Source organism: Paenacidovorax caeni, from assembly GCF_001298675.1.
Lineage (GTDB): Bacteria > Pseudomonadota > Gammaproteobacteria > Burkholderiales > Burkholderiaceae_C > Paenacidovorax > Paenacidovorax caeni.
Genome location: NZ_CYIG01000003.1, coordinates 55,948 through 113,618, shown reverse-complemented (window position 1 = coordinate 113,618; position 57,671 = coordinate 55,948). Strand labels below are relative to the sequence as shown.

At 66.8% G+C, this 57,671-nt stretch carries 44 protein-coding genes, 1 tRNA gene and 1 pseudogene (2 of these 46 only partly in view); 22 read left to right on the top strand and 24 right to left on the bottom strand.

Going from position 1 to position 57,671, the window contains the following annotated elements:
* The 3 genes from eno to pyrG all read right to left on the bottom strand — a co-directional run.
* A protein-coding gene (eno, locus tag BN2503_RS02110; RefSeq protein ID WP_054254987.1) for a phosphopyruvate hydratase crosses the window boundary here: on the bottom strand, positions 1-722 show its 5' portion. 565 nt of this gene lie to the left of the window's left edge; the window shows 722 of its 1,287 coding nt (coding positions 1-722); the start codon lies at positions 720-722; its stop codon lies off the left edge, out of view.
* Positions 723-816: 94 nt separating this feature from the next.
* The gene (kdsA, locus tag BN2503_RS02105) at positions 817-1,674 is read right to left on the bottom strand and encodes a 3-deoxy-8-phosphooctulonate synthase (protein ID WP_054254986.1); all 858 of its coding nucleotides are present in this window, start codon (positions 1,672-1,674) and stop codon (positions 817-819) included.
* 3 nt (positions 1,675-1,677) lie between these two features.
* Positions 1,678-3,327 (bottom strand): CTP synthase, encoded by a 1,650-nt coding sequence (pyrG, locus tag BN2503_RS02100; protein ID WP_054254985.1) that lies wholly within the window; start codon positions 3,325-3,327, stop codon positions 1,678-1,680.
* A 104-nt stretch (positions 3,328-3,431) separates the two neighbouring features.
* Between pyrG and coaBC the strand changes: the two genes are divergently transcribed.
* Complete coding sequence (gene coaBC / locus BN2503_RS02095) at positions 3,432-4,655, top strand: bifunctional phosphopantothenoylcysteine decarboxylase/phosphopantothenate--cysteine ligase CoaBC (RefSeq protein ID WP_054254984.1); 1,224 nt, start codon at positions 3,432-3,434, stop codon at positions 4,653-4,655.
* Positions 4,656-4,775: 120 nt separating this feature from the next.
* Positions 4,776-5,222, top strand: a complete 447-nt coding sequence (dut, locus tag BN2503_RS02090; protein WP_054254983.1) for a dUTP diphosphatase — start codon at positions 4,776-4,778, stop codon at positions 5,220-5,222.
* Between the two features lie 8 nt (positions 5,223-5,230).
* Here the strand turns inward: dut and BN2503_RS02085 are convergent, their stop codons facing one another.
* Positions 5,231-5,587, bottom strand: coding sequence for a hypothetical protein (locus BN2503_RS02085; RefSeq protein ID WP_054254982.1), 357 nt, complete (start codon positions 5,585-5,587; stop codon positions 5,231-5,233).
* 257 nt (positions 5,588-5,844) lie between these two features.
* Here BN2503_RS02085 and BN2503_RS02080 point away from each other — a divergent pair, with 257 nt between their 5' ends.
* The 7 genes from BN2503_RS02080 (at position 5,845) to BN2503_RS02050 (ending at position 18,110) form a co-directional block, all read left to right on the top strand.
* Entirely contained in the window at positions 5,845-6,456 is a 612-nt protein-coding gene (locus tag BN2503_RS02080) for an ABC transporter ATP-binding protein (protein WP_233494986.1), read from the top strand.
* Positions 6,457-6,656: 200 nt separating this feature from the next.
* Complete coding sequence (locus BN2503_RS02075) at positions 6,657-7,664, top strand: helix-turn-helix transcriptional regulator (protein ID WP_054254980.1); 1,008 nt, start codon at positions 6,657-6,659, stop codon at positions 7,662-7,664.
* Between the two features lie 330 nt (positions 7,665-7,994).
* Positions 7,995-9,347, top strand: coding sequence for a hypothetical protein (locus BN2503_RS02070; RefSeq protein ID WP_054254979.1), 1,353 nt, complete (start codon positions 7,995-7,997; stop codon positions 9,345-9,347).
* Complete coding sequence (locus tag BN2503_RS02065; protein WP_054254978.1) at positions 9,348-11,168, top strand: alpha/beta fold hydrolase; 1,821 nt, start codon at positions 9,348-9,350, stop codon at positions 11,166-11,168. It begins immediately after the preceding gene.
* A 100-nt stretch (positions 11,169-11,268) separates the two neighbouring features.
* On the top strand, positions 11,269-12,555 hold the full coding sequence (locus tag BN2503_RS02060) for a hypothetical protein (protein ID WP_139235363.1): 1,287 nt from the start codon (positions 11,269-11,271) through the stop codon (positions 12,553-12,555).
* A gap of 13 nt (positions 12,556-12,568) precedes the next feature.
* Entirely contained in the window at positions 12,569-13,843 is a 1,275-nt protein-coding gene (locus tag BN2503_RS02055) for a hypothetical protein (RefSeq protein ID WP_054254976.1), read from the top strand.
* Between the two features lie 358 nt (positions 13,844-14,201).
* The gene (locus tag BN2503_RS02050; protein ID WP_054254975.1) at positions 14,202-18,110 is read left to right on the top strand and encodes an IPTL-CTERM sorting domain-containing protein; all 3,909 of its coding nucleotides are present in this window, start codon (positions 14,202-14,204) and stop codon (positions 18,108-18,110) included.
* Between the two features lie 78 nt (positions 18,111-18,188).
* Here the strand turns inward: BN2503_RS02050 and BN2503_RS02045 are convergent, their stop codons facing one another.
* Together BN2503_RS02045 and BN2503_RS02040 are read right to left on the bottom strand one after the other, a co-directional pair.
* Entirely contained in the window at positions 18,189-19,013 is an 825-nt protein-coding gene (locus tag BN2503_RS02045) for a LytR/AlgR family response regulator transcription factor (RefSeq protein ID WP_054254974.1), read from the bottom strand.
* Positions 18,973-20,061, bottom strand: coding sequence for a sensor histidine kinase (locus tag BN2503_RS02040; protein ID WP_054255002.1), 1,089 nt, complete (start codon positions 20,059-20,061; stop codon positions 18,973-18,975). Before BN2503_RS02040 ends, BN2503_RS02045 begins: the two co-directional genes overlap by 41 nt.
* A gap of 242 nt (positions 20,062-20,303) precedes the next feature.
* Here BN2503_RS02040 and BN2503_RS02035 point away from each other — a divergent pair, with 242 nt between their 5' ends.
* Entirely contained in the window at positions 20,304-21,128 is an 825-nt protein-coding gene (locus BN2503_RS02035) for an undecaprenyl-diphosphate phosphatase (RefSeq protein WP_054254973.1), read from the top strand.
* 35 nt (positions 21,129-21,163) lie between these two features.
* Here the strand turns inward: BN2503_RS02035 and BN2503_RS02030 are convergent, their stop codons facing one another.
* The 5 genes from BN2503_RS02030 to mutS form a co-directional block, all read right to left on the bottom strand.
* The gene (locus tag BN2503_RS02030) at positions 21,164-22,966 is read right to left on the bottom strand and encodes a diguanylate cyclase (protein ID WP_082366470.1); all 1,803 of its coding nucleotides are present in this window, start codon (positions 22,964-22,966) and stop codon (positions 21,164-21,166) included.
* Positions 22,967-22,971: 5 nt separating this feature from the next.
* A complete protein-coding gene (locus tag BN2503_RS19900; protein ID WP_139235362.1) occupies positions 22,972-23,163 on the bottom strand; it encodes a hypothetical protein in 192 nt (63 codons plus the stop codon).
* A 116-nt stretch (positions 23,164-23,279) separates the two neighbouring features.
* Positions 23,280-24,086, bottom strand: a complete 807-nt coding sequence (locus BN2503_RS02025; RefSeq protein WP_054254972.1) for an alpha/beta fold hydrolase — start codon at positions 24,084-24,086, stop codon at positions 23,280-23,282.
* A gap of 126 nt (positions 24,087-24,212) precedes the next feature.
* Positions 24,213-26,270 (bottom strand): methyl-accepting chemotaxis protein, encoded by a 2,058-nt coding sequence (locus BN2503_RS02020; RefSeq protein WP_082366469.1) that lies wholly within the window; start codon positions 26,268-26,270, stop codon positions 24,213-24,215.
* Between the two features lie 267 nt (positions 26,271-26,537).
* Positions 26,538-29,129, bottom strand: a complete 2,592-nt coding sequence (gene mutS / locus BN2503_RS02015; protein ID WP_175537922.1) for a DNA mismatch repair protein MutS — start codon at positions 29,127-29,129, stop codon at positions 26,538-26,540.
* Positions 29,130-29,530: 401 nt separating this feature from the next.
* Between mutS and BN2503_RS02010 the strand changes: the two genes are divergently transcribed.
* From BN2503_RS02010 to BN2503_RS01990, 5 genes are all read left to right on the top strand, one after another.
* Positions 29,531-32,080, top strand: coding sequence for a sensor domain-containing protein (locus BN2503_RS02010; RefSeq protein WP_054254970.1), 2,550 nt, complete (start codon positions 29,531-29,533; stop codon positions 32,078-32,080).
* A gap of 18 nt (positions 32,081-32,098) precedes the next feature.
* Complete coding sequence (locus BN2503_RS02005) at positions 32,099-36,871, top strand: PAS domain S-box protein (protein WP_353611889.1); 4,773 nt, start codon at positions 32,099-32,101, stop codon at positions 36,869-36,871.
* Between the two features lie 35 nt (positions 36,872-36,906).
* Positions 36,907-38,037, top strand: a complete 1,131-nt coding sequence (locus BN2503_RS02000) for a response regulator (protein WP_054254999.1) — start codon at positions 36,907-36,909, stop codon at positions 38,035-38,037.
* Positions 38,038-38,237: 200 nt separating this feature from the next.
* A complete protein-coding gene (locus BN2503_RS01995; RefSeq protein WP_233494984.1) occupies positions 38,238-39,071 on the top strand; it encodes an ABC transporter substrate-binding protein in 834 nt (277 codons plus the stop codon).
* 105 nt (positions 39,072-39,176) lie between these two features.
* Complete coding sequence (locus BN2503_RS01990; protein ID WP_139235361.1) at positions 39,177-41,864, top strand: sensor domain-containing protein; 2,688 nt, start codon at positions 39,177-39,179, stop codon at positions 41,862-41,864.
* A gap of 185 nt (positions 41,865-42,049) precedes the next feature.
* Here the strand turns inward: BN2503_RS01990 and BN2503_RS01985 are convergent, their stop codons facing one another.
* The 4 genes from BN2503_RS01985 to BN2503_RS01970 all read right to left on the bottom strand — a co-directional run bounded on the left by BN2503_RS01985 (position 42,050) and on the right by BN2503_RS01970 (position 45,649).
* Complete coding sequence (locus tag BN2503_RS01985) at positions 42,050-42,685, bottom strand: DUF4124 domain-containing protein (RefSeq protein WP_054254998.1); 636 nt, start codon at positions 42,683-42,685, stop codon at positions 42,050-42,052.
* Between the two features lie 22 nt (positions 42,686-42,707).
* Positions 42,708-42,956, bottom strand: a complete 249-nt coding sequence (locus BN2503_RS01980; RefSeq protein ID WP_139235360.1) for a hypothetical protein — start codon at positions 42,954-42,956, stop codon at positions 42,708-42,710.
* 109 nt (positions 42,957-43,065) lie between these two features.
* Entirely contained in the window at positions 43,066-44,328 is a 1,263-nt protein-coding gene (locus tag BN2503_RS01975) for a CaiB/BaiF CoA transferase family protein (protein ID WP_054254965.1), read from the bottom strand.
* A 124-nt stretch (positions 44,329-44,452) separates the two neighbouring features.
* Positions 44,453-45,649, bottom strand: a complete 1,197-nt coding sequence (locus BN2503_RS01970) for an acyl-CoA dehydrogenase (protein ID WP_054254997.1) — start codon at positions 45,647-45,649, stop codon at positions 44,453-44,455.
* A 128-nt stretch (positions 45,650-45,777) separates the two neighbouring features.
* On the opposite strand from BN2503_RS01970, the gene BN2503_RS01965 reads away from it, so the two are divergent.
* Together BN2503_RS01965 and BN2503_RS01960 are read left to right on the top strand one after the other, a co-directional pair.
* A complete protein-coding gene (locus tag BN2503_RS01965) occupies positions 45,778-46,731 on the top strand; it encodes a LysR substrate-binding domain-containing protein (RefSeq protein WP_054254964.1) in 954 nt (317 codons plus the stop codon).
* A 271-nt stretch (positions 46,732-47,002) separates the two neighbouring features.
* Positions 47,003-47,689, top strand: coding sequence for an EAL domain-containing protein (locus BN2503_RS01960; RefSeq protein ID WP_353611888.1), 687 nt, complete (start codon positions 47,003-47,005; stop codon positions 47,687-47,689).
* A gap of 23 nt (positions 47,690-47,712) precedes the next feature.
* Here BN2503_RS01960 and BN2503_RS20805 read toward each other — a convergent pair whose 3' ends face one another.
* From BN2503_RS20805 to BN2503_RS20795, 3 genes and pseudogenes are all read right to left on the bottom strand, one after another.
* A complete protein-coding gene (locus BN2503_RS20805; RefSeq protein WP_233494983.1) occupies positions 47,713-48,246 on the bottom strand; it encodes a GGDEF domain-containing protein in 534 nt (177 codons plus the stop codon).
* Between the two features lie 15 nt (positions 48,247-48,261).
* Positions 48,262-48,372 (bottom strand): annotated as a pseudogene (locus BN2503_RS20800) (hypothetical protein); the annotation flags it as partial.
* Entirely contained in the window at positions 48,359-48,994 is a 636-nt protein-coding gene (locus tag BN2503_RS20795; RefSeq protein WP_233494982.1) for a PAS domain-containing protein, read from the bottom strand. The pseudogene BN2503_RS20800 and the gene BN2503_RS20795, both read right to left, overlap by 14 nt.
* Before the next feature lie 129 nt (positions 48,995-49,123).
* Between BN2503_RS20795 and BN2503_RS01950 the strand changes: the two genes are divergently transcribed.
* Together BN2503_RS01950 and BN2503_RS01945 are read left to right on the top strand one after the other, a co-directional pair.
* The gene (locus BN2503_RS01950; protein ID WP_054254963.1) at positions 49,124-50,587 is read left to right on the top strand and encodes a cryptochrome/photolyase family protein; all 1,464 of its coding nucleotides are present in this window, start codon (positions 49,124-49,126) and stop codon (positions 50,585-50,587) included.
* A gap of 222 nt (positions 50,588-50,809) precedes the next feature.
* Positions 50,810-51,037: a hypothetical protein gene (locus tag BN2503_RS01945; RefSeq protein WP_054254962.1), complete on the top strand. Its 228-nt coding sequence runs from the start codon at positions 50,810-50,812 to the stop codon at positions 51,035-51,037.
* A gap of 200 nt (positions 51,038-51,237) precedes the next feature.
* Here BN2503_RS01945 and BN2503_RS01940 read toward each other — a convergent pair whose 3' ends face one another.
* Positions 51,238-51,825: a putative pterin-binding protein gene (locus BN2503_RS01940; protein ID WP_054254961.1), complete on the bottom strand. Its 588-nt coding sequence runs from the start codon at positions 51,823-51,825 to the stop codon at positions 51,238-51,240.
* A 339-nt stretch (positions 51,826-52,164) separates the two neighbouring features.
* Positions 52,165-52,249 (bottom strand) — tRNA-Leu (locus tag BN2503_RS01935).
* A gap of 42 nt (positions 52,250-52,291) precedes the next feature.
* On the opposite strand from BN2503_RS01935, the gene cysM reads away from it, so the two are divergent.
* From cysM to BN2503_RS01920, 3 genes are read left to right on the top strand one after another with little or no spacing between them, the layout of a single operon-like run.
* Positions 52,292-53,209, top strand: a complete 918-nt coding sequence (cysM, locus tag BN2503_RS01930; RefSeq protein WP_054254960.1) for a cysteine synthase CysM — start codon at positions 52,292-52,294, stop codon at positions 53,207-53,209.
* A 57-nt stretch (positions 53,210-53,266) separates the two neighbouring features.
* Positions 53,267-53,830 carry an NUDIX domain-containing protein gene (locus tag BN2503_RS01925; protein WP_054254959.1) on the top strand — a complete coding sequence of 188 codons (564 nt, stop codon included), beginning with the start codon at positions 53,267-53,269 and terminating at the stop codon, positions 53,828-53,830.
* Positions 53,831-53,835: 5 nt separating this feature from the next.
* Complete coding sequence (locus tag BN2503_RS01920) at positions 53,836-54,063, top strand: sulfurtransferase TusA family protein (RefSeq protein ID WP_054254958.1); 228 nt, start codon at positions 53,836-53,838, stop codon at positions 54,061-54,063.
* Positions 54,064-54,105: 42 nt separating this feature from the next.
* On the opposite strand, the gene BN2503_RS01915 is transcribed toward BN2503_RS01920, so the two are convergent.
* The 4 genes from BN2503_RS01915 to BN2503_RS01900 form a co-directional block, all read right to left on the bottom strand.
* Positions 54,106-56,328, bottom strand: a complete 2,223-nt coding sequence (locus BN2503_RS01915) for a DUF262 domain-containing protein (RefSeq protein ID WP_054254957.1) — start codon at positions 56,326-56,328, stop codon at positions 54,106-54,108.
* A 118-nt stretch (positions 56,329-56,446) separates the two neighbouring features.
* Positions 56,447-56,698: a hypothetical protein gene (locus BN2503_RS01910; RefSeq protein WP_054254956.1), complete on the bottom strand. Its 252-nt coding sequence runs from the start codon at positions 56,696-56,698 to the stop codon at positions 56,447-56,449.
* A 258-nt stretch (positions 56,699-56,956) separates the two neighbouring features.
* Positions 56,957-57,238 (bottom strand): hypothetical protein, encoded by a 282-nt coding sequence (locus BN2503_RS01905; RefSeq protein ID WP_054254955.1) that lies wholly within the window; start codon positions 57,236-57,238, stop codon positions 56,957-56,959.
* A gap of 69 nt (positions 57,239-57,307) precedes the next feature.
* A protein-coding gene (locus BN2503_RS01900) for a TPM domain-containing protein (RefSeq protein ID WP_054254954.1) crosses the window boundary here: on the bottom strand, positions 57,308-57,671 show its 3' portion. 158 nt of this gene lie beyond the right edge of the window; 364 of the gene's 522 nt are visible here — the last part of the coding sequence; its start codon lies off the right edge, out of view; it ends in the stop codon at positions 57,308-57,310.

Genomic DNA, 57,671 nt, shown 5'->3' with positions numbered 1-57,671 from the left:
AGGCCCAGCACGATCTGCTCGCCCGCGGTGTAGCCGGCCTTGTCGATGGCTTCCAGGATCAGCTGGATGGCGGCTTCATGGTTTTCCACGGAAGGCGCGAAACCGCCTTCGTCGCCCACGGCGGTGCTCATGCCCTTGTCGTGGATGATCTTCTTGAGGGCGTGGAACACCTCGGCACCCCAGCGCAGGGCTTCGCGGAAGCTCGGTGCGCCCACGGGGATGATCATGAACTCTTGCAGGTCCAGCGTGTTGTTGGCGTGGGCGCCGCCGTTGATGACGTTCATCATCGGCACGGGCAACTGGCAGCCGTTCATGCCGCCGAAGTAGCGGTACAGCGGCAGGCCGGCTTCTTCAGCGGCGGCGCGGGCCACGGCCATGGAGACCGCCAGCATGGCGTTGGCGCCCAGGCGGCTCTTGTTGTCGGTGCCGTCCAGGTCGATCAGGGTCTTGTCGAGGAAGGCCTGCTCAGAGGCATCCAGGCCCAGCACGGCTTCGCTGATCTCGGTGTTGATGTGCTCCACGGCCTTGAGCACGCCCTTGCCCAGGTAACGGGCCTTGTCGCCGTCACGCAGCTCAATGGCTTCGCGCGAACCGGTGGAGGCACCCGACGGCACGGCGGCGCGGCCCATCACGCCCGATTCGAGCAGCACGTCGCATTCGACGGTGGGGTTGCCGCGGCTGTCCAGCACTTCGCGGCCTACGATGTCAACGATGGCACTCATGGTCTTCCTTTGATGCGGGTTTCAGATTCTTTGTCGTCAGATCAGGCGCCAGCCCTTTGCTGGCATGCGCTAGCAGCTATCGAAATGAAAGCATTCAGGCGTCGAAACGGTCTTCGAGGAAGCCGTTCCTCTTGGTGATGGCGTCCAGCTGCAGCAGGGTTTCGAGCAGTGCGCGCATGTGCTTGAGCGGCACGGCATTGGGCCCGTCGGACAGGGCGTTGCGCGGATCCGGGTGGGTTTCCATGAACAGGCCGGCCACACCCACGGCCACGGCGGCGCGCGAGAGCACGGGCACCATCTCGCGCATGCCGCCACTGCTGGTGCCCTGGCCGCCCGGCAACTGCACGCTGTGGGTGGCGTCGTACACCACGGGCGCGCCCGTTTCGCGCATGATGGCCAGGCTGCGCATGTCGCTCACCAGGTTGTTGTAGCCAAAGCTGGCGCCGCGCTCGCAGGCCATGAAGTTGTCTTCGGGCAGGCCCTTCTCGCGCGCGGCGGCGCGGGCCTTGTCGATGACGTTCTTCATGTCGTGCGGGGCCAGGAACTGGCCCTTCTTGATGTTCACCGGCTTGCCGGATTGCGCCACGGCGTGGATGAAATCGGTTTGCCGGCACAGGAACGCCGGGGTCTGCAGCACGTCAACCACGGCGGCCACGTGCGGCACTTCGGCTTCGGTGTGCACGTCGGTCAGCACGGGAACCTGCAGCGTCTTCTTCACCTTGGCCAGAATCTCCAGGCCTTTTTCCATGCCGGGGCCGCGAAAGCTGGTGCCGCTGGAGCGGTTCGCCTTGTCGAAGCTGCTTTTGAAGATGAACGGAATGCCCAGGGAGGCGGTGATCTCCTTGAGCTGGCCGGCCACATCCATCTGCAGCTGTTCGGACTCGACCACACACGGGCCAGCGATGAGGAAAAAGGGCCGGTCGAGACCGATGTCTAAGCCGCAGAGTTTCATGGGTCAGGCCTTTTTCTGGTGCACGATGGCCGCCTTGACGAAGGCGTTGAACAGCGGGTGGCCGTTCCAGGGCGTGGATTTGAACTCGGGGTGGAACTGCACGCCGATGTACCAGGGGTGCACGGTTTGCGGCAGCTCGACGATCTCGGTGAGCTGCTCGCGCTGCGTCAGCGCCGAGATCACCAGGCCCGCTGCGCGCAACTGGTCCAGGTACTGGGTGTTGGCTTCGTAGCGGTGGCGGTGGCGCTCGGTCACCACGTCGCCGTAGATGGCGTGCGCCAGCGTGCCGGGCTGCACGTCGGAGGACTGTGCGCCCAGGCGCATGGTGCCGCCGAGGTCGGAGTTGGCGTCGCGTGTCTTGATGGTGCCGTCGGCGTCTTTCCACTCGGTGATCAGTGCGATCACCGGGTGCTTCGTTGCCGGGTCGAACTCGGTGGAGTTGGCGTCCGCCAGGCCCGCCACGTGGCGGGCGTATTCGATGGTGGCGACCTGCATGCCCAGGCAGATGCCCAGGTAGGGCACCTTGTGCTCACGCGCATAGCGCGCGGTGGCGATTTTGCCCTCCACACCGCGCGAGCCGAAGCCGCCGGGCACCAGGATGGCGTCGTAGGCGTTCAGCTGCTGCGCCGCGTTGGCGTCGGTGATGGTCTCGGAATCGACGTGGTCGATCTTCACGCGCACATGGCTTTGCATGCCAGCGTGCTTGAGCGCTTCGTTGACCGACTTGTAAGCGTCGGACAGCTCGACGTACTTGCCCACCATGGCGATCTTGACTTCGCCCTGCGGGTGCTCTGTCTCATGCACCAGCGCGTCCCAGCGCTTGAGGTTGGTGGGCGGGGTGTTCAGGCGCAGCTTGTCGCAGATCAGGCCGTCCAGGCCCTGCTCGTGCAGCATGCGCGGCACCTTGTAGATGGTGTCCACGTCCCACATGGAAATCACACCCCACTCGGGCACGTTGGTGAACAGGGAGATCTTTTCCTTCTCCTCGTCGGGCACCTGGTGCTGGGCGCGGCACAGCAGCGCGTCGGGCTGGATGCCGATCTCGCGCAACTTCTGCACCGTGTGCTGCGTCGGCTTGGTCTTGAGCTCGCCCGCCGTGGCGATGTACGGCAGATAGGTCAGGTGCACGAAGGCGGCGTTGTTCGGGCCCAGGCGCAGGCTCATCTGGCGCACCGCTTCGAGGAAGGGCAGCGACTCGATGTCGCCCACGGTGCCGCCGACTTCGCAAATGGCGACATCCACCGCGTCGGGCGTGCCGATGCCGGCGCCGCGGCGCACGAATTCCTGGATTTCGTTGGTGACGTGGGGAATGACCTGCACGGTCTTGCCCAGGTAGTCGCCTCGGCGCTCTTTTTCCAGGACGCTTTGGTAGATGCGGCCGGTGGTGAAGTTGTTGGCCTGCTTCATGCGCGTTTCGATGAAACGCTCGTAGTGGCCCAGGTCGAGGTCGGTTTCGGCGCCGTCGTCGGTCACGAAAACCTCACCATGCTGGAACGGAGACATGGTGCCCGGGTCCACGTTGATGTACGGGTCGAGCTTGATGAGGGTGACTTTGAGACCCCGCGATTCGAGGATCGCGGCAAGGGAGGCTGAGGCGATTCCCTTGCCCAGGGAAGACACCACACCGCCGGTGACGAAGACGAATTTGGTCATGTCTTTGATGGTGGTGGGAAATTGTGATTATAAAGTCCGCCCCGGCCATGGCCCATGCCCATAGCGAGCTTGGCCCCGCACGGCGTCTGCTAAATTGCGCGCCCATGAATGAACTGCAAGGCAAACACATCGTCCTGGGCCTGAGCGGCGGCGTGGCCTGCTACAAGAGCGCCGAGCTGACCCGGCTGCTCATCAAGGCCGGGGCCAGCGTGCAGGTGGTGATGACCGAGGCCGCCGCCCAGTTCATCACGCCCGTGACCATGCAGGCCCTGTCGGGGCGGCCGGTCTACGGCTCGCAGTGGGACGCGCGCGCGCCCAACAACATGCCCCACATCAACCTCAGCCGCGAGGCCGACGCGATCCTCATCGCGCCGTGCAGCGCCGACTTCATCGCGCGCCTGGTGCAGGGGCGTGCCGATGAACTGCTCTCGCTGCTGTGCCTGGCGCGGCCGACGGAGCGGGTGCCCTTGCTCATCGCTCCGGCCATGAACCGCGAAATGTGGGCGCACCCCGCCACCCAGCGCAACCTGGCCCAGGTGGCGCAGGACGGTGCCACCGTGCTCGGCGTAGGCCATGGGGCGCAGGCCTGCGGTGAAACCGGCGACGGCCGCATGCTGGAGCCACCGGAGCTGCTCGATGAACTCATCGCCTTCTTCGCGCCCAAGCACCTCGCAGGCCAGCGCGTGCTGGTCACGGCGGGCCCAACGTTCGAGGCCATCGACCCGGTGCGCGGTATCACCAACCTCTCCAGCGGCAAGATGGGCTTTGCCATTGCCCGTGCTGCGCAGGAGGCAGGCGCCGACGTGACCCTGGTGGCCGGCCCGGTGCACCTGCCCACGCCGCGCGGCGTGCGCCGCATTGACGTGCAATCGGCGCAAAACATGCTCGAAGCCGTTGCCCAACAAGCGCCAGAAGCTACTGTTTTTATAGCAACGGCGGCGGTAGCCGACTGGCGCCCGGCCAGCAGCGCCGAGCACAAGATCAAGAAGGACGGCAGCGGCCAGGTGCCTCAGCTCGCCTTCGTGGAGAACCCCGACATCCTCGCCACCGTCGCGCAGTCGGAGCGTGCCCGCGCGGGCCAGTTGTTCTGCGTGGGCTTTGCCGCCGAGAGCGAGAACCTGCTGGCCCACGCCCAGGCCAAGCGTGCGCGCAAGGGCGTGCCGCTGCTGGTGGGCAACATTGGCCCCGCCACCTTCGGCCAGGACGACAACGCCCTGCTGCTGGTGGACGCGCACGGCCACCGCGAGCTGCCGCGCGCCAGCAAGCGCCAGTTGGCGCAGCAGCTCATTGCCGACATTGCGCAGCGCCTGGAATCCAGCATCCCCTGAGGCGCATCGCGCCTTCTCCCACTCTCTCACTGTGCGTGGCAGGGGCGCTACCTGTGCCTGGGCCGCGCCAGTGCCATGCGCTGCGGGTGGCACGCAGCGATGAATAACGAAAATGCACTTATGAAAATCGACGTCAAGATCCTCGACCCGCGCATGGCGGAACAGCTTCCCGCCTACGCCACGCCCGGCAGCGCCGGCCTGGATTTGCGCGCCTGCCTGGACGCGCCGCTCACGCTGGAGCCGAACGCCTGGCAGCTCGTGCCCACGGGCATTGCCATCTATTTGAAAGACCCCGGCTATGCCGCGTTGATCCTGCCGCGCTCGGGCCTGGGCCACAAGCACGGCATCGTGCTGGGCAACCTGGTGGGCCTGATCGACAGCGACTACCAGGGCCAGCTCATGGTGAGCGCCTGGAACCGCAGCAGCACGGCCTTTACCCTGCAGCCCATGGAGCGGCTGGCGCAACTGGTCATCGTGCCGGTGGTGCAGGCACAGTTCAATGTGGTCAGCGAGTTTCCTGCCAGTGAGCGTGGTGAGGGCGGCTACGGCTCCACCGGCAAGCACTAAACAGGCGCTCAGACTCCCCAGCGCTCGCGCAGCGCCGCGCCGAACGCGGGCGAGCCGCTGAGCGTGAGCGTCACCGTGGTCAGCCCGCCGCCGGGTGCGCCCTCAAGGTCCAGCGTGCCCGCGCCATAGCGCGCGTGCAGCGGTTGGCCTGCCTCGTCCTGCGCCTGCAGGTCGTAATCCCAGTCGCCGCCGTCTTCGCACGGCCCCTGGCGGCCCGCGAACGCTGCATGCGCCCATGCCAGCAGCTGCGCCAGCTCGGCACGCAGCGCAGGCATGCGCTCGGGCCGCACGGCGGCCATGGCGTCCCAGGTGCCGTTGCCGTCAAAGTCTTCGCTGTAGTCGAAATCGAGGTAGTCCAGTGCCATGGCGCGGCATTGTCCGGCATGAAAGGCAACGCCGGACAAGTCCGCGCGTGTCGCGTATCCCTGGATTGGGGCGGTCGGCCGCGTTGCCAATCCTCGCCATGGCTACGGCTGCTACGGCTAGGGCTGCCGTTTACGCCTGGCATCCCATGCCAAGCATCCCATGCCAAACCAGGGCACGTGCCATCGCGGCGACTTGTTCAGCGTCGTCCTACACTCTGCGCACTTTTTCCAGGAGAACACCGCCGATGCTGCTGCAGATGCATGACCTTGCTTTTGCCTACCCGGGCTGCCCGCTGTGGGCGCACTGGTCGCACGCCTGGGGCCCTGGTGTGGCGCTGGTGCGCGGCGGCGATGGCGCGGGCAAGACCACGCTGCTGCGCCTGCTGGCCGGGCAGCTTGCGCCCACGCAGGGGAGGCTGCTGCTGCAGGGCGTGGATGCCGCAGCGCAGCCCGAGGCCTACCGCCGCCAGGTTTTCTGGATCGACCCGCGTTTGCCTGGCCTGCCCGCACACGACGGCCAGACCCCGGCGCAGTGGCTGCAGAGCCTGCCTGCGCACTGTCCGCAGTGGAGCGATGCCGCGCTGCAGGCACATGTGCAGGGCTGGAGCCTGGCGCAGCACCTGGACAAGCCGTTTCACGCCCTTTCCAGCGGCACCCAGCGCAAGATCTTCATGGCTACGGCCCTGGCCAGTGGCGCGCCGCTGACGCTGATCGACGAGCCCATTGCCGCGCTGGACAAACCCTCCATTCAGTACCTGCAGCAGGCGCTGGCACAGTGCGCAGGTGCACCGGCGCGGCTGGTGCTGGTGGCGCACTACGAGAGTCTGCCCGGTGTGCCCTGGGATGCGGTGGCAGATGTGCCGCAGTAAGCGTGTAGAAAACGGGTGGCGGCGTGAAAGCTGGCGCTTAGTCTTTTTGGGCGATGGACGCAGTCCCGGGGCCTTCCTAGACTGCGCACCACTTTGGTGAAGCGCGCGCAAGCTCGCACAGAAGCGACTGGTGCAAGCCACCAGCGCTTCCCGATGAACTTCGCAGAGGCCGCCTTCGGTACCGGGGGCGCTACGGTGACATGGCATTCATTGAATTCGACACCCGCAACCATTTCCCGCACGAACGCGCGGACGCCGCGCGCGAAACCTGTGCTGCCATGGCCAACATGGCGCCCGACATCGTGGATGACGGCAACCTCAGCCTGTCCATGCGCATCCGCCTGTTGCCCGGCGTCGCCGTGGCTGCGGTCGAGTGTTCGCCCCTGAGCGTCAGCCGCAGCGACCGCCAGCTTGGCGATGGCAATGACGACATGCTGTTGTTTCTCAACCCCGGCAGCCCGCTGGAACAACGCGCCGGCGCGGACTGGATGGTGCGCCAGCGCGGGCTGGGGCATCGCGGCGAGATCGTCTGCACCCCCAACTCTGGCTGCTTCGCACTCAATGAGCGGGCAGGGCGCTCGGAGTTCTACAGCCCCCTGTCAAAGTGCCTGCTCATCGCCTTCCCGCGCCAACGCTTGTTGCCCGATGTGGCCGACGTCGACCGTGCCCTGCGCCAGCCGCTCTCCGACACCTTGCCCCTGCGGCTGCTGATCCAGCAGGCGCTGGAGCTGACACGGTCTGCCAGCCCCGGCGATGCCAGCGATGCCGAGCGCCTGCGCCTCAGCGATCAACTGCTGGATCTCGGCGCCCTGGCCCTGGGCGCCACGCCCCGGGCGCGGGCACGCGCCAGCGCGCGTGGCCTGCGGCAGGCGCGGCTCAAGGCGATCCAGGCCGATCTGCGCGTGCACGCCTGGCGTGGCGACCTGTCGCTGGAATGGGTGGCCACGCGCCACGGCATATCCGCCCGCTACGTGCGCGCGCTGTTCGAGCAGGAGGGCACCGCCTTCAGTGACTACCTGCTGGAGCTGCGCCTGCAACGGGCCTTCGACCACCTGACCAACCCCCGGCACGCACGCAGCACAGTGAGCGCCATTGCGTATGACGCGGGCTTCAACAACCTCTCCTGGTTCTACCGGGCCTTCAAGCAACGCTTTGCCGCCGCGCCTGGCGATGTGCGGCAGCAGCACACCGAAACGGCACAGGCATAACCCTGGCCTGAAGCACCGACTGCCCCTTTTTTGATAGCTGCCAGCGCTTGTCCAGCAAGCGCTGGCAGCTATTTTTTTGCCCATTTCCACCCCCGTGTGCGCGGGCGCAGCTGGGCGGGGCACCTCCGGTTCGCACCGATTTCCTGTTCCACGCAATGTGCCGCGCAGTGGCGCTCAGTGGAGGCGCTTTGCGCGGCATCCGCATAGCCTCGCCGGTATGACTGCACAGGGCTGCACCGTGCCGACGGCCCGGTCGGTCAGGGGCTGCGCTGATTGCCAGCCCTGACATCTCCCCACCCGTACTGAACAAACTCCACCAGCGACCTAAAAATGAAGAGACCCCTGAACACCCACCTGTTCCAACGCCCAGCCCGCTGGGGCGTTTTACCGCTTCTGGCGCTGGCCCTGACCGCCTGTGGCGGTGGCAGTGAAGAGTCCGCCATCTTCCAGCCCGGCGAGGTGGTGACCTTTGCCGCCACCCTGCCCGATGGCAGCACGCAGGAAAGCCACTACCTGATGCACGGCGTCACCGCCGACGGCGATTTGCTGGTGGATGACGTCTCCGAAAAGATGTCGGTTGGCCCCCGCAAGCGGCCGCCGCTGGCCGGTGTGCTGGTGGCGCTGCCGCTGGAGTCGGGCGATTCCCTGCAGGGCGATACCCCCCGGCTTGCCTCATTGCGCGTTTTCTACAAGCAGCTATGGCAGGGCATTGCCGAACGCCGCAACGACGGATCGGATATCGCCGCCGAAATTGGCGCCTATGAAACCGATGTGGGAGCGCTGTACGAAGATTTTCAGGTCTCGGGTTTTTTCAGCGTGAAGGACTATGTGACCTTTTACGAGCAAGTGGGCGAAAACCCGTATTTCGACGAACAGGAATGGGTTGAAGAAGAACTGGTGGAGTTTTTCTACCGCACGGGATGGGCCCAGGGGAATTGGGTGCGGGCGCTCGAGCGCCTCAGTCCGGGGCTCACTTGGCCGGACTTTTTGAATGTGATGGCCTCGCGTAAAGACAGCTTCGCCAGCCTGCTGCATCTGTGGCACGAGCTGAATTGGCGCAGACAGGTCCCGATCACCATGGACGAATTCATTGGCCGCTACGTCGGCCGATCCAAAGCCGCTTCACTTGATAACGTTGCCAAAGCCGATGCTTCGCAGGACACCGGGGCAGAAAAATTCTTTGTGACCAACAAATCGTGGGGTGTCCGGATCAATTCGAGCGAGCAATCCTCGGTCGCCATTTTGTCGAGTCAGGATACCAATATCTCGAATTACCACCGCGTGGGAGAGAAAAAAGAGATATGCCCTACCAAACTTTCCATCCGGGGGCGCCTGGGCGTTGCGCAGGCAGACCTTGAATGGAAAATGAAATACACCGAAGAGAAACACGCCAGTCTGCCGGGGACTTTTCTCTCGTCCTTCGGTATGGATGTCTTTCGTGCCGTGGGATATGAAGGCGAGATCCGTGAAGTGGATGACCCCAATGGCGGCTTCTACCAAACGGGGGGCACTGCGTTCTTCAATCGGCAGTTGATCAAGAGCCTGAGCGTCAATATGGAGATCAAGGATCTCAAGAATATTGGCACAGAAGCGGCACCGCGCCCCGGTTTCACGGCCCGGGTCAAGGTCACGCCGAGCTTCATCTTCAATTCGCCCTGGGTGCGTACCTGCGAGGTGAAGTGAATGTCGCAACTCCTCTCGCAAAAAGTGATGCGCTGCGCGCGCAAGGCGGCGCCCGCCTGTCTGACCGTATGGGCACTGGCCCTGGCCGCCTGCGGTGGCAGTGATGGCACCAGCCCGCCCGACCCGCTGCAGCCCTACCGCGCGCAGGTCGTGCAATGGACGGAATGCGACCCCGGCATTCTGGGCCATCCCAGCGACGCCATGAACGCGCTGCGCGGCAGCCAGCGGCTGCGCTGCGCCCTGGTGCGCGCGCCGCTCGACTGGGGCAACCCCGCGCATGGCGATATCACCCTTGCGGTCATGCGCCTGGCAGCGGGCAAGCCCGAGGCACGGCGCGGCGCGCTGCTGTTCAACCCGGGCGGCCCCGGTGTGGATGGCCTGAACCTTACCTTCCGCCTGTGGGATGCGTTCGCTGGCAGCAGCCCCGCCGACGCGCAAGGCGCACGGCAGCTGCGCCTGCTGGATGAATACGACATGGTGGGCTTTTCGCCCCGGGGCGTGGGTGCGAGCACGCAACTGCAGTGCGGCACCAACGAGCCGAGCCGTTTCGTCGACTACAGCGTGACCGGGTGGGATACCCCTGGCAACCTGGCCAACGTGCACTACAACGGCCGCAAGACCGCCGAGGCCTGCCAGAAGAACCCGCTCACGCCCCACATCAGCACCGAGGCCATGGCGCGCGACATGGACTTGCTGCGCAGCCTGCTCGGCGACGACAAGCTCAATTACGTTGGCTACTCCTACGGCTCCTGGCTGGGTGCCTGGTACGCAGGCCTGTTCCCCGACAAAGTGGGCCGCATGGTGCTCGACAGCGTGATGGACTTTGGCGTCACCATGGAGCAGGCGCTGCTGCACGCGCAGCCGCCTGCGCGCCAGCGCCTGTTCGACGAGGTGCTGGCCCCTTACGCTGCACGCCATGCGGACTATTTCAGGCTGGGCACCAGCGCTGCCGAGGTGCGCGCCGCCGTCCAGGCCCTGAGCCCCAGCGTGCAGGCCGTGCTGGGCGAAGCCCTCAGCGGCCTGAGCTACTTCCGCGTCGACGCCAATGGCTACCTGGAGCGCATCACCGTGGCCCAGGGGCTGGATGCGGTGCGCCAGCAGGTGCCCGGCCTGGACGACCCCGACGCCGTAAAGGCCGCACTGGCCCGGCACGTGTTCGACCCCGCCATCCCCGCGCGCGACGCCTTTCTGCGCCAATTGGCGTGGCAGCAGTTCTACCCTGCTTACGTCAGCACGTGGCTGGCGCCCCCGCAGCGCATCGCCCTGGATAGCCTGGCAGCGGCCGGTGCAGCCGTGCGCTGCAACGATACGCCCGCCATCACCGACCTGGCCCAATGGACTGCCACGGTGCGCGGCCTGGCCGACAAGGCGCCGTGGTACTTCGGCGGCCTGCTGGCCAACCACGCCTGCGCCTTCTGGCAACGGCCCAGTGTGGCAAAGCCCAGTCTGCAGACGCTCCAGCCGCTTGATGTGCTGTTCGTGCAGTCGCAGTACGACGGCGCCACCCCCAGCGACGGGGCCAACGCCTTCTTCACCCAACTGCCTCGCGCCCGCCGCGTGTTCGTACCCGGTGATTACCAGCACGGCGTCTATCCCTACACCGACACCTGCGTCGATCCGCTGGTCACCAGTTACCTGCTGGGCGAGCCGCCCGCGCAGCGCGACACCGTCTGCCCTGCGCATGCGCTGGAGCGCGACGCGCTGCTGCAGGCGCAGTCCAAGTCCAGCAGTGCGCCCGCGGCCTACCTGGATCCGCAGAAGGCCCGCGCGCTGATCGACGCATTCAAGCGGGGCCTGCAGGGTGACGGGCGTGGCTGGTAGTTCGGTGCTGGCTGGCTTGCAAGCCAAATTGGCTTCCAGCGCTTGATGCAAGCGCGCAAGCAGCTATCAAAAAGAAAGTGAAATCCGCATGAGCATGCGCATGAACAAGACCCGTCTGGGCGCTCTCGCGCCCCTGATCCTGGCCCTGGCGGCCTGCGGTGGCGGCAGCGGCGATGGGCCGGCCGTCTTCCCACCCGGCGAGGTGCTGACCTTTGCCGCCACCTTGGACGACGGCAGCACGCAGGAAACCCGCTACCTGGTGCACGCCGTAACGGCCGATGGCGATTTGCTGGCGGGCGAATCCACCGCCAAGCTCAGTCCCCACCGGCCGCCCCTGGCCAGCGTGCGCGTGGCCCTGCCGCTGGAGGCGGGGGACACCCCGCAGGACAACGCGGCCCGGTTGGCCGCGCTGCGCGACTTTTACAAGCAGCTGTGGCAGGGCATTGCCGAGCGCCGCAATGACGGATCGGACATCGCCGCCGAAATCGGCGCATTTGAATCCGACGTGGGCGTGCTGTACGACGATTACCGGCAATCGGAATTCGCCAGCGTGAAGGACTACGTGGCGTTTTACGAGCAGGTGGGCGAAAACCCGTATTTCGATGCGCAGGAATCGGTGGAAGAGGAATTGGTGCAGTTCTTCGCCCAGACCGGCTGGAGCCAGGGCGCCTGGCTGCGGGCACTGCAAGCCCAGAATACCGACTGGCCGCGCTTTCTTGCGCTGATGGCGCAGCGCGGCGATAGCTTTGCCAGTTTGCTGCATCAATACAAGACGGGAAATTCCAGTGGGCTGGATGATTTTGTCGCGGGCTACGTGAATTCGCCTCGAATCAAAATACAAACCAAGGCCAATCCTTGGAAGCAGGTGGATGGTTTCTATATCCGCAATCCATCATGGATGTTCTGGATGGGAGATTTCCCATCGACTTCTTCCGCTCCCGGAGCAAGGGAGGCATCCATCATTTCCCCAGCCGATGTCCATCCATATACCTACCAGGTCACCAGTTGGGATAACGAAAGCTGCCCAACTAAGGTGCATTTGAGTGGGCGGGCCAATGTATTGCATGCCTTTCTGGCTTATTACGTTGTGCTGGAAGTGGCGAATCAGAGCAGACAGCCCATGGGAGTCTGGGTGCCCAGGGTGGCCATAGACGTTCTGGGCGTCGATAAGCCCGACGGCGGAATGCACAACCTGATTGCCAAAAACATTGAAGGCGCAGCTGAAATCACCGATGTGAAAAACGTGGGAACGGCAGAGCGGCCGCAACCTCGATTCAACGTCGTGACAAAGTTGAAAATTCCGCGTCTCTATAACTCCAAGGTCTGGAAAATCACCCATGCCATAGACCTGGACGCATGGCCTATTTGCTCCACCTTGTCCAAATAAAAAAGGCATCTTTATGAAAATCGGAATGCGATATGGTGCGGCTTTCTCGGCGCTCCTGACCCTCGCCGCCTGCGGCGGCGGCGATGAAGCGCAGACTTTCCGGCCCGGCGAGGTATTGACCTTTTCCATGAGCACGCAGGACGGCGGCACGCAGGAGAGCCACTACCTGGTGCATGGCGTGACGGCAGACGGCGACTTGCTGACTGACAAAGCAGCCTCGCACCCCGTGCCCGGCTCCCTGGTGGCGCTGCCGCTGGAGCCGGGTGCACCCTCCGGGGCCGAAAACTCCCGGCTTGCCGAATTGCGCACTTTTTACAAGCAGCTGTGGCAAGGTATTGCCGAGCGCCGCAATGACGGCTCGGACGTCGCCGCCGAAATAGGCGCCTTTGAAACCGACGTGGGCGCGCTGTACGACGATTACCGGCAATCGGAATTTGCCAGCGTGAAGGACTACGTGGCGTTTTACGAGCAGGTGGGCGAAAACCCGTATTTCGATGCGCAGGAATCGGTGGAAGAGGAATTGGTGCAATTCTTCGCCCAGACCGGCTGGAGCCAGGGCGCCTGGCTGCGGGCGCTGCAAGCCCAGAATACCGACTGGCCGCGCTTTCTTGCGCTGATGGCGCAGCGCGGTGATAGCTTTGCCGGTTTGCTGCATCAATACAAGACAGGAAATTCCAGCGGGCTGGAAGATTTTGTCGCGCACTACGTGAATTCGCCATTCATCACCGAGAGGCAGTCGCAGGTGAAAAAAGCGCCGTGGCCTGGCGCTTCGGATTTTCACGTTGTCAACCCTTCATGGAAATTCTGGATCAAGAACGATTCAGGAACCGTGCGCCAGGAAGGAGAAAGGTATGCGTCCATTCTCTCATTCATCGATAGGCAGCCGTGGCGTTATCCCGTCAGTGCGCAATACAAGGGCGCCTGCCCCACTCGGGTGCATGTTCATGGCCGCGCCAATGTGCTGCACGCCTTTCTGTCGTATGAAATACATCTCGACGTTTCGGAAAATCAAGGCTATCCGTGGGGAACGTGGCTGCCCAAAGTGGGGGTGGAAGTCATGGATGTCGATAAGCCCAATTTTCTCCACGGCGGGGTGGGCAACCACATCATCGGCGCAGCCGAGATTACCAATCTGGAAAATTCCGGAACAGAGGAGCGGCCCAAGCCACGATTCAACATCGTGACCAAGCTGAGTATTCCAAAGATATTGAATGCCAAGGTCTGGAAGACAACCCACACGATTGATCTCGATACGCGCGGTATTTGCAAAACCCTGCCCTCCAAATGATGCGGCGCCATGCATTGCAGCCGCCACAAAATGCCCCGCATCGTCAAAAAAGGGGCGGCCTTGCCAGGGGCCCTGGCCGCCTGCAGTGGCAGTGGCAGTGACCGCACCAGCCAGCCCAGCCCGGTCCGCAGCAGCAGAACGCACTGCGCCAGATGCAGCCGAAGTCCGTCAGCGCGCCTGCGCGCTGCCCGAGCCCGCAGAAGGCCCGCGTGCTGATCGACGCATTCACGCGGGGGCTGCTGGCGGGCGGGTGCGGCTGAAAGGCCCCGTGCTCGGGGTTTGGCAAGCCGAATCGGCCCTTAGCGATTGATGGATAAGCGCTAGCTGCTATCTAAAAAAGAGCAAAGAGAGAGCTTTCATGAAAAACATCCTGGCCTTGATGGCCCTGTGCACCGCGCCGCTGCTGGCGCAGGCATCGAACTGCACCGGCGACAACGCCGATGCCGAATACATCCTGGGCGAGGCCGAGAGCACGGCCAGCGCCATGCACTGGCCCACCGGGCTGGTGTGGAAGCGCTGCGTGGAAGGCATGACTTACAGCTCCGGGCAATGCACGGGTACTCCGACATCTAACAAGTGGCCAAACTGGGCCACAAGCTATCTGCCGAAATACTTCACCGACTCGGGGCCTTACCCGCACAGCGCCCCCAGCACCCAGAACCTGCTGGCCAGCGGTGCATGGCGTATGGCCTACGAAAACGAGTTGATCAGCATCACGCAAACCTGCGGCAATAACCCCAGAGTCAACCGTATGGTGTTTCCTGATACGCCGTCTTCATACGTCTGGTCGGGTTCGCCCTATGCCAACGATTCGTACTACGCGTGGGTCGTGCATTTCTACTATGGCTACTTCGGCTTCGACGGCGGCCGCAACGACGGTAACCACGTTCGGCTGGTGCGTGGTGGACAGTCTTTTGCGGGTTTGTCGTTATCCTCAACGAGCGGACCTGCAGGCCAGCAGACAAATTTTTCCCCCATCACGCTGGCAACCAGCACCGGTACTGGTCAAGCCTGGGGCGGTGCGCGCATCAGTGGTGCGGGCAATCCGGTCTTTCAGGTAAACGGGGGCGCTTGGGTGCAACAGGCCATCGTCACAAGCGGTGACCAAATTACGGTGCGCCTGACGGCCCCAGCCAGTGGTGCCAACACCGCCACCCTCACCCTGCGCAGCGGCCAGACCACGGGCACCAGCGCCAACGCTGCCAATGGCGGCAACGAAGCCACGGTCATGCAGGAAACCAGCGCCAGCTTCACGCTGACTGCAGTGCCCGCCACGGTCGACGGTGCCTGCGGCAGTGCCCACAGCGTGGTCACGCTGACGCCCCCGCCCGACGACGGCAGCCTGTGCAGCGCAGGCACGTACAGCAACTACAGCGTTTCGGGCGCGGGTTGGGCCTGGAAATGCAATAGCAGCAACGGCGGCGCGCAGGCCTCGTGCCAGGCGCCTAAGGGCTACACCGTCACGCCTTCGGCCAGCGCCAATGGCAGCATCAGCCCGGCTACGGCGCAGGTGGTGGCGATGAACACCCAGGCCAGCTTTACCGTCACACCCCAGGCGGGCTACAGCGCGGCGGTGGGCGGCACCTGCGGCGGCAGCCTGGTGGGAAGCACCTACACCACGGCGGCCGTGGTGGGCGACTGCACGGTGCAGGCCAGCTTTGCACCCGCCACCTACCCCATCACCCCCAACGCCAGCCCCGCCAGCGGCGGCACGGTGGCCTGCACGCCCAACCCGGTGACGCATGGCCAGGACGCCACCTGCAGCGCCACGCCCGCCACGGGCTACCAGTTCACCGGCTGGACGGGGGCTTGCACCGGCACGGGTGCGTGCCAGCTCAGCGGCGTGACCGGTGTGCCCAGTGTGGGCGCCACCTTCGGCCTGGCCTCGGCACCCGCTGCGTGCGCCAGCACCACCGTGCTCCACGCCGCGCCCGATGGCAGCGGTGACGGCAGCAGCTGGGCGCAGGCCGCCGCGCTGCAGCAGGCGCTGGCGCTGGCCAACGGCGACGCCGACCTGGGCCGGTGCTACGAGATCCGCCTGCGCCAGGGCGTGTACAAGCCCGGCCCGGCGGGGCGCCCGGAGCGGCACTTCGCCATTGACCGACCGCTGCAGATCAAGGGCGGCTACACCGGCAACGCGGCGCAGCCCGACGAGCGCGTGCTGCACGCCAGCAACACCGTACTGTCGGGCGACATCGGCGGCGACGACGAGGTGAACGCCCAGGGCATCACCGAAGTGGCGCGCTTTTCTCCAACCGACGGCAGCACCCCCTTGCCAGGCAACCAGCACGTTGGCATCAACAGCTACCACGTGGTGGTGATTGGCGGCGCGGTGGATGACAGCAACGGCAACGGCGTTTACACCGCCACCGAGGGCGACGCCCGTTTCACCCTGCTCGAAGGGCTGACCCTCACCGCCGGCGGGACGTCCGTCGATTGGGGGGCGATCCCGGAAGTCGATATCAAGGGCAGCGGACTGCTGTGCAACGGCGCGGGCGCTGGGCGGCAGTGCAGCCCAGCGCTGCGGCAGCTGCGCTTCAGCGGCAACTACGGCTGGGCCGGTGGCGGCTTGTTCAACAACGGCCAGCGCAGCGGCAACAGCAGCCCGGTGCTGACCGGCGTTACCTTCAGCGGCAATTGGGTGGCCCAGTGGGGCAGCGCACTGTTCAACAACGCCGACGCCAGCGGCACCAGCCGCCCCAGTGTCACCAACAGCACCTTCAGCGGCAACCATGCCGTCCTGGATGGAGCGGCCGTTTACAACGATGGTACCGGCGCGCGCCCCACCATTGCCCACAGCACCTTCAGTGGCAATGCGGTCACGGACACCGCGATGGGCTCCATCCTCTACGGTGACTCTAGCGTGACTGCCAGCATCGTGTGGGGCAACACGGGCACCTCCATCGGCGGCTGCGCGGCGACCGTGGTCGACAGCATCGTGCAAGGCGGATGCGTCGGCACCGGCATTCTGGATGTGGACCCGCTGCTCGGCCCGCTGCAAGACAACGGCGGCGCCACCCCTACGCAACTGCCCGCCAGTGGCAGCCCCGCCATCGACGCGGTGGACTGCGCTGCGGCCCCCACCACCGACCAGCGCGGCGTGGCACGCCCCCAGGGCAGCCGCTGCGACCTGGGCGCGGTGGAGGCGGTACTGCGGGTGGACGGCACCTGCGGTGCAGCCCAGGGTGTGGCGGTGCGTTCGGCACCTGGCGCCAGCCTGTGCGCTGCGGGGCAGACGAGCGCGGTGCTCACCGGCACGGCAGATTTCACCTGGCAGTGCACCGGCCTGAACGGCGGCGCCACGGCGCAGTGCAGCGCGCCGCGCCAGTACCTGGTCACCCTCGACATCACCGGCGACGGCGCGGCCACCCCCGCCACGCCCCAGGCCGTGGTGTACGGACAGGCCGCGCAGTTCACCCTGGCGCCCGGCGCGGGGCAGGCCGTGGCCTCGGCCAGCGGCTGCGGCGGCACGCTGGCGGGCGCGGTGTTCACCACCGCCGCAGTGCAGGCGGACTGCACGGTGGACGTGCGCTTTGCGCCGCCCGGGCAGGCGGGTGCCTGTGGCGCGGCGCAAGGCCAGGCGAGCATCACCCCGCCGATGGCAGAGCTGTGCAGCGCAGGCCAGCCTGGGGATGTGCAATCCGTGCGTGGCCAATACGCCTGGACCTGCGCCGGCACGCAGGGCGGGGCGTCCGCCACATGCACCGCACCCTGGGCGCTGGCCGGTGGCACGGGCGCGCGCGCCTCGCTCGACCTGCCCATGCCCGGGCAGAACAATGGCTGGAGCCTGTCGGCCGTGAGCGTGACGGCCGCATTGCCCGCGCCGCTGCCCCCGGGCGCGCGCAGCACCTTCCACCCCCTGCAACTGCTCCTGAGCGGCGGCACGGCGGCGCAGGCCCAGGTCATCGTGCACTACAGCGAGCCCGTGCCCGAGGGCGCCGTCTACCTGAAATACGGCCCCAGCCCCGAGGGCCTGAACTGCACGGGCGATGCCTGCCGCCAGGCGCACTGGTACGCGCTGCCGGGCGCCGAGTTCTCGCCCGACCGCATGAGCGTGCGCCTGCTGCTGACCGACGGCGGCGCGGGCGACAGCGACGGCGTGCTTGACGGCCAGATCACCGACCCCGGGATGCCCGCGCTCTTGGCGGCGCCCGCACCCGGCAATGCGCAGCCCATCCCCACGCTGGGCGAATGGGGTGCGCTGCTGCTCGCGGCGCTGTTGGGCTTAGTGGGCCTGCGCAGGGTGCATGCCCGGGCACCGGCATAGCAGCGTGGCTTGTGCCAAAAATGGCCTTAAGCGCTTTCTGGTAAAGCGCTGGCAGCTATCTATTTAGTAGCGCTGGTGTTACATGGCTTTGAACAAGTGCGCATACAGCCGACTCACCGCCAGGCGCTCGGGCCGCTCGTGCAGGTGCAGGTGCAGGCGGCCGGCTTCGTCGCGCGTGGCGCTGGCGATGGCGCTGGCACGCACCAGCGTACCGCGGTGCACCTGCCAGAACGCGGCGGGGTCGAGTTGTGCGGCCAGCTCCTTGAGCGGGGTACGGATCAGGTACTCGTGCGTGGCGGTGAGCACGCGCACGTATTTGTCGGCGGCCTCGAAGTACAGCACCTCGGCCACGGGCACAAAGTGGATCTGCGTGCCGCTGCCCGTCTGGCGCATGGCCTGGATCATGTGCAGGCGCGGGGCGGCTGGCGCGGCGCCCAGGCCGGGGGTGTGCAGCAGCGCGCGCAGCTGGGCAAACGTGTCTTCCGGCGCTGGGGCGGCGCCGCGCTGCAGCGCCTGGCGCAGCTTGTGCACGGTCTTTTCCAGGCGGGCGGGCTGCACGGGTTTGAGCAGGTAGTCCACGGCCTGCGTCTCGAAGGCCTGCAGGGCGTACTGGTCGTAGGCGGTGACGAACACCAGCGCGGGGAAGGGCGCTTCGTCCGCAGGCCAGGCGTCGGCCAGGGCGGCGGCGGCGTCCAGGCCGCTTTGGCCGGGCATGCGGATGTCGAAGAACAGCACCTCGGGCCGCAGCGCCAGCGCTTCGCGCACGGCAGAGAGGCCGTCGCCCACGGTGGCGGCCACGCGCAGCCCGGGCCAGGCCCGGGCCAGTGCCTGCTGCAGTGCCGCGGCCAGCAGCGGTTCGTCCTCAGCGATCAGGGCGCGTGGCGGTGTGGGTGTCGGTGGCATATTGCAAAGGAAATGTGACGATGGCGCTTGTCCCACCTGCGCTGGCAGCTATCAATTCGAGAGTTCCCTCGGGCCCGTAAAGCGTGGCCAGGCGCTCGCGCACCTGTTGCAGGCCAAAGCCGCTGCCGGGCGTTGCCGTTGCGTCCAGGCCCGCGCCTGGATCCACGCCTGGGTCCAGCCCTTGGCTGGGGCCTGGGCCGGTATCGTGCACGCACAGTTGCAGGCGGCGGCCTTGGTCGGTGGCCTGGGCGCGTACCGTGATGCGCCCGCCCGCGAGCTGGGGCTCCAGCCCGTGGCGGATGGCGTTTTCCACCAGCGGTTGCAGCAGCAGCGGTGGCACGCTGGCCTGGGCCAGCGGCGCGGGCAGTTCGAGCGCGTAGCCCAGGCGCGCGCCCATGCGCACGGCCATGAGGGCGAGGTAGTCGTCCAGCCGCGCGAACTCATCGGCCAGGGGGTGGCGTTCGCGGCGCGAGGCGCCGAGCGTGGCGCGCAGGTAGTCGATCAGACGGTCCAGCATGTGCCCGGCCCGCTCAGGGTCGGTGGCGATGAGCGCGCGCAGGTTGGCCAGCGTGTTGAACAGCATGTGCGGCTCCAGCTGTGCCTCCAGCAGCTTGAGCCGGGCTTCGGCAGCGGTGCGCTGCGCCTGCGCCATGTGCAGCTGCAGCTGCTGCGCCTGGGCTTGCGTGTAGAAGAAGTACGACAGGATGGTGCCCGTGGCCAGGGTGAGCAGCAGCATGGCCTGCCAGCTGCGGCCTTGCCACAACGGGTGCGGGGTTCCGCTGTAGGCGTCGCCCAGGGCGGTGCCCAGCACGAAGCCGGTCACGCTGCCCGCGAGCACCAGCAGCACGCCGCGCGGGCCGGGCGGCCAGCCCTTGGTGCAGCCCATCTCGATCACCAGCCATGCGGTCAGGCCGATGGCTAGGGAGTAGGCCCACTGCACGTCCCATGCGCCCTGGCCGGAGAGCGTCAGCGCCAGTGCGATGAAGCTGCAGAAAACCGCCGTGCCCAGGCCGCGGCGCAGGAAGGTCGGAAGGTCGGTGGGCGGCATGGGGCTGGATTGCGGGACGGGCGGCGGTGTGGCCCGCATTGTGCGGCAGGCCTGGCGGGCGGGCATGGGGCGGGCTCCGGTGGGTCGATTGCTGAGGCGTGGGGTGCACTGTGCTTGCCCGCATCGCTGCCGAACAGCGCCCTGCGACGAAACGCGGCGCCACGGCGCCGGATGCCGCCGTGGCGGCGCGGGCGGTGGGTGGGGGCGGATAATCGCTCCCTTTTTCGCTGCGAGGAACGCGCGTGGATATCGTTTTGCTGCTCAAGGCCGCCATCATGGGCGTGGTCGAGGGTTTGACCGAGTTTTTGCCCATCTCTTCCACCGGCCACCTGATCCTCGCGGGCGCGCTGCTGGGGTTCGACGACGCCAAGGCCAAGGTGTTCGACATCGCCATCCAGACGGGGGCGATCTTTGCGGTCATCCTGGTCTATTGGGAACGCATCCGCACCACCGTGGCAGCGCTGCCCACGCAGCGCCAGGCGCAGCGTTTTGCGCTGAACGTGCTCATCGGCTTCCTGCCTGCCGTGGTGCTGGGGTTGCTGCTGGGCAAGGCGATCAAGGCGCACCTGTTCACGCCGGTGGTGGTGGCGAGCACTTTCATCGTGGGCGGCTTCATCATCCTGTGGGCCGAGCGGCGCCAGCAGGCGGCCGTGCGTATCCAGTCGGTGGATGAGATGGGCCCGCTGGATGCGCTGAAGGTCGGCCTGGTGCAGTGCCTGGCCATGGTGCCGGGCACCAGCCGCAGCGGCGCCACCATCATTGGCGGCATGCTGCTGGGCCTGTCGCGCAAGGCGGCCACCGATTACTCGTTCTTCCTGGCCATTCCGACGCTGATCGGCGCGGGCGTGTACAGCCTGTACAAGGAGCGCGCACTGCTGTCGGTGGCCGATGTGCCGCTGTTCACCGTGGGCCTGGTGTTTTCTTTCATCAGCGCGTGGCTGTGCGTGCGCTGGCTGCTGCGCTACATCAGCTCGCACAGCTTCGTGCCGTTTGCCTACTACCGCATCGTGTTCGGGCTGGTGGTGCTGCTGACCGCCTGGTCAGGGCTGGTGACCTGGGCGGACTAAGCCCATGAACACGCTCTAACGTCCGGCGGGGGCGATCAAGCGGACGACAAGGCCAGGTCGCCGCGGTTGCGGCGCAGGCAGAACTTGCCGCTTTGCTTGCCGCTGTACATGGCGGCGTCGGCCCGCTTGAGCAGTGTGGCAGCGTCCATGCCGTCGTCGGGGGCGATGGCATAGCCAATGGTCAGGCCGACCTGTATCTGTACGCTGCCCAGTGCGAAGGGCGTATGGAAGGCGTCGAGCAGCTTTTGCCCCAGGTCGTGCGCCTGCTGTGGGCTGAGCAGGCGTTCGGTGACCACCACGAATTCATCGCCGCCCAGCCGCGCGATCAGGTCGCTCTGGCGCAGCGTACTTCGCAGGCGGTGCGTGGCCGCGACCAGCAGTTCGTCGCCGACATCGTGGCCGTACAGGTCGTTGACGGGCTTGAACCCGTCCAGGTCCAGGATATAGACCCCTAGAAGGTTGCCCGGGCCCGCGTGCGTAAGCGCCGACGCCAGGGCCGCCTGCAGTGCGCGCCGGTTGGGCAGGCCGGTCAGGGCGTCGCTGTGCGCCAGGGAGTGCAGGGCGTCGCGCTCCTGGCGTGCGTGCAGCGCCGCCTCGCGCAGCGCCTGGGTGCGCAGGCCCAGTACCCGCATGAACAGCAGCATGTCCACCGTCGCGGAGATCTGGAACGAGTGCAAGCTCCAGAAGTTGACAGGAATCGCTCCGTTGATGACGCCGATGATGGTCGCCGCGCCGCCTGCGTACACGAGCCATGCCACCAGCAGGGTGGTGCCGATGGGGTCGCCGGCACGTGCGCGCCGCAGTGCCCCGGGCAGGCTCAGCAGGGCCGGCATGGGGCCCAGGATGCTGACGATCGTCGCCACCTGCTTGAGGCTGAGCAGGTCGAGCGCGTGGGCCAGGCCCAGCACGGCCGCGCCCACCGCACCCCTGCGCATGAGCCGGAGGAAGCGGCTCTGCGGCGCATCGCCCGCCACCGCCTGGCTCATGAACAGGAAGCTGCCCGCCAGGGCCATGAACGAGGACAGCCCCACGGCATGGTCTGTCAGCCAGGGGCTGTGGCCCCACAGGTACTGCTGGCCAATACCGAAGAAATGCAGCGAGTACAGCAGGCTGCCGCTGGTCATCAGCGCGTACTGCAGGAACAGGGGCTCGCGCAGGCTCATCCACTGGGCCAGGCTATAGAGGATGAGGCACAGCGCCAGCCCGGCGAGCACACCTTGCAGGATGTGTTCGTTCAGCGCGCGCTCCAGCATGGCGGGCGGGGTGTTGAGGGTGATCGGCAGGATCATGGCGCCGCGCGTTTGCACGCGCAGCAGCAGCGCGTAGCGCTGGCCGGGCAGCAGCTCCAGCGCCACCGCCGGGGTGCGTGCGGGCAAGGGGCGTTCGGCGCGCGGGATGTCGGAGCCCAGGGCCACATGGCGCAGTACGCGGTCAGCCTGCAGCACGTAAACGTCGATGCGGTTCAGGTCCGGGTGGTTGATGTCCAGGGTCCAGCGGCCCGCCGACGCCGGGTCCACGGCCAGGCTGGCGTGCAGCCAAACGGCGTCTTGGCGCACTCCCAGGGTGGCGCTGGCCTGGGGCGCCTCAAAGGCCGACAGCCGCGCCAGCGCCTGCTCCAGTGTCGCCTGCCCCGAGGCGTCCGCCCACAGCGTGACTGCTGGCCACAGCGCCACACTGCCCGCGCTGTCGGCCAGCAGCGCCGGCGTACGCTGGGCAGGCAGGGGGCTGGTTTGCGCCAGGGCCGCCCAGGGCAGTGCGGCCCCGCAGAGCCAGCACAGCCACGCCAGCCACAGCAGGGGCCAGCCGCGCTGCGGCGTTCGGCGGAGGGCGGTTGGCATCGGGTTCAACCGGGGCAGCATGCTGCGGTACGGGCCATGCCCTGCGGCCGGGCCCAAGCTGCCGTGGCGGCCGTCCGGCGATCTTGCCGGTGGTGGGGCCCGCCAGGCGTGCGGGGGGCGTTGCTCCAGCGGGCGATGGCTTTCGGCATGGCGCCGGGCGCGGCGTCGTTGGCAGCGCGCAGTCGGGCATCTGTCATGGGGGGCTCGGTTTGGTGCGTCCAGCGCAGTGATGGCAACATGTATCGTGTTGTAACGATTGTCCCCAGTGTAGGGGAACGGCGCTGGCCGTGCCGGTGTGCGCTTTTTCCGAGCGTCAGTCCGCGAGGTTCAGTACCGCCGCCTCGATGGCGGCGGCTGTGGCGGCGGGGCGCTCCATGGGGAACAGGTGGGTGCCGTCGAGCATCATGATGCGGCCTTCGGTGATGCGCCGGGTCATCGCCATGCCTACCTGGCGCATTTCCACCGAGTCGCGCCCGCCGATGAAGGCGGCGCGGCAGCGCAGGGGGTGCTGGTGCAGCAGGCGCGCCAGGTTGTGCGGCAGGGTGTTGTAGATCTGCGTTTCCACGGCACGGTCGAAGGCCAGGACGCGCTTGCCGTGCGCGTCGTCGTGCAGGCAGTGGGTCACATAGTCCTGCAGCACTTCGGCGTCCCAGTGGGCGAAGGCCTTCTTGCGGCGGAAGTGCTCCAGCGCCTCCTGCGTGCTGGCCCAGGTGTTGCGTCGCGCGCGGCTCACGCGCCCCGGCGAGACGGCGCCCACCACCTGGGTGTGCTTGGCCACGCCCAGGGCACTGGCGCGCCAGCCGCCGATCAGGGGCGAGTCGATCATCACCACGCCGCGTGCCAGCTCTGGGTGCCGCGCCGCGGCCATGACGCTGAGAAAGCCGCCCAGCGAGTGCCCGACCAGGAAGGCGCGCTGCCCGGTGCGCTGCTGCTGCGCGGCGGCAAAGTCGGCCAGCTGCTGCACCAGGTGCGGCCAGTTGCTGGTGACGGGGTAGTGCGCGTCGTGGCCGTAGCGCTCGACTGCGCTGACCTCGAAGCCGCGCTGGCGCAGGTGGCCGAACAGCACACGGTAGGTGCTGGCCGGAAAGCTGTTGGCGTGCGAGAAGACGATGGAGGTCATGGCGTGGGCCGGGCAGGGCGTGCAGGAAGGCTCCGGCACAGAGGCCGGACGTTCAAGAATGATAGCTTCCCGCGCAAGCCAGCAAAGGGCTGGGTGCCATTTTGATGCGAAGAGTCCGCACGGTGCTCACAGGCTGCGCTTGGCGCTGGCCAGCAGCGTGGTGACCTCCAGCGAGACCTGCGCGAACTCCGAGCCCGCGCCGATCAGCTGGCCGGCGTCGGTGTACTGGCCGGCGTTGATCTTGCGCGCCACGCTGCCCGCGCTTTGGTGAAAGGCCGCGTGCTTTTGCAGCAGCTGCGTGAACAGCGGGCGCGTACCCCAGCGCTTGCCGCCGTCGCCGTGCAGCCACTGGCCCAGCGGGCAGCGGTCGTCGCGGCAGATGGTGTCGGCGTCCAGCTGTTCGTGGTTGGCGATGGCCTGGCGCAGCCGCACTTTCCACTTGCGGTGGGCCTCGATGGCCTGGTCGAAATCGAAGTTCTCGCGCTCCTCCAGTGCCAGGCGGGCGTCGTGCTGCGCCATGCGCGCGTCCACATGCGCGGGCATCTTGAAGTGCGCCACTTCCACCGCCAGGGTGTGGGCCTGCTCCTGCATGGCCGCCGAGGCGGCAGCCGTCTGCTCGACCAGCGCGGCGTTTTGCTGCGTCATTTGGTCAAGCTGCTGCACGGCCTGGCCAATCTGGGAGATGCCCTGGTTTTGCTCGCGCGCGCCGGTGGCGATTTCACCCAGCAGCTGGTTGACTTGCTGCGACGAGGCCACGATGTCCTCGATGGTGGCGCCCGCCTTGCGCACCACCTGCGCGCCGCTGGCGATTTGTTCCACGCTGCTGCCAATCAGGGTCTTGATCTCCCGCGCTGCTGCGGCGCTGAGGCCTGCCAGGTTGCGCACCTCGGTGGCCACCACGGCAAAGCCGCGCCCCTGCTCGCCGGCCCGAGCGGCCTCGACGGCGGCATTGAGCGCCAGCAGATTGGTCTGGAAGGCGATGCCGTCGATGGTGGCGATGATCTCGGCGATCTTGGCCGACGAGGCGCGGATGCCCTCCATGGTCTGCACCACCTCCTGCATGACACGCCCGCCGTCCGTGGCCATCTCGGCGTTGTGGCGCGCCCGTTGCGACGCCTCCTGCACATGCTCGGTGCTGTTGTTCACCGTGGAGGCGATTTCCTCCATCGACGCCGCCGATTCCTCCAGGCTCGCCGCTGCCGCTTCCGTGCGGCGCGACAAATCCATGGCGCCGCTGGCAATCTCGGTGGCCGTGTGCACGATCTCGTCGCCCGAGCGGCGCACGCGCCAGACCATGTTGCGCAGTGCGTCCTGCATCTTGTGCAGCTCCACCATCAGGTCGGCGGCCTCGTCGCTGCCCCAGGGCTCGGGGGAGGTGGTCAGGTCACCGTCCGTCATGGCGCGCAGGTGGCGGCGCGTTTCGCGCAGGCCGCCGTCCATCACCCGGTAGAAGCTCAGGAACAGATAGCCGGCCACCGCCAGCGTGATGAGCACGCACGAGCCCGCCCAGGCCAGGCGGCGCAGCAGAACCTGCTGCACGTCATCGACGTACATGCCCGATCCGATCACCCAGCCCCAGGGCGCGAAACCGAGTACGTAGGAGACCTTGTCCACCGGCACGTCGCTGCCTGGCTTGGGCCACTTGTAAGGTACGAAGCCCTTGCCGTTGCTGCGCACCATGTCGGCGAAGGCGTTGAACAGCGCCAGGCCGTTCGGATCCTTGAAGCCGCTCACGTCCTGGCCGTTCAGCTCGGGCTTGAAGGGGTGCATGACCATGCGCGGCTGCATGTCGTTGATCCAGAAGTACTCCTGCCGCTCGTAGCGCAACTGCTCGATCAGGCGCAGCGCCTGCTCCTGCGCCTGCTCGCGTGTGAGCGTGCCCGCCTGCTCCTGCGCGTGGGCCCAGGCCAGCACGCCGTGCGCCACCTCCACGTGCTGGCGCGTGGCGTCCTTGCGCTCTTGCATGGTGTTGTTGAAATTGGCCATCAGCAGCCAGCCCACCAGGGCGAGCAGCGGCAGCATGAAGGCCAGCGAAATGATCGCGGCCTTCGACATGAAACGCATGTGGCGAAAGGCCCGCACGCCGGGCGCCCATATGCCGTGGTACTGAAAGAAGCCGGAGCCGTCAGCGTGCGGGGGCGTTGGGGGCGTGCCGTCGCTGGCGCGGGGAAGCAGGGGGGGCATGGATGTCTCGATTACATTTTTTTTCAAACAGCCAATCGTAAGAGTGCATACCGTAAGGCTGTGTCCGTAAAAATGACAATTGCCTTAATTAGTTCAATAGATTATTCATTGCCCTGGGCGCGGCTGGGGCGCTGCGCGCAGGGCAGTCAGAATGCATGAATGAATCGGCTTCCAGCGCTTTCCTGTAAAGCGCTGGAAGCTATGCTTTATGTAGCAATCGGGTGGTCGGCCGGGTGGCCGCATTCCGGGCGCCCGGTGCGGCGGAAGTCAGGCCGCAGGTGCCAGCCGCTTGAGCTGGTAGAGCGCGTCGAGTGCCTCGCGCGGGCTGAGCTGGTCGGGGTTGATCTGCGCCAGGGCGGCTTCCACGGCGCTGCCCATGGCCATTTCGGGCGCAGGGGGCGGGGCGAACAAATCCACTTGCTGGGCGTCTTCTGCGGCGCGCTCCTCCAGCGCCGCCAGGGCGTGGCGTGCGTGGTGCAGCACGGCGGCGGGCATGCCCGCCAGCTTGGCCACCTGCAGGCCATAGCTGCGGCTGGCGGGGCCGGCCTGGATTTCGTGCAGGAACACGATGTCGGCGCCGTTCTCCACCGCGCTCACGTGCATGTTGACGGCGTGGCGCGCCGTGGCGGGCAGCTCGGTCAGCTCGAAGTAGTGCGTGGCGAACAGCGTGAAGGCGCGCGTCTTGTCGTGCAGGTGCGTGGCAATGCCGCTGGCCAGCGCCAGGCCGTCGAAGGTGCTGGTGCCCCGGCCAATCTCATCCATCAGCACCAGGCTGTGCGGCGTGGCGGCGTGCAGGATCTGCGCCGCCTCCACCATCTCCAGCATGAAGGTGGACTGCGCGTTGGCCAGGTCGTCGGCCGCGCCGATGCGGGTGTGGATGGCGTCGATGGGCCCCAGGCGGCAGCGCGCTGCGGGCACGTGGCTGCCGATGCTGGCTAGCAGCACGATCAGCGCCACCTGGCGCATGTAGGTCGATTTACCGCCCATGTTCGGGCCGGTGATGATCTGCATGCGCTGGTTGGCGTGCAGCCGGGTGTGGTTGGCAATGAAGGCGCCGCTGGAGGTTTCGGCCAGGCGCGCCTCGACCACCGGGTGGCGGCCGGCTTCGATCTCGATGCACGGCTCGGGCGCGAACTGCGGCGCGCACCAGCCCAGCGTGAGCGAGCGCTCGGCGAAGGTGCACAGCACATCCAGTGCCGCCAGCGCGTGCGCCAGGCGTGTGAGTGCGGGCACGTGCGGCTGGAGCTGGTCGAGGATCTGCTCGTACAGCCACTTTTCGCGCGCCAGGGCGCGCTCTTGCGCGGAAAGGGCCTTGTCTTCAAACGCCTTGAGTTCCGGGGTGATGAAGCGCTCGGCGTTCTTCAGCGTCTGGCGGCGGCGGTAGTCGTCGGGCACCTTGTCGGCATGGCTGCTGGTGACCTCAATGTAGAAGCCGTGCACCTTGTTGAACTGCACGCGCAGGTTGGGAATGCCGGTGCGCGCCTTTTCGCGCGTCTCCAGGTCGAGCAGGAAGGCGTCGCAGTTGCTCTGGATGGCACGCAGCTCGTCCAGCTCGGCGTCAAAGCCCGCGGCGATCACACCGCCGTCGCGTACCAGGGCGGCAGGCTCCTCGGCAATGGCGCGCTGCAGCAGCAAGGCGCATTCAGGGGGTGGTTGGAGTTGGTTGAAAATTTGTGCCAAATAGGGTTCTGGCGCTTGTCCAGACTGCGCTAGCAGCTCTGCTTTTTGTAGCGTTCGGGCCAGTGCCAGGAGTTCGCGCGGGCGCACCTGGCGCAGCGCGGTGCGCGCGGTGATGCGCTCGACATCGCTGACCCCCTTGAGCTGCTCGCGCAGCCAGCTCCACGGCGCCGGGCCCGGGCTGGCGGCATCGCCACGCAGCGCCTGCGTGGCGGCCAGGCGGGCGCTGGCCTCGGTGCGTTCGCGCCGCGGCTCCAGCAGCCAGGTCTTGAGCAGGCGGCTGCCCATGCCGGTCATGCAGGTGTCGAGCAGCGAGAACAGCGTGGGCGCATCCTCGCCGCGCAGCGTCTTCACCAGTTCCAGGTTGCGCCGCGTGCTGGCTGGCAGGTCGATCAGCTCGCTGCCGCGCTGCACCTGGATGCTGTGGATGTGCGTGAGCTGGCGTCCCTGCGTGTGCTCCGCGTAGTGCAGCAGCGCGGCGGCGGCGGCGTGGGCCTGCGCCAGATCCTGGGCGCCCCAGGCCTGCAGCGTGGCGGCGCCCGTGGCTTCGAGTAGCTTGCGCTCGCCCAGCGCACTGTCGAACTGCCAGTCGGGGCGCGGTGCGAGGGGGCAGGTGCAGGCGCCGCCCTGGCGCAGCTGCTGCAGCTGCTGCTCGAAGCGCTGGGTGGCGCCGCCGCTGTACAGCAGCTCGCTCGGGGCAATGCGCGCCAGCCAGCCGCCCAACTCCTCCAGCGTGCACTCGGCCAGGAACACGCGCCCCTGCGTCACGCTGAGCCAGGCCAGGCCGCAGCGCGCGCGTTTGCCCTGGTGCACGGCCAGCAGCAGCGATTCACTCTTGTCTGACAGCAGTTCGCTGTCGGTGAGCGTGCCGGGCGTGACCACGCGCACCACCTTGCGCTCCACCGGGCCCTTGGCCGTGGCCACGTCGCCCACCTGCTCGGCGATCGCCACCGATTCGCCCATCTTGATCAGGCGGCCCAGGTAGCTCTCCAGCGCATGGAACGGCACCCCGGCCATCAGCACCGGCTGGCCCGCCGACTGGCCGCGCTGGGTCAGCGTGATGTCGAGCATCCGAGAGGCCTTCTCGGCGTCTTGCCAGAACACCTCGTAGAAGTCGCCCATGCGGTAGAGCAGCAGCGTGTCGGGGTACTGGGCCTTGAGCTGCAGGTACTGCTGCATCATCGGCGTGTGGCTCTCGAGGTCGCGGAGCAAATCTTCGGAAGTGGGCGTTTCTGGACTCATTGCCTGTCGAACCTTTGTGAACCAGGGCGGTGCAAAGCCCGGCATTGTCCCCGACCTTTTGTGTCCCAAGCCTGCGGGCCTGCGTAGTCCCCAGAGGTTGCGGCATGGTGGGTTGTCTCGCGCCATGGGGCCTGCTCCAGGCCACGCCCGTGAGGGTGTATCGTGCGTGCAGGCCGTCGCCCGCGGCGGCGGTGGCCGGGTATTCCCGGGGGCGGCGTTTGTAACAAATGTTTCTCGCGGCGCCCTGGCTTTGCCATACTGCTCGGATTCTCGGATGCGATTGCTGTGCATGCATTCGAAACGCCCCTTGGGGCCTGGTTTGAAAAGGTGCCTGATTCATCGTGAAGCCCTCTGATCTGCTGTCTGCCTTGCTGGCCCCGGCGGGTGAACCGCAACTGCCGCACGCGGCCTATGTCGGTCTGCAGGCCTTGCTGGATGCCTTGCCGATTGCGCTCATGGAGTTCCGTCTGAGCGGCGAGTCCTTGGTTTTGCTCACGGCCAATGCTGCGGCGCGCCGTATGCCAGGGCTAGGGGGGGTGCGTGAGCCGGGTGCCGATGCCCGCACCGTGTTTGACCAACTCGCCAGCACGGCGCTGATCGACCAGCTTTGCGGCGTGGCGCGGCTGGGTGTGCCGTTGGACGGGCGCCACGTGCTGCGCGATGGTCCCCGGCTGCAGCTGGCCTGGGACATCGCGGCGCGGCGCATGGCGAGCGACTGCGTGCTGGTGGCCGTCAGTGATGTGTCGGAGGCCGAGGGGCTGCGCCAGGCCCTGCAGTCGTGCGAGCAGGCGCTGGCCGAAGCGCGGCGCGACCTGCGCGAGCAGACCGAGGTGTTCGACACCATGGAGACCCTGGCCCGTGCCGGCCACTGGCGGCGCATCAAGGACCCCGGCGAGACCGTGCTGTTGTGGTCGCCGGGCTTGTGCGAGATCGCCGGGTACGAGCGCCAGGAATGGCTGGATCCTGAATATGCGATGAGCGGCATCCTGCCCGAGGACCGGCCGCTGTTCGAGGCGGCGAGCCGGGCCCAGGATGGCGCCAACGTGGAGTACCGCTGGCGCCGTCCCGACGGCGAGGTGCGCTGGATGCGTTCGCGCGTGCAGCGCGTGCGCTCGCGCGACGGCGTGGCGGTGCAGATGGGCGTGGTGCAGGACGTGACCGAGGAGCACCGCGCCGCCGAGCAGTTGCGCGAGCAGCTGGTCTTCATCCAGCGCATTGCCAGTCGGGTGCCTGGTTTTATCTACCAGTACCGCATCCACCGCGACGGTTCCACGGCCAGCGTGCAGTACATCAGCGAGGCCGTGCGCGAATTTTTAGGTGTGGCGCCTGGCGAGGTGATGCGCGACCATGGTCTGCTGGAGCAGCGCGTGCTGCCCGAGGATGTGCCGCAGGTGCGCCGCTCGGCCATGCTGTCGGTGCGCCGCCTGGTGCCCTGGCAGAGCGAATACCGGGTGCGCATGCCCGATGGCAGTGTGCGCTGGCACATGACCAGCGCCGTGCCGCACCGCGAGAGTGACGGCACCGTCGTCTCGCACGGCTTCACCATGGACATCACCGAGCGCAAGCAGGCCGAGCAGCAGATCGAGCGTCTGGCCTTTTACGACGCGCTTACCGGTTTGCCCAACCGGCGCCTGCTGCTTGACCGGCTGCAGCGCTCCGTGGTGTTGAGCCAGCGCACGCGCCAGCAGGGCGCGCTGCTGTTCATCGACCTGGACAACTTCAAGGTGCTCAACGACACCCTGGGCCATGACATGGGCGACAAACTGCTCATTGAGGTGGCGCGGCGTCTGGTGGCCACGGTGCGCGAGAGCGACACGGTGGCGCGCTTCGGTGGCGACGAGTTCGTGGTGATGCTGGAACACCTGGCCTGCGACAGCGCCCAGGCAGCGCTGCAGGTGGAGGGCGTGGCGGAAAAGCTGCTGGCCCACGTCAACCAGCCCATCGTGCTGGGCGGGCACCACCACTACAGCTCGCCGAGCATCGGCATCGCGCTGTTCGGGGGCGAGCGCGTGGAAGTGCACGAATTGCTCAAGCGCGCCGACCTGGCGATGTACGAAGCCAAGGCCGGCGGGCGCAACACGTTGCGCTTCTTTGACCCGGCGATGCAGGCCGCAGTGAACGCGCGCCTGCACTTGGAGGCCGATATGCGCCAGGGGCTGGAGCGCGGCGAGTTCAGCGTGCACTACCAGCCCGTGGTGGACGAGCGCGCGCGCTTGGTGGGCGCCGAGGTGTTGCTGCGCTGGCGCCACCCCGTGCGTGGCATGGTGAGCCCGGCAGAGTTCATTCCGCTGGCCGAGCAAAGCGGCCTGATCCTGCCTCTGGGCCGCTTCGTGCTGCAGCAGGCCTGTGCGCAGCTGGCACGCTGGGCGCAAAGTCCCGCCACAGCGCATCTGAGCCTGTCGGTGAACGTGAGCGCGCGCCAGTTTCGCCATGCCGACTTCGTCGCCGAGGTGCTGGAGGCGCTGCGTGAGCATGCGGCCAATCCACGCAGGCTGACGCTTGAGTTGACCGAAAGCATGCTGCTGGGCGACATCGAGGATGCCATCGTGCGCATGCAGCAGCTCAAACGGGAGGGCATTGGCTTTGCCCTCGACGATTTCGGTACGGGCTATTCCAGCCTGAGCTTTCTCAAGCGCCTGCCACTGGAGCAGATCAAGATCGACCAGAGTTTCGTGCGCGATGTGCTGGAGGATCCGAACGACGCCGCCATCGTGCGCACCATCCTGGCTTTGGCGCAGAGCATGGATTTGCAAGTTGTGGCGGAGGGGGTGGAGACGGCGGGGCAACTGGGTTTTCTGCGCCTGCATGGCTGTGGTGGCTTCCAGGGCTACCTGTTCGGGCGTCCTGCGCCTTTGCAGGCCTGGGACGAAATGCTGTTCTCGGTGCGTTGACCGGCGATGGCACAGAGCGTGATCGACAAACTGGAGGTGCGCGATGCACGCTGGGTGCCGGGCGCGCTGGTTGTGGTGTTGCTGTCCTTGCTGGGCGCCTGGCTGGCGGTGCAGACCATGGAGTCGCTGCACCAGATGCAGCGCGCCGAGGAGCGTGCCCGCACCTTGCAGCAAACGGCCCAGGCCCTGCTGGGCAAGACCACGGGCGGCCCTCTGCGCGATGCCGTGGCGCAGCTGGGGTTGCATGAGCCGCTGCTCAAGGGCCTGGCGCTGGGCACGCTGCCGCCCGACGCGCCCGATGCGCTGGCGCGCCTGGCGCAGGCCCGTGAGCGTTTAGGCGGCAGCGATGTCTATGTGCTGGACAAGGTGGGTACGGTCGTCGCCCACGACACCGCGGGTGAGAGCATGGCCGGGTTCAACCTGTACGTGCAGCCGTATCTGCAGCAGGCGCTGCGCGGCGTGGCCAACGTTTACGCCGCCTTGGCGCCCAAGACCTTTACGCGCGGGCTGTACTACGCCGCCCCACTGTACGCCGGGGATACGGCCACGGGCCCCGTGGTTGGGGCCATCGTGCTGCAGGCGAGCTTCCAGCCGCTCGATGCACTGCTGCTGCGCAGCGGCATGACCGTGCTGCTGCTGTCGCCGCAGGGCGTGGCGTTCGCTTCCACGCGGCCGGATTGGCAGTACGCCATGCTGCCGCCGCTGGCGCAGGAGCGTATTGACGAGGTGCGTGCACTGCGCCAGTTCGGTACGCATTTCGACAACGGCATGGCCTCCGCCTTGCCATTCGGCGCGGGGGCGGCACGCGCGCAGATCAATGGCAAGGCCTACGCCATCACGCGCCAGCCCGTCGAGTGGTTTGACCCCGCGGGCCCCTGGCAGCTCGTGGCGCTGGACGATGTCACCAGCCTCATGCCGCCCGCGTTGAGCTGGAAGGTGGGGGGCGGCGCATTCGTCGTGCTGTTCCTTTTGGGGGGCATGCTGCTGGACATTCTGCGCAGCCGCGCCCGCATGGCGGCGGTGATGGAGCGCTTCCAGGTGCTGGGCGCGGCGCTGGAGAGCAGCCCGGTGGGCGTGGTCATCACCGATGCGCAGGGCCGCATCGAGTGGGTCAACCCGGAGTACGAGCGCAGCACCGGCTACAGCCTGGCCGATGTGCGCGGCCGCAAGCCGGGCCTGGTCGCCAGCGGCCAGACGCCAGCGCAGACCTATCGGGAAATGTGGGCCGAACTGCTCGCGGGCCGCTCCTGGCGCGGCGAGTTCATCAACCGGCGGCGCGACGGCAGCATCTACCACGACGATGCCACGCTCTCCCCGGTGTTCGACAAGAAGGGGCGCTGCATCGCCGTGGTGGGGCTGCAGCAGGACGTGACAGCGCGCATCCACGCGCAGCAGGAGCTGCAGCAGCGTGAGCGCCAGCTCAACGAGCTGCTGGACCAGCAGACCGCCATCTTCGACCATGCGCCACCTATCCTGTTGGTGTGCGATGGGCGTTTTCGCCGCTGCAACCCGGCTTTTGCGGAGCTCATGGGCGCGCCGGAGCAGGCCCTGGTCGGGCTGCCCGTGCAGCGCCTGTTTGGCAGTGTGCAGAGCTGGCGCGACTTCAACGCCCGTGTGGCACTGGCGCTGGCGCAGCAGCAACCTGTGCGTGACGTCTGGGAAATGCAGCGCTTCGATGGCACCCCCTTCCAGGCGCGCCTGTCCGGGCGCAGTGTGCGGCTGGCCGGCTGCGAGAAGGGCTCGCTGTGGGTCATCGAGAACGTCACCGAGGCGCTGCGTGCCGAAGCCGCAGTGCGCGAGGCGAACGAACGCCTGGCGCTGGTGCAGGAGGCCGGTCTGATCGGGGTGTTCGACGCAGACTTCGTGCGTGAGGAGGTCGTGTGGTCCGACAAGCTGCTCGAAATGCTGGGCCTGCCAGCGGGCACCAACCGCCGCCCGCTGGCCGACTGGTCCGCCACCCTGCACCCGGACGACCGTGCACAAGCGCTGGAGCATTTCCAGGGCTGCGTGAACGGGACGGCCAGCGAGATTCAGAATACCTGGCGCATCGTGCGCCCGGATGGCCAGTGGCGCTGGATGATGCTGTCGGCGCGCATCGTGCGCGACGCCGACGGCAAGGCCCGGCGTGCGGTCGGGGTGAACATCGACGTGCATGTGCAGAAGCTGCTGGAGGCGCGCGTGGCTGAGCAACTGGCGTTCCAGCAAGCACTGCTCGACACCGTGCCGGTGCCCGTGTTTTACAAGGACGCCCAGGGCCGATACCTGGGCACCAACCGCGCCTTCGAGGAGCTGATGGGCCAGGAGCGTGACACCATGGTCGGCAAGACGGTGCTCGACTACGCCGGCGTACCACTGGCCCAGCGCCAGGCGCAAGCCGAGGAGGATGCATTGGTCATCCGCCAGGGCATCACGGTGCACAAGGAGACCCAGCGCATCTTCCGCGACGGTCTGGTGCACCAGGTATCGCACTGGACGCGGGGCTTTCGCCTGCCCGATGGCACGCCGGGCGGGCTCATCGGCACCTTCACAGATATCACCGAGCAAAAGCAGATCCAGCAGGAGCTGCGCGAAGCCAAGGAGGCGGCAGACGCCGCCAGCCGCGCCAAGAGCGATTTCTTGGCCAACATGAGCCACGAAATCCGCACGCCCATGAACGCCATCATCGGGATGTCGCACCTGGCGCTCAAGTCGGGATTGGATGCGCGCCAGCACGGCTACGTCAGCAAGATCCAGCAGGCCGGCCAGCACCTGCTGGGCGTGATCAACGACATCCTCGACTTCTCCAAGATCGAGGCCGGCAAACTGCAGCTTGATCCGCAGCCTTTCGAACTCGACCGCATGCTGTCCAGCGTGGTCGATGTGGTCGGCTACAAGGCCGGTGCCAAGGGCCTGGAGCTGGTGCTTGACGTGGCGGCAGACGTGCCGCAAAACCTCGTGGGCGATGCGCTACGGCTGGGGCAGATTTTGATCAACTTCGCCAACAACGCCATCAAGTTCACCGAGACAGGCGAGATCGCCATCGGCGTGCGCCTGCAGGAGCAGCGCGCGGGCACCGCGCTACTGCGCTTCGAGGTGCGCGACACCGGCATCGGCATTACGCCCGAGCAAATGGGGCGCCTGTTCCAAAGCTTCGAGCAGGCCGACAGCTCGACCACGCGCCGCTATGGCGGCACCGGCCTGGGCCTGGCCATCTGCCGCAAGCTGGCCCTGCTGATGGGCGGGGATGTGGGGGCAGAAAGCCAGCCTGGCCAGGGCTCGCGTTTCTGGGCCACGGTGCCGCTCGAGCTGGGCGAGCCGGCGCCGCAGCGCGCGCTCGGTGCCACCGCATTGCAAGGGGGGCGGGTGCTGGTGGTGGACGACAACCACGCCGCCGCCACGGTGCTGTGCGACATGCTGCAATCGCTGGGCCTGCAGGCCGAGCAGGTGCATTCGGGCGAGCAGGCGCTGGCCGCGGTGCGCGATGCGGTGGCCCAGGGGCACCCGCACAGCCTGCTGCTGCTGGATTGGCATATGCCGGGCATGGACGGCATCGAGCTGGCGCGGCGCATCCGGGCGCTGGATCTTGGCCCTGTGCCGCAAATGCTCATGGTCACGGCCTATGGGCGCGAGGATGTCATGCACGCGGCGCGCACGCAGGGCATCGAGACGGTGCTGATCAAGCCGGTCAGCGCGTCCGTGCTGTTCGAGACCCTGGTGCAGCCCATGGCCGCCATCAGCCAGCCGCTGGCTCGCGGCGCCAGCCTGGAAGACCCGCAGCAGCAAGCATTGCTGGCCCCGGTGCGCGGTGCGGCGGTGCTGCTGGTCGAGGACAACGAGCTGAACCAGCTCGTCGCCGTGGAGCTGCTGCGCGATGCCGGTTTTGCGGTAGACGTGGCTGCGCATGGCCAGCAGGCGCTCGACGCCCTGGAGCGCAAACGCTACGACGTGGTGCTCATGGACATGCAGATGCCCGTGATGGACGGCGAGACTGCCACGCGCCTGCTGCGGGCCGACCCCCGCTTCGCCAACCTGCCGGTGATCGCCATGACCGCCAACGCGATGGAGGCCGATCGCCAGCGCTGCTTCGCCGTGGGCATGAACGACCACGTGGCCAAACCCATCGACCCGGCGCAGCTGTGGGCGGCGCTGGCGCGCTGGATCCGCGCACGCCCTGGCCTGGGCGAGGCGGCGGCACCCGAGCCGCAGGCCGATGCCGTAACCGACGCTCTGCCGCAGACCCTGCCGGGTGTGGACATGGTGCTCGGGCTGCGCCGCGCGCTGGGCCGCCCGGGCCTCTACGCCGATCTGCTGCGGCGTTTCTCGCAAGGCCAGGCGGCCTGGGGGACGGATTTTGACGCAGCGCTGGCTGCCGGCGAGCTGCTGCAGGCCGAGCGCATGGCGCACACACTGCGCTCGGTGGCTGCCAACATCGGCGCGCAGGCACTGTCGCAGCAGGCGCAGGCGCTGGAGCAGGCCCTGCGCGCGCAGGCTCCGCAAGAGCAGGTGCAGGCCCTGCGCGATGCCCTGGAGGGCGCACTGCACCCGCTGCTACAGGCGCTCGCGGACTGGAGCATGGGCTTGGCCGCGCCGGTGCCGTCCGGCACGCCAGGGGTGGCAGCGGACGAGGCCCTGCGCCAGTTGTGCACCCTGCTGCGGGAGGACGATCCTGCAGCGCTTGAGTATTTGCAACACAATGTAGTCGTTCTCGAAGCAATGCTCGGGCCCCGCTTGCAGCGCGTGTACGACAGGGTTCAGGCATTCGAGTTCGAACAGGCGCTGGAGGCCATCGACGCGGCGGCGCCGCCGCCGTGATGCTGCACCGCAGCCACAACCCAGCAGGAGCATTCATGGACCATGCCCCGTTCTTTGATGCACAGTCGGCGTTCGTCGAGAAACCGATCGCCACGGTACTGGTGGTGGACGACACGCCCGACAACCTCTCGCTCATGGGCGGGCTGCTGCGTGACCATTACCACGTGAAGGTGGCTAACCAGGGGGAGAAGGCACTGAAGATCGCCCAGGGCGAGCAACCGCCCGACCTGATCCTGCTCGACATCATGATGCCTGGCCTGGACGGCTACGAGGTCTGCCGCAGGCTCAAGGCTAACCTGCACACGCGCGACATTCCCGTGATCTTTCTCACGGCACGCGCCGACATGGAAGACGAACGCCAGGGCCTGGCGCTGGGGGCAGTGGACTACATCACCAAGCCTATCAGCCCGCCCATCCTGCTGGCGCGCGTGGCCACGCACCTGGCGCTCAAGGCCTCGGCCGATTTCCTGCGCGACAAGAGCGCCTACCTGGAGCGCGAGGTGGCGCTGCGCACGCTGGAGGTGCAGGCCATCCAGGATGTGACCATCATGGCCATGACGTCCCTGGCCGAGACGCGCAACAACGAAACCGGCAACCACATCCGCCGCACCCAGCTGTACGTGAAGGCCCTGGCCGAGCACCTGCGCGACCACCCGCGTTTTGCCCACGTGCTCACCGACCGCATGGTCGACCTGCTGTACAAGTCGGCGCCGTTGCACGACATCGGCAAGATCGGCATTCCCGACGCCATCCTGCTCAAGCCCGGCAAGCTCACGGTGGAAGAGTTCGAGATCATGAAGACCCACACCACGCTGGGGCGCAACGCCATCGAGGAGGCCGAGCGGCGCCTGGGCATGCGCGTGGCGTTCCTGAGCGTGTCAAAGGAAATCGCCTACAGCCACCAGGAAAAGTGGGACGGCTCCGGCTACCCCGAAGGGCTCAAGGGCGATGCGATTCCCGTGTCGGCGCGCCTCATGGCCGTGGCCGACGTGTACGACGCGCTCATCAGCAAGCGCGTGTACAAGCCTGCATTCCCGCACGAGCAGGCCTGCGCTGCCATCGTCAAGGGCCGGGGCACGCACTTCGACCCGGACATGGTCGATGCCTTTGTCGCGATTGCCCAGGATTTCCTGCACATTTCGCAGCGCTATCCGGACCCGGATTAGCCCCGTAGCGATTTAAGGAAAAAATGCCTCTAGCCCTTTGCTGGAAGGCGCTGGAAGCTATGGATTCAAGAGCGTTTTCTTGCGCGGCAATGGATGCTTCGTGCCAGCAGCGGCTGGCGGGGCGGTGGCTGTAGGCCCCGCGCGCGGACGCGTCCGGGAATAGGTTCCAATTTGTTTTATATTGACCTTAATGTTTTTATGTGTATTTAATTGTCATGGGTTGGTGGCGTAACAACGTGGCGCCAGGGCTGGCGCGGGCCGCAGTGCTTAGTCTGTGTCTGGCGCTGTGCAGCCAGGGTGCGGTGGCGCAAGGGCACCTGGAGCGCATTCGTGGCAGCCGCCAGCTGCAGGTCTGCATCTGGCCGGACTACTACGGCATTTCCTACCGCGACCCGCGCACCCAGGCGCTGTCGGGCATCGACATCGACCTGGCCCAGGCGCTGGGGCATGAGCTGGGGGTGGCGGTGCAGTTCGTCGACAGCTCCTTCGCCCGCTTGGTGCCTGACCTGCAGGAAGGGCGCTGCGACGTGGCCATGTTCGCCATCGGCATCACGCCGCAGCGCCAGCAGTCCGTGCGCTTCACCCAGCCCTATCTGGCCAGCGATGTGCTGGCTATCACCACCCGCAGCAACCGCAAGATTCGTGGCTGGGACGACATTGACCAGCCCGGCGTGGTGGTGGCCGTGGCCAAGGGCACGTTGCACGAACCACTGATGCGCGAGCGGCTGAAAAATGCCCGGCTCATCACCCCCGACACCCCGCACGCACGCGAGCAGGAAGTGCAAGCGGGCCGCGCCGACGTGTTCATGACCGACTTTCCCTACACCCGCCGCATGCTGGAGACCACCGACTGGGCGCGGCTGGTCGCTCCGACGGCCGTCTGGCACGTCACGCCCTACGCCTGGGCCGTGCAGCCCGGTGACGACGCCTGGCACGCACGGCTGGAGCAGTTCCTGCGCGACATCAAGCGCGACGGCCGCCTGCTGGCAGCCGCGCGCAAGCACAAGCTCGACCCCATCGTGGTGCTGGACTGAGGTGGCGCAGCAACATCCCCTTGGTCCACACGCTGCGGCGTTCCTGCGCGCCGCGCCAGCTGGGCATTGGCGGCGGGTGCGTCGCCCGCTGAAGTGAAGAGCGGCGTGGCGGATTCCCTCTTGCCCCTGCCCGAAGCAACCCCGACAGGCCGCCGTCTGGGCCGGGGCTCCGTGGCGTTGCTGGTGGGTCTGCAGCTGCTGTTGGTGGCCAGTGTGGTGGCGGGGCTGTACTTCAGCGGCCAGCACCTGCGGGGTGTGGTGCTCGACCACACCCGCAGCCATGCCCAGGTGCAAGCCCATAACCTTGAAGACAGCATGACGCAGAGCTTCAACCTGCTGGACATGCACCTGCGCGCCCTCGTGGCCGAGCACCCCGAGATCCAGTACGCCGAGCAGGGCGTGGCCCCCAGGGACCTGGAAAAGGCCCTGACCGCCCTGCAGAACAAGCTGCCCTACGTCCGCTCGCTGTCGGTGCTGGAGCGCTCGGGCCGGGTGCTGGCCAGTACCCAGGCCGCCAACATCGGCCAGCAGCCCGCCCTGGAGCCTCTGCTGCCGCACGTCGCTCCGCACACCCCGGGCGTGTTGCGCTTCGGCGTGCCCTGGCGTGGGCGTGACTTCGCCGACGGCAGCCCTTGGCCGTCCACGCCGGGGCCGGAGGCGTCATCGCATGCACGCGATGCCGGCTTTTTCCCTGTCACCTTGGTGCTGCCCGAGGCACCGCAGTGGACCATCGTCGCGGCCATCAACAGCGACTACTTCATCAACCAGGCGCTGAACCACGAAGCCATGCCCGCGCTGCGCCACCAGCTCTACACCGACCAGGGCACGCTGCTGTTGTCTACCGCGGAGGACGATCTGCCCGGCACCGTGCTGGATGGCGCGCGTCTGGCCGCCGTGCTGGAGCGCCAGGTGGGTGTGGCCCAGTGGCCTGGGCCGCGCGGCGATGCCTGGCTCGTAGCCTTCCGCCCCTCGCGCAACTACCCCTGGTTCGTGCAGTCGCAAGCCTCCAGCACGCAGGTGCTGCAGCCATGGCGGCGCGACATGCGTCAGCTCGCCCTGCTGGCCGGGCTGACCCTGGTGCTGGTCCTGCTCACCACTGGCGCATTAACCTGGCGGGTGCGCCGCTCGCTGCAGCGCGAGGAGCAGCGCCTGGAGGAAACCCGCCTCGCCGCCAGCGTGTTCGCGCATAGCAGCGACTTCATCGTCATCACCGACCGGCAGGGGCGCATCGTCACCGTCAACCCCGCGTTCGAGCGCGGCACGGGCTTCAGCGCAGCCGAGGCCACGGGGTGCCTGCCCGGTCATCTGTCCCCCTCGCACCCCGTGCCCGCCCATTTGGACGCCATGTGGGCCGCCATGGCCACCGAAGGCGCATGGCAGGGCGAGGTCATCGACTGGCGCAAGGACGGCACGCCGCTGACCGGCTGGCTGACGGTCAATGCCATCCGTGACAGCGCGGGCCGCGTGGTCAACTACGTGGGCGTGCTGCACGACCTCTCGCGTCTGCGTGCCGACGAGGCCACCATCCGCAAGCTGTCGCTGGCGGTGGAGCAAAGCCCCACCAGCATCGTCATCACTTCCACGGCCCCGGCCATCGAGTATGCCAACCCGCATTTCTTCCACACCACGGGCTACACCCCGGCCGAGGTGCTGGGGGCCAATCCGCGCGTGCTGCAGTCGGGCCAGACCAGCCAGGCCACCTACGAGGCCATGTGGGCAGAACTGGTGGCGGGCCGGGTCTGGCAGGGCGAGTTCGTCAACCGGCGCAAGAGCGGCGAGCTGTACATCGAAAATGCCACCATCGCGCCGCTGGTCGATGACCAAGGCCGCATCACCCACTACCTGGGTATCAAGCAAGACATCACCGCCGCCAAGGAGGCCGAGAAGGCCCTGCGCCTGGCTGCGAGCGTGGTGGCCAACACCCATGAAGGGGTGATGGTCTGCGATGCCGCCCAGCGCATCATCGAGGTCAACCCGGCCTTCACCCGCATCACGGGCTATACCGCCACCGAGGTTCTGGGGCGCAAGCCCAGCCTGCTTTCTTCGGGGCGCAGGAGCCGGGAGCAATACCCCGCCATGTGGCAAGCGCTGAACCAGCACGGGCACTGGCAGGGGGAGTTCTGGAACCGGCACAAAAACGGCAGCCTGTACGCCGCCGCCAGCGCCGTCAATGCGCTGCGCGATGCGGCTGGGCAGGTCACGCACTACGTCAGCGTGTTCTCCGACATCACCGAGCGCAAGCACCAGCAGGAACAACTGGAACGCCTGGCGCACTTCGACCCCCTGACCGGCCTGCCCAACCGTGCCTTGCTGGCAGACCGCCTGCAGCAGGGCCTGGCCCGTGCGCAGCGGGCACGCCAGGGGCTGGCGGTGTGTTTCATGGACCTGGACGGCTTCAAGGCCGTGAACGACGCGCACGGCCACGACGCTGGCGACGACCTGCTGGCCGAGGTGGCGCGCCGTTTGCAGGGAAGTATCCGCGCCGGCGACACCGCCGCGCGCCTGGGGGGCGACGAGTTCGTGCTGCTGCTGGGCGGCTTGCACCATCCGCGCGAATGCGAGGACACCGCGCGCCGCGTGCTGCATGCCGTGGCCCTGCCCATCGAGGTGGAGGGGCATACCGTGCATGTCTCGGCCAGCATGGGCATCAGCGTGTTCCAGCGTGACGGCTGTGAGGCAGAGCAGCTTTTGCGCCAAGCCGACCAGGCCATGTACCAGGCCAAGCAGCGTGGGCGCAACCGCTATGTGTTGTACGCGCCTGGGATGGCCGATGCCGACCCGGGCAGCGCCTGATTCGCTCCGTTTTCGATAGCTGGGCGCGGGCGTGCGCACGCATTTCAGTTTTCCACGGCGCTGCGCCCCACCCGCAGTCCATGAAACCGGCGCGGCCCAGGCGCGGGCAGCCTTGCCGTGGCCGCCCTGTCGCGCTGGCTGCGCCCCCCTCCCGGAGCGCGAAGCGCCTCAGGGCGGGTTTCATTTCAGCGTGGATGGGTGCCGCCCCGGTCGTCGTAGCAGCGGAACACGTTGCAGTGCGTGATGTGCGGTGCCGGCTGGGGCGGCTGCGTGTGCGGAGGGCGTGGCAGGGGGCGGTAGGGCGGTGCCACCACCATGGGCGCGGCGGGCTGCAGCGCCCGCGTGCGCTCGATCTCTGCAAAGCGCTCAGGGCCCAGGCAGTCGAAATCCATCTGGCGCTGCAGAGCCTGCAGGCGCAGTTGCTCCTGTTCGTTGCCAGAGGACAGGCGGCCCAGTGCGCGATCGACCTCCTGGCGCGATTGAAGGCAAGCGGTGGACTGCGAATAGTCGAAGGGCTGTGCCGCATCCGCAGCGCGCGCGGCGCGTTGCAGTGCGGCCTCGCGCTGGCGCTCGGCGGCCTCGGCCTGCTGGCGTTGCTGCTTGCGCGCGATGGCTTCGGCGGCCTGCTCGCGCTCGGCACGCAGCGCCTCGGGCGTCTTGCGCGGCTCGACCTCCAGGGCCTGGCTGCCGCTGGTGCATTCGCCATCGGTGTAGGTGACCTTGCCGGTGCGCGGGTCGGTGCAGCGCAGTACCTGGGCCGGCGCGCCCAGGCTGGCCAGCAGCGCGCAGGCGGCCAGGCAGGCCGTCAGAAGCAGGCGCATGGCGGGGCCTTTCGTGAACGTTTCAGCGGGTGGGCGCTTGGCCGCCGGGGGCATTGCGCCAGTCGAACGGCGGCGGGCGCAAGCCTGGGTCGGTGCGCTCGCCGGGCGGGCCGAAGTGCTGGGGTGGCTGCCCGCCGGGTGCCGATGCGGGGGGCAACGCAGGGGCTGAGGCTGCGGGCGCCGGCGCCGGGGGCTGGGCGGGGGCCGAGGCGCAGCCGCCTGCGGCCAATGCCAGCAGCAGGGCCAGGGGGCGGGTCAGGGCGGTGGGCATGGCGCTTTCCATTTTTCCGTTTACGGGTGCTGTGCAGGGTGGCACGAACTGCGCACACCCACAACCCCTATGACGCGCCAGGGCCGGTTTTGGTTCACACGCCTGGGGCCTACAGCGCCCCGCTGGCGCGCAGCGCGGCGATGGCGGTGGCATCCAGCCCCAGCTCGTGCAGTACCTCGTCGGTGTGCTGGCCCAGCGCCGGGGGGGCGTTGCGGTAGCTCACGGGCGTGGCCGACAGGCGCAGGGGGCTGGCCACGCCGGCAATGTGCGTCGGGCCGGGGCCGGGGGACTCGTGCGCACGCCAGCGCGGCAGTTCCAGACGCAGCCCGCGTGCACGCACCTGCGGGTCGTCGAAGGCCTGGGCGATGGTGTTGATGGGGCCGCAGGGCACCGCCTTGTCCTGCAGCAGGGCGATCCACTCGGCACTGGTGCGCGCCTGCAGCACCGGGGCCATGCAGGCCAGCAGTGCCTCGCGGTGGCGCACGCGCGCGGTGTTGGTGGCGAAGCGCGGGTCTTCTGCCCATTCGGGGTGGCCCGCGGCGGCGCAAAAGCGGGCGAACTGTCCGTCGTTGCCGATGGCCAGCAGCACGTGGCCGTCGCGCGTGCGCAGGTCCTGGTAGGGCGCCAGGCTGGGGTGGGTGTTGCCCATGCGCTGCGGTGCCTCGCCGGTGGCCAGGTAGCCCGCCGCCTGGTTGGCGAGCAGGGCCATGCCGGTGTCGAGCAGGGCCATGTCGATGTACTGGCCCAGGCCGCTGGCCTGGCGCGCATGCAGCGCGGCCAGGATGGCGTTGCTGGCGTACAGGCCGGTGACCACGTCGATCACTGCCACGCCGACCTTGAGCGGGCCGCCGCCGGGCTGCTCGTCCGCAGGGCCGGTGATGCTCATCAGGCCGCACATGGCCTGCACCATGAGGTCGTAGCCGGCGCGCTCGGCGTAGGGCCCGTCCTGCCCGAAGCCGGTGATGGAGCAATAGACCAGGCGCGGATTGATCGCCCGGAGGCTTTCGTAGTCCAAGCCGTACTGCTTCAGGCCACCGACTTTGAAGTTCTCCACCACCACATCGGCCTCGGCAGCCATGCGGCGCAGCAGCGCCTGGCCCTCGGGGTGGGCCATGTCCACGGTGATGGAGCGCTTGTTGCGGTTGCAGGCGCTGTAGTAACTGGCTTCGGTGGTGGGCTGGCCTGCCGCGTCGTGCAGGAAGGGCGGGCCCCAGTGCCGCGTGTCGTCGCCGCTGCCGGGGCGCTCGACCTTGACCACATCGGCCCCCAGGTCGGCCAGCTGTTGCGTGCACCAGGGGCCGGCCAGCACGCGCGAGAGATCGAGCACCTTGATGCCGGCGAGGGCGCCCGGCGCCGTGGCGGAAGGGGTCATGGTTTGCTATTTAATCAGGAGCTGCTAGCGCTTTTTATTCGCCACTTTGCGATATTTTTTATGCGCAAAGTGGCTTGAGGAAAGCGCTGGCAGCTCATTTTTCAGGAGCGCCGTATCGGCCCCGTCAGTTGGCGAAAGCTGCGATGCCGGTCTGCGCGCGCCCCAGGATGAGTGCGTGCACGTCGTGCGTGCCTTCGTAGGTGTTGACCACCTCCAGGTTGACCAGATGGCGCGCCACGCCGAACTCGTCGCTGATGCCATTGCCGCCGAGCATGTCGCGCGCCAGGCGGGCGATGTCCAGCGCCTTGCCGCAGTTGTTGCGCTTGATGAGCGATGTGCCCTCGACGGCGGCAATGCCTTCGTCCTTCATGCGGCCAAAGCGCAGCGCGGCCTGCAGGCCCAGGGTGATCTCGGTCTGCATGTCGGCCAGCTTCTTCTGGATGAGCTGGTTGGCCGCCAGCGGGCGGCCGAACTGCTGGCGGTCCAGCGTGTACTGGCGCGCGGTGTGCCAGCAGAACTCGGCCGCGCCCATGGCCCCCCAGGCAATGCCGTAGCGCGCGCTGTCCAGGCAGGTGAACGGGCCCTTGAGGCCGCGCACCTCGGGGAAGGCGTTTTCTTCGGGCACGAACACATCGTCCATCACGATCTCGCCCGTAATGGAAGCGCGCAGCCCCACCTTGCCGTGGATGGCAGGGGCGCTCAGGCCCTTCCAGCCTTTCTCCAGCACGAAGCCCCGGATCGGGCCCACCGCGCCGCTCTCGCTCACCTCCTTGGCCCAGACCACGAACACGTCCGCCACCGGCGAATTGGTGATCCACATCTTGCTGCCCTTGAGACGGTAGCCGCCATCGGTTTTATAGGCGCGCGTGGCCATGGAGCCGGGGTCCGAGCCATGGTCCGGCTCCGTCAGGCCGAAGCAGCCGATGAACGCGCCTGAAGCCAATGGGGGCAGGTACTTCTGCTTCTGCGCCTCGGTGCCGAAGGCATGGATCGGCACCATCACCAGCGACGACTGCACGCTGGCCATGGAGCGGTAGCCCGAATCCACGCGCTCGATCTCGCGTGCAATCAGGCCGTAGCTGACGTAGTTCAGCCCCGCGCCGCCGTAGGCCTCGGGAATGGTCGGCCCGAGCAGGCCGAGCGCACCCATCTCGCGAAAGATGGAGAGGTCCGTCTTCTCATGGCGGAACATGTCCTGCACGCGCGGGGCGAGCTGGTTTTGGCAGTAGGCGGCGGCGGCGTCGCGGATGGCGCGCTCGTCGGCGCTGAGCTGCTGGTCGAGCAGGAACGGGTCTTCCCAGTGGAAGGGGGCGTGGGCCATCAGTGTCTCCAGTGCAAAAAAGAATTCATGCGAAACGCGCGCATCGTAGGGCAGCGCGCCTAGAGGTGGCAAGCGCGTAGTTGGCATCCAGAAATGCGTTTTTGGAATCTCTAGGGTAGAGTGCGTGCATGCGCCGCCATTTGCCCTCCACCCAGGCCCTGGCCTGTTTCGATGCCGCCGCGCGGCACGAGAGCTACACCCGCGCAGCGCAGGAGCTGGCGCTGACGCAAAGCGCCGTGTCGCGCCAGATCCTGGCACTGGAGGAGCAGCTCGGCGTGCAGCTGTTCCGCCGCACGCGCCACGGCGTGGTGCTCACGCCTGCCGGGCGCCACTACGGGCGCCAGGTGGCGCGCTGGCTACAGACGCTGGAGCAGGGCACGCTCGACGTGATGGCGCACCAGGGCCATGGCGGTGCGCTGTCGCTGGCCGCCGTGCCCACGTTCGCCACGCGCTGGCTGATCCCGCGCCTGCCGCTGCTGGCTGCGCGCCACCCTGAGATCGTGGTGCACATCGAGACGCGCACGCGCCCCTTCCTGTTTGCCGACTCCGCGTTCGACGCCGCGCTGTACGCGGGCACGCCCGAGCAGGTGGCCAACTGGCCCGGCGTGCAGGCGCAACTGCTGCTGCAAGAGGACGTGGTGCCCGTGTGCAGCCCGCGCCTGCTGCCCCCGGGGGGCGTGGCACCCGAGGCGCTAGCGCGCCTGCCGCTGCTGCAGCAGAGCACACGGCCCTATGGTTGGCAGCAGTGGTTCGACGCCATGGGGGTGCACGGCGTGGCGCGTGCGCTCGACGGGCCGCGCTATGAGCTGTTCTCCATGACGGCTGCTGCCGCCGCGCATGGCCTGGGGGTGGCGTTGATTCCGCCGTTGCTCATCGAGGCCGAGCTCGCCCGGGGCGACCTGGTGGTGGCGTGCCCCCGGCCGCTGCAGGGGGAGCGCGGCTACTACCTGGTCAGCCCGGCGCAGCCGCAGCCGCCGATGCTCGCGGCGTTCGCCAAGTGGCTGGGGGAGATGGCGGCAACGCAGGGTGCAGTGCCAGATGCCGGTGGGAAGAGTGCTGCCCCACCGCTCCGCCAGGATTGATAACGCTCCCTCTCACAGGGGTACGTTCTTGGCGCGCCAACGATTTCCGGCCGGCCTGCCGGACTGCCTGCCTGCCGTGCGCCGGCTGCATGCCGGTGCGGAGGCCTCCGGTGGGGACGCGCCCACCCTGCGGGTGGCGCAGGCACTGCGGTACGGAGCGCTTGGTGCGTTGGCCCTGCGGTACGATGCGCGAATGGTTACACATCGCATTTCTTCTCTTGCGCCTTGCAAAGCGTGCCAGGACCGGCCGCCGCTGACGCTTGAGTTCAGCATGGCGTTTCAGCCGATCGTCGATGTGCGCAGCCGCGAGGTATTTGCCTATGAGGCTCTGGTGCGCGGGCTGGATGGCAGTGGTGCCGCCCACATTCTGGGCCAGGTGAACGATGACAACCGTTACCAGTTCGACCAGGCTTGCCGTGTCAAAGCCGTGCGCCTGGCAGCCCAGCTGGGCATGGGCTGCCACGTCAGCATCAACTTTTTGCCCAATGCGGTGTACGAGCCCGCCGCGTGCATTCGCACCACGCTGGAAGCTGCGCAGCAGCACCAATTCCCCACCGACCGCTTGATTTTTGAGATCACCGAAAACGAGCGTGTGGTGGACAAAGACCACCTCAAGCGCATCTTGCAAGAGTACCGGCGTCGCGGCTTCAAAACCGCCATTGACGACTTTGGCGCGGGCTACTCGGGCCTGAACCTGTTGGCCGAGTTTCAGCCTGACATCATCAAGCTCGACATGGAGCTGGTGCGCCAGATCGACACCAACCCGGTGCGCCACGCCATCGTGCAGGGCATTTTGGGCGTGTGCAAGGCGCTGTCGATCGAGGCGATTGCCGAAGGCGTGGAAACGCTGGCCGAATACCGCACGCTGCGTGCTTTGGGTATTCACTACTTTCAGGGCTACCTGTTTGCCAAGCCCGCGTTTGAGCAACTGCCCGCCATCCACTGGCCTGAGGACTGAAGCCGCACGCGCTGGCGCCAACGCTACGGTGCGACGGCGACTTGGTTGCGGCCGCTGGTTTTGGCGCGGTACAGCGCCTGGTCGGTGCGCCGCAGCAGCGTGGAGCTGCATTCGCCCGGCTGCCAGGCGCCCACGCCCAGCGACAGGGTGATGGTGCCCACCACGGCATCTTGCTCGCAGGCCATGGTGCGGCGGATGCGTTCTGCCAGCTCCTGCGCCGCAGCCAGCTTGCAGCCGGGCAGCACAATCAAAAATTCCTCGCCCCCCCAGCGGATCAGCGCATCGCCGCTGCGCACCTTGCGGCTGAGCAGCGCAGCGCAGCGCTGCAGCACGCGGTCGCCCTCTTCGTGGCCAAAGCGGTCGTTGATGGACTTGAAATTGTCAATGTCGGCCAGGATCAGCGCGTAGCCCTGGCACTCCAGTTGCGCCGCCCGCTGGCAGCGCTGGAGCTGCTGCTCGCCCGCGCGGCGGTTGAGCAGGCCGGTCAGTGCGTCGTGGTGGGCTTGCTGGCGCAGCTCTTGCGCGCGTGCCACCAGCTCGGTCACGTCTTTGGTCACGCTGACGTAGTGCTGTGTGGCCCCGGCCTCGTCTTTGAGCGGCGTGATGGTTTGCGCCGCGTGGTAAATGCTGCCGTCTTTGCGCCGGTTGGCAAAGGTGGTCTGGCAGCTGTCACCACGTTCCAGCGCTTCGCGCAGTTGGGCGTAGAAAGCGGGTGTGCTCGCCCGATTGCAAAAATTTGGGCGTGCGCCCCTGCACTTCGTCGCTGCTGTAGCCCGTCAGGTCTTCAAAAGCCTGGTTGACGAACAAAATCTGCGCCTGCTCATCGGCAATCACCACGGCATCTTGCGTGGCGTTCAGCACCCGTGCCAGCAAGGCCTGGCGCTGCTCGGCACGCACCCGCGTGGTGATGTCTTGCTGCACCGAGACGTAGGCCTGCACCTGGCCCTGGGCATCGCGCACGGGGGAAATGTTCCACTCCACCAGGTAGCTGCTGCCATCTTTGCGGTAGTTCACCGTGGAGCCCTGAAAAAACGTCCCGCTGCGCAGGCATTCGCGCAGGCGCTGCAGCACCTGGGGGTCGGTGTGCGGGCCTTGCAGCAGGCGCGGCGAGCGCCCCAGCAGCTCCTGCTCGGTGTACCCCGTCATGCGGCAAAACGCCGGGTTGCAGTAGGTGATGCACGGCCCTTCACCATCCAGCGCGGCATTGGTGATGACCACGGCATTGAAAGCCTGCGCCACGGCCGTGTGCAGCAACTGCGCCAGGTCGGTGCAAGCGGGAGCGAAAGAGGCGGGCAAAGAAGTCACAAGGGTGGGGGCTTCACAAGACGGGGCGATCGCGTGGGGCTGCCAGCATACCAAGCTTGGGCAGATCATGTGGCTGCCACAATTCCCAGGTACAGCCCCCCTTTCTTTCTTGTTTTGACAGGTTTGCCCATGCCCCGTACTGCCCTGGTGTGGATGCGCCGCGATCTGCGCTGCGACGACCATGCCGCTCTGTACCACGCACTGCGCCGCTTCGAGCGCGTGTACTGCGCGTTCGTGTTCGATACCGACATCTTGGATGCCCTGCCCAGGCGCAGCGACCGGCGCGTTGAGTTCATCCACGCCAGCGTCGCGGCGCTCGATGAGGAACTGCGCCAGCTTGCCGCGCGCAGCGGCGCCCCCGGTGGCGGCTTGATCGTGCGCCACGGCCCGGCCGTGCCGACCATCGTGCAGCTGGCGCGCAGCCTGGGCGTGCAGGAAGTGCTGACGAACCGCGACTACGAACCCGAGGCCATCGCCCGCGACCAGCACGCCGCCCAAGCGCTGCAGGCCGCAGGCATAGCTTTGAGCGACTACAAAGACCAGGTGCTGCTGGAGCACAACGAAGTGCTGACCCAGCAAGGTTCGCCCTACAGCGTGTTCACCCCCTACAAACGCGCCTGGCTGCAAAAGCTCGACGCGTTCCAGCTCACACCCTACCCAGTGCAGTGCTACGCCCACCACCTGGCCGCACCACCTGCTGGGGAGCGGCTGCCCACCTTGGCCGACCTGGGCTTTAGCGCCACCAACCTGGGCAGCCTGGCGTTGCCACCTGGGATGCAGGGCGCGCAGCAGTTGCTGCACGACTTTGCCCCGCGCATGGCTGCCTACCAAGAGGCGCGCGACTTTCCTGCGCGCAAGGGCGTGTCTTACCTCTCGGTGCATTTGCGCTTCGGCACGGTGTCGATTCGCCAGCTTGCCGCCTTGGCTGCGGGGCAGGCCGCGCAGGGCTGCGCGGGCGCGCAAACGTGGCTCTCTGAGCTGGCGTGGCGCGACTTTTATTTCATGATCTTGCGCCACCACCCGCATGTGGTCACGCAGTCGTTTCGCCCCGCCTACGACCGCGTGCAGTGGGACGATGCGCCCGAACTGTGGCAAGCCTGGTGCGAGGCACGCACCGGCTACCCGCTGGTGGACGCGGCCATGCGCCAACTGCTGCAGACGGGCTACATGCACAACCGCCTGCGCATGGTGGTGGCCAGCTTTTTGACCAAAGACCTGGGCATCGACTGGCGCCGGGGCGAGCGCTTTTTTGCCCAGCACCTCAACGACTACGACCTGGCCGCCAACAACGGCGGCTGGCAGTGGGCCGCCTCCACGGGCTGCGACGCCCAGCCGTGGTTTCGCATCTTCAACCCCATCACACAGTCGCAAAAGTTTGACCCCGAGGGCAAGTTCATCCGCCGCTATCTCCCTGAGCTGGCGCGCGTGCCTGACAAGCACCTGCACTTTCCCGCTGCCATGAAACCGCTGGAGCTGCAAGCCTGTGGCCTGCGCCTGGGGCAGGACTACCCGCTGCCGGTGGTGGACCATGCCAGCGCGCGCGAGCGTACGCTCATGCGCTTTCACTTCCTCAGTGCCGGGGCCCGGGCGTGAATGCCGCGCAGGTTGAAAGCGGCCATCCGATACTTCTCTATTAATAGCTGCTAGCGCTTGATGGGTAAGCGCTAGCGGCTGTTTTCATGATGGATTTGTGCGGTTGTCGCAGGCGTATGAAGTGGCCATGCGGGCGTGCACCAGGGGCGTGGCCGATTGCGCTTTGCATCCGACAGGCATACGCTGTCTTCGTAACCCATCACACAGCAAGGAGGACACGCCATGGCCACCGCACAACCCCTGTACCACGCGCCCGTTTTCGAGCCCACCGTGGACGAACTGGCGACACTCAAGCACCTGGAGTTGGGCCAGTCCATGGGCATGCCCGAGGCGCTCAAGCAGCACCTGTCCGGGCGGCTGGTGGAGCACGGCTACATCACCAAGACCGCGCAAGGGCAGTTCATCCTGACAGACAGCGGGCGCCGCTGGATTCGGCGCCAGGAGGGTTGAGCACACAGGGCTGACCGCGCCGCACAGCAGCGTCGCCAAGTGCACATTGCCATGAACAAAGCCGCATGCTGTAAAGGCATGCGGCTTTGTTTTCAGTGCGGCATGACCACTGGCCCGCCACGCGTTGGCCGCGAATCGTGCCAGTACGGTTCGCAACGCGGGCTTCACCAAGGCCTGCGGCCACGACTTTTCCGTGAACCTCAGCCCTGTGCCACATCGATGTAATAAACCCCCCAAGGGCACAAACCAAAGCGTTCTTTGAGGGGCTTGTCCTTGAATGCGGCCAGCCGGTCGGCATCGTAGACCGCCCATTGGGGCCCCAGGCCGCCCAGGCCCATGGGCTTGCCGTCCATGTGGGTCGCCAAAATCATGCGATAGGCCGCGACATCGGCGACGCTGATTTCGACGTTGTAGCCGTCGAGCGCGCGCATACCCAGCCGCAGGCCGGGATCCGCTTTGACGCCGGCAGCCGACAGCACATCGAGCAGCGCCGGGCCGCTGAGGGTATGCACCTTGCCGTCGTATTCCAGGGTGGGGCGAATACGGGTCTTGGGCAGTTTCTGCAATGCCGCCGCGTCGAAGGTGAACGCCTGGCCGAACCTGACGCCGTGCTTGGCCATCATCTGGTCCAGTTCGGGATCCAGTGCAGGCCGGTTGCCTTGGGGTACCAAGCCACCTACGGTCAAGAGCGTGGGCCCGGTGGCGGAGGCCGCGGCCAGTGCAGGCGTTGGCGACAGGCTGGCGGCCCCGATCAGGGCAGAGACATTCAGAAAATCACGTTTGTTCATGCAAGCTCCAAGGGGTTGGCGAGCGCATTCCGATGGTGGCACAACGATGGGCGATTGGCGGTGTACCGGGGAGCGGGCATGTGTGGCAAGACTTGCTGGCTGTCGAAGTGCACACATGCACCCAGAATATTCGCCCTGGCGGGAGGGTTTGTCTGAACCAGGCGGCAGGCGGTATCCGTAAGGGGCATGACGGTACTTTTTTCGGTATCCAGTGGAGGTACCGTCAAAAGTGCCCGGCTGCAAGCGCACCTCAGCACACCTTGGCGAACGATTGAAGCCCGCTCTACAGAGGGGAAAAGAAAAAGGCCGCACGTTCTGGGAACTGTGCGGCCTTCAATGTGGTGCCGGAGGCCGGAATCGAACCGGCACGCCTTGCGGCGGGGGATTTTGAGTCCCCTGCGTCTACCAATTTCACCACTCCGGCGGGGAATTCGTGAAGCACTAAATTATGGCACAGTAGTGGCGTATGACGTCACTCACCAAGCACTACCCCACCATCGAAGACGCGATCGGCCGCACGCCGCTGGTTGCGTTGCAACGCATCGGCGCGCAGGACAACCAGGCGCGGTGCAACGTGGTGCTGGGTAAGCTCGAGGGCAACAACCCCGCGGGCTCGGTGAAGGATCGGCCAGCGCTGTCGATGATCCGGCGCGCTGAGGAGCGCGGAGAAATCCGCCCCGGAGATACGCTGATCGAGGCCACCTCGGGCAACACCGGTATCGCGCTGGCCATGGCGGCGGCCATCAAGGGCTACCGCATGGTGCTGGTGATGCCGGAGGATCTCTCCATCGAGCGCGCCCAGACCATGAAGGCCTTTGGCGCCGAACTGATCCTGACGCCCAAGAGCGGCGGCATGGAGTACGCCCGCGACCTCGCCGACACCATGGTCAAGCAGGGCAAGGGCCGCGTGCTCGACCAGTTCGCCAACCCGGACAACCCGCGCATTCACTACGAAACCACCGGCCCCGAGCTGTGGGAGCAGACCGAGGGGCGCATCACCCACTTCGTCAGCGCCATGGGCACGACGGGCACCATCACCGGCGTGGCACGCTTTCTCAAGGAAAAGAACCCGGCGATCCAGATCGTGGGTGCGCAGCCGCGCGAGGGCTCGCGCATTCCGGGCATCCGCAAGTGGCCCGAGGAGTACCTGCCCAAGATCTACGAGCCGCGCTTGGTGGATGAATTGGTTTATGTGGGCCAGGACGACGCCGAGGACATGTGCCGTCGCCTGGCGCGCGAGGAAGGCATCTTTGGCGGTATTTCCGCCGCCGGCGCTTGCTGGGTGGCACAGCAGATTGCGGCGCGCGAGCACAACGCCACCATCGTTTTCGTGGTGTGTGATCGCGGCGACCGCTACCTGTCCACCGGCGTCTTTCCTGCTTGAGGAAAAAGCCCTATGGCGCTTGATGGGCAAGCGCTATCAGCTATAAGAAAAAGAGCAATGCACTACGAAACCCGCTTCTGCCCCCATTGCGCCACGGCGCTCGTTCCCATCGTCATGGCCGAGGACGGCGGCGACAAGGAGCGCCTGCGCTGCCCCGCCTGCGGCTGGACGCATTGGAACAACCCCACGCCGGTGCTGGCCGCCATCGTCGAGCTGGACGGCAAGGTGCTGTTGGCACGCAATGCCGCCTGGCCGCCGAAGATGTTCGCATTGATCACCGGCTTCATGGAGGCGGGCGAATCGCCCCAGGAAGGCATCGCGCGCGAGGTGAAGGAAGAAACCAACCTCGACGTGCTGTCGTGCCGCATCGTCGGCGCCTACGAGTTCCTGCGCATGAACCAGGTCATCATTGCCTACCACGTTGTGGCGCGCGGCGAGGTCAAGCTCTCGCCCGAGCTGGTGGACTGGCGTCTGTACGACCTGCATGAACTCAAGTGCTGGCCCGCCGGCACGGGCTACGCGCTGGCTGACTGGCTGCGCACACGCGGGCATGAGCCGGTGTTCTTCACGGCCGAGGAAAATGAAGAGCGCCGGCGCGGGCTGGGCCTGCCGAAGGACTGAAAGACATGAACATCCACAAGGAAATCGACACGCGCGGCCTCAACTGTCCGCTGCCTATCCTCAAAGCCAAGAAAGCGCTGGCCGACATGGCCAGCGGCCAACTGCTCAAGGTGCTGGCCACCGACAGTGGCTCGCTGCGCGACTTCCAGGCGTTTGCCAAGCAGACGGGCAACGAGCTGGTGGAGCAGCAGACGGTGGGTGAGGAATACATCCACGTGCTGCGGCGGCGTTGATCAGGTAGCCCTGCCGGGTTGGCTGGTGCGCACCGTGCGGGACTATGTGCACTCCCATTGCGCGAAACCAGCTTCCCGGTACAGCCGCTGGTACAAGGCATAGGCACGCAGTTCGACGGCACGCTGGAAGGCGAGCGCACGCGGCCTGTCCCAGTCCGTGTTTTTGCTGCCTTCGGCGGGGGAGCAGGCGATCCAGTGTGGAGCGTGCGATGGGTCCATGGCACTCCACACCATCCATTCATCGGGATCATCGGATCTTTGCCGCTTCTCCTTGGGTGAAGCATCACCGTCGCTGCGGTTGTGTGAGGCATCCCACACGCGGATGTTGCCGATGCTGTTGCCCAGCACACTCCGGGCTTCACGAAAATCCTCCACCGTCCCGCTCTTGCCGACAATGCGCCAATCCGGCGACCAATGGGCAGAGGGAAGGATGTGGTCGAAGTCGTAGGGCGTGTCTTCGTCCATCCCTGCCAGGGGTTCGGCGTCCAAGCCGTTCAGATAGCTGCGCTGCAGCCATAGCAGCATGGGGTGCTGGTGGCTCCAGGGTTGCCACCAGTGACGGTAGAACTCACGGGTGCGACGGTTTTTCTCGCTGTCGTCTTCCGGGGTGGCAAAGCGCTGGTGGCCCAGCAGCGTGGCCGTGTCGCTCAGGTGCAGTCCGAGCCCCGCGATGGCCGCGGGCGGCTGCATGGCCAAGCCCGCGCCCGCTTCGACCACCGCATGGGCTATCTGCCGGTCGAGGTCCGAGTGGTCGGTGCTGTTCTGGATCACATCAAAGGCCGTGCGGCTGGCCTTGGGTTTATCCCAGACCCAGCGCATCCACCACAGCACCATGCGCAGGGCCTGTGCGCGTGTGGCTTCGTTGACCGGGTCTTGCAGAAAACCCGATTGGGCCAGCCGCAGCAGGACTTGTACCAGTGGCCGCCCCAGGTAGGGCAGCATCAGGGCGGGCAGGCCAGCGTCGCCTTCGCCCCGGTAGAGCAGGTTCTTCTGCACGGTGTCAAAGTAGCCTTGCAGGACCTGGGGGCCTGCGCTGCCGAGCAGGGCCAGCATGTCGGCCTGGCGCTGCTGGGGGTCGCCATCCTTGGGGCGTATGACCATGCGCTGAAAGTCATCCTTGCTGGGGTTGTCATGGTCCAAAACGTCTTTCCACTGCACCGCAGCCAGGCGCAAGGCCGACATCACCAGGTCGGTCGCGGTCAAGAGCCCGGCGACCCTGGAATGGGCGTGCAGGCGCTCCACCATGCCGTGGACTGTGGGCATCATGTGCTTGAGGATGGAATAGATGTAGTCCGCATCCGATAGCGGGGTGGCATTGCTGCCGATGCGCTGGAACAGGCGTGCCAGCGGTGGTTCGGTGCCGTCCTCGCTGTCGGCCTGAAAGAGTGCCGGATCGACCCGCACCAGGGGAATCTGGGTGGCAAAAATCCGCTGCAGCCCGAGGGCCAGTTGGTCCAGCCGCTGGAGGATTTGGGTGCGTTCAGCAGGCGGAATATCGCCCCATGGGGCACGCAGGACGGCGATGCCATCCTCGATGGCCAGGGTTTGGACGCTTTGCAACTCCTGCAGCAGGGCGTGCTTCCAGGCGTTGGCATCCTGGAGCTGGCGCCACGCTTGCACCCATTGGCCCAAGTCCACCGGAGCGCTGTACTTGGCGCCTGCCGGATGGGGACGGGCCTGCGCCAACAAATCCTGCGCGGCCACGGCGGCATAGGCCTCCCTGGCACGGCGGCGCTGGTCCAGCGACAACTTGCGATTGGGCTCATGGCGGTCATAGCCAAACGGCTGGTGGCGGGTGCTGACGCGCAGCCGCACGCGGTGGCCTGCTGCGGGCTCATCGGCCAGGTCCACCCACAGGCGGCGTTGCCCGGCACCTGCGGCGAAGGCGCTCCAGCCCGTCAGCATGGCCAGAGTGCGTTGCTGGCCATCGACCAGCCCCAGGCGCTGCGCAGCCGTTGCCGCTTGGGATCCCTGGGCCAATGCCACACGGGCATCGTTGTGCTGTAGTTCGCTGGCCATGAGTGCGCCGATGGGCATGCCTGACAGCAAGGAGTCCCACAGGTCGATGATCTGCTTGGGCTTCCACACAAAGCCGCGCTGAATCATCGGCAAATCGACGCCGACGGCGGGATGCTCTCCGGCGGCCATATCCAGCCAATCGGCCAATGCAAGCACTCGGATGGTGTTGCCGTGGGTGAAAAATCCCGAGATGCTGCGGGACAGAATGCCTTGCGCACCGTCTGAGCGTGGCTCATGCCGCGACATAGAAACTCCTGATTTGATAGCTGGTAGCGCTTGCTGTGAAAGGGCTGGCGTCCAATCATTCTTCTACGCTGCGCAGTGTTTTGTGCACGCTGCGCACGGCGTCCCCAAACCCGCGCAGCTACCAGTCCAGCATCGCGCTGTCCACCATCGTGGCGGTGACTTCCGTGCAACGGTCGTCCACTTTCCCAATCTGCGGGTCTTTGGACAAAGGCGTTCCCCGCAGGTGAAAGCCGGCATCGTGTTTGCCGCAAAACTGCAGCCTGATGCGGCGCCCCTCGCCAAACCCAAACCGTTCATCAGCGTCATATTTCTGCAGGTCGAAGCCACGCGGGCGTTCAAAGGCCTCCGGCGAGACCTCGGCATTTTCCAATGCGGTGCAGGGCCAGGCTGCGTTCGTTGTCAAAACCCTCGAAGAGCCACACCAGGTACAGGCGTGGGCCTCGCTGTGCCAGCCCCAGTGACATCACTTTGGTCCGGCGGCGTGCGCCCGCGTGGAATGTGGTGCTGCCGTTCCACAATCAGCAGTGCGGTGTCCAGGGCTCAGAGCGCGGGGGTACAGGGAGTGTGAAATTTCATAGCTGTTCGCACTTGCCGTATAAAGCTTAGAGGCCGATTTGGTTCGAAGAAATTAATTCATGCCGGTCAGGACGTGTGCTACGACTTTACCGCGACGCAGCAACACCAAGCCTTCGCGCCCGCACAGATGCTGCCAGCTTGTAGGTGGGCTGCGAAACTCCCACAGTTCGTCGCCGAGTTGCAACTGGACAAGGAGCTGCAGCCATGCGCTGTGCATGAAGCCAAACGGTACGGGCTTAGGCCCCAGCGCCTCGTCAGTGACCAAATGTGCCGTTTCAGCTTCGGCGGGGGTGACTTGGCATTGGAGCCAGTCGGTGGGCATGGTGCGGGTCATACGATCTCCTGCATTGGTGAGGGTGCATGATGCTTCCGAGGCGCGAAAAATTGTGCCGCATGGGTGGGGCTACAGCAACACAGGCGCGTCAGGCAGTTCGTTGCTGCTGGGGGCGTTGTCGCTGGCAGGAAAGTGCGCCACCAGCAGCGCTGAGACGTCGGCCAGCACCTCGGTCAAGCCGTCTTCGTACTGCCCGGCGCGCAGGGCCTGGCCCAGGCGCTGCACCAGGGTGTGCCAAGTGGCCTCGGGCACGCGCTGCGCCAGGCCCCGGTCGGCCACGATTTCAATGGCGTGCTCGGCCAGCAGCAGGTAGATGAGCACGCCGTTGTTGTGCTCCGTGTCCCACACGCGCAGCTTGCCAAACTGGGTGATGGCGCGTTCGCGCGCGCTGGCGCCGCGCCACAGGTAAGACAGCGGCAGACCGCCTTCTGCG

Bases quoted from the DNA above. Each gene is read 5' to 3' on its own strand.
- BN2503_RS01915 (WP_054254957.1), bottom strand. From the start codon at position 56,328: ATGTCGCGGCATGAGCCACGCTCAGACGGTGCGCAAGGCATTCTGTCC.
- BN2503_RS01925 (WP_054254959.1), top strand. From the start codon at position 53,267: ATGCACTACGAAACCCGCTTCTGCCCCCATTGCGCCACGGCGCTCGTT.
- BN2503_RS02050 (WP_054254975.1), top strand. From the start codon at position 14,202: ATGAAAAACATCCTGGCCTTGATGGCCCTGTGCACCGCGCCGCTGCTG.
- kdsA (WP_054254986.1), bottom strand. From the start codon at position 1,674: ATGAAACTCTGCGGCTTAGACATCGGTCTCGACCGGCCCTTTTTCCTC.
- BN2503_RS01960 (WP_353611888.1), top strand. From the start codon at position 47,003: ATGGCGTTTCAGCCGATCGTCGATGTGCGCAGCCGCGAGGTATTTGCC.
- BN2503_RS02025 (WP_054254972.1), bottom strand. From the start codon at position 24,086: ATGACCTCCATCGTCTTCTCGCACGCCAACAGCTTTCCGGCCAGCACC.
- coaBC (WP_054254984.1), top strand. From the start codon at position 3,432: ATGAATGAACTGCAAGGCAAACACATCGTCCTGGGCCTGAGCGGCGGC.
- pyrG (WP_054254985.1), bottom strand. From the start codon at position 3,327: ATGACCAAATTCGTCTTCGTCACCGGCGGTGTGGTGTCTTCCCTGGGC.
- BN2503_RS01980 (WP_139235360.1), bottom strand. From the start codon at position 42,956: ATGCCCACCGCCCTGACCCGCCCCCTGGCCCTGCTGCTGGCATTGGCC.
- BN2503_RS01975 (WP_054254965.1), bottom strand. From the start codon at position 44,328: ATGACCCCTTCCGCCACGGCGCCGGGCGCCCTCGCCGGCATCAAGGTG.
- BN2503_RS02060 (WP_139235363.1), top strand. From the start codon at position 11,269: ATGAACAAGACCCGTCTGGGCGCTCTCGCGCCCCTGATCCTGGCCCTG.
- BN2503_RS02085 (WP_054254982.1), bottom strand. From the start codon at position 5,587: ATGGCACTGGACTACCTCGATTTCGACTACAGCGAAGACTTTGACGGC.
- BN2503_RS01945 (WP_054254962.1), top strand. From the start codon at position 50,810: ATGGCCACCGCACAACCCCTGTACCACGCGCCCGTTTTCGAGCCCACC.
- BN2503_RS02020 (WP_082366469.1), bottom strand. From the start codon at position 26,270: ATGCCCCCCCTGCTTCCCCGCGCCAGCGACGGCACGCCCCCAACGCCC.
- BN2503_RS02075 (WP_054254980.1), top strand. From the start codon at position 6,657: ATGGCATTCATTGAATTCGACACCCGCAACCATTTCCCGCACGAACGC.
- BN2503_RS02000 (WP_054254999.1), top strand. From the start codon at position 36,907: ATGGACCATGCCCCGTTCTTTGATGCACAGTCGGCGTTCGTCGAGAAA.
- BN2503_RS02070 (WP_054254979.1), top strand. From the start codon at position 7,995: ATGAAGAGACCCCTGAACACCCACCTGTTCCAACGCCCAGCCCGCTGG.
- cysM (WP_054254960.1), top strand. From the start codon at position 52,292: ATGACGTCACTCACCAAGCACTACCCCACCATCGAAGACGCGATCGGC.
- BN2503_RS02030 (WP_082366470.1), bottom strand. From the start codon at position 22,966: ATGCCAACCGCCCTCCGCCGAACGCCGCAGCGCGGCTGGCCCCTGCTG.
- BN2503_RS01970 (WP_054254997.1), bottom strand. From the start codon at position 45,649: ATGGCCCACGCCCCCTTCCACTGGGAAGACCCGTTCCTGCTCGACCAG.
- BN2503_RS01965 (WP_054254964.1), top strand. From the start codon at position 45,778: ATGCGCCGCCATTTGCCCTCCACCCAGGCCCTGGCCTGTTTCGATGCC.
- BN2503_RS19900 (WP_139235362.1), bottom strand. From the start codon at position 23,163: ATGACAGATGCCCGACTGCGCGCTGCCAACGACGCCGCGCCCGGCGCC.
- BN2503_RS01985 (WP_054254998.1), bottom strand. From the start codon at position 42,685: ATGCGCCTGCTTCTGACGGCCTGCCTGGCCGCCTGCGCGCTGCTGGCC.
- BN2503_RS02055 (WP_054254976.1), top strand. From the start codon at position 12,569: ATGAAAATCGGAATGCGATATGGTGCGGCTTTCTCGGCGCTCCTGACC.
- BN2503_RS01920 (WP_054254958.1), top strand. From the start codon at position 53,836: ATGAACATCCACAAGGAAATCGACACGCGCGGCCTCAACTGTCCGCTG.
- mutS (WP_175537922.1), bottom strand. From the start codon at position 29,129: ATGATGCAGCAGTACCTGCAGCTCAAGGCCCAGTACCCCGACACGCTG.
- BN2503_RS02080 (WP_233494986.1), top strand. From the start codon at position 5,845: ATGCATGACCTTGCTTTTGCCTACCCGGGCTGCCCGCTGTGGGCGCAC.
- BN2503_RS02040 (WP_054255002.1), bottom strand. From the start codon at position 20,061: ATGCCGCCCACCGACCTTCCGACCTTCCTGCGCCGCGGCCTGGGCACG.
- BN2503_RS02045 (WP_054254974.1), bottom strand. From the start codon at position 19,013: ATGCCACCGACACCCACACCGCCACGCGCCCTGATCGCTGAGGACGAA.
- dut (WP_054254983.1), top strand. From the start codon at position 4,776: ATGAAAATCGACGTCAAGATCCTCGACCCGCGCATGGCGGAACAGCTT.
- BN2503_RS02065 (WP_054254978.1), top strand. From the start codon at position 9,348: ATGTCGCAACTCCTCTCGCAAAAAGTGATGCGCTGCGCGCGCAAGGCG.
- BN2503_RS01950 (WP_054254963.1), top strand. From the start codon at position 49,124: ATGCCCCGTACTGCCCTGGTGTGGATGCGCCGCGATCTGCGCTGCGAC.
- BN2503_RS01940 (WP_054254961.1), bottom strand. From the start codon at position 51,825: ATGAACAAACGTGATTTTCTGAATGTCTCTGCCCTGATCGGGGCCGCC.
- BN2503_RS01905 (WP_054254955.1), bottom strand. From the start codon at position 57,238: ATGACCCGCACCATGCCCACCGACTGGCTCCAATGCCAAGTCACCCCC.